This is a genomic window from Acidovorax sp. NB1 (assembly GCF_005405905.1).
Lineage (GTDB): Bacteria > Pseudomonadota > Gammaproteobacteria > Burkholderiales > Burkholderiaceae_C > Acidovorax.
Window position 1 is genome coordinate 111,390 of record NZ_BJHU01000040.1, and the last position, 54,546, is coordinate 165,935.

Below are 54,546 nucleotides of genomic sequence, written 5' to 3' on the forward strand. Positions count from 1 at the left end.
GCACTGATCAGGAGACGACAACATGGCATTCTTTCTCGAAACACTGATCGGCGGCCTCATGGCCGGCATGCTGTATTCACTGGTAGCGCTGGGTTTTGTGCTGATCTACAAAGCCTCGGGCGTGTTCAACTTTGCGCAGGGCGCGATGGTGCTGTTCGCAGCGCTGGCGATGGCCCGCTTTGCCGAGTGGATCCCCAAGTGGACGGGCATCAGCAGCCCCATCGTGGCCAACCTGGCGGCCTTTGTGATTGCAGGCGCCATCATGTTTGTGGTGGCCTGGCTGATTGAAAAACTGGTACTGCGCCACCTCGTGAACCAGGAAGGCGCCACGCTGCTCATGGCCACGCTGGGCATCACCTACTTCATGGAAGGCCTGGGCCAGACGCTGTTTGGCAGCGATATCTACAAGATCGACGTGGGCATGCCCAAGGAGCCCATCTTCGCGCTGGAGTCCATGTTCCAGGGCGGCATCCTGATCAACAAGGAAGACGTGATCGCCGCAGCCATCGCCGCCGCACTGGTGGCGCTGCTGTCGGTGTTCTTCCAGAAGACATCCACCGGCCGCGCCCTGCGCGCCGTGGCCGACGACCACCAGGCGGCGCAATCCATCGGCATCCCGCTCAACCGCATCTGGGTGATCGTGTGGTGCGTGGCGGGTGTCGTGGCCCTGGTGGCCGGGATGATCTGGGGCAGCAAGCTGGGCGTGCAGTTCTCGCTGACCACCGTGGCGCTGCGCGCACTGCCGGTGGTGATCCTGGGCGGCCTCACCTCGGTGCCCGGCGCCATCATCGGTGGGCTGATCATCGGTGTGGGTGAAAAGCTCTCCGAGGTGTACCTGGGCCCGTTCGTGGGTGGGGGCATAGAGATCTGGTTTGCGTATGTGCTGGCGTTGGTTTTTCTCTTGTTCAGACCGCAAGGTTTGTTCGGGGAGAAGATCATCGATCGCGTGTAACCCATAAAAACAACAGGAGACTTCCATGCTCTACCGCGAAAACGGCCAGTTCAAGACGAGCTACCGCGCCGACCAGCAGATCTTCCCGATTGCGCAGGACCGCATTGCCATCGGCATCATCCTGGCCATCGCCTTCATCGCCGTGCCCATGCTGGCCAGCGACTACATCTTCCGCGCCATCCTGATTCCGTTCGTCATCATGGCGTTGGCGGCACTGGGGGTGAACATCCTGGTGGGCTATTGCGGGCAGATCTCGCTGGGCTCGGGCGCCTTCATGGCCGTGGGCGCCTACGGCGCCTACAACTTCTTCGTGCGCTTTCCGGGCATGCCGCTGATTCCGGCTTTGATCCTGGGCGGGCTGTGCGCCACGTTCTTCGGCATCCTGTTCGGGCTGCCCAGCCTGCGCGTCAAGGGGCTGTACCTGGCGGTGGCCACGCTGGCTGCGCAGTTCTTCAGCGACTGGATGTTCCTGCGCATCAAGTGGTTCACCAACAACTCCGATTCGGGCTCGGTGTCGGTCAACAACCTGCAGGTGCTGGGCATGCCCATCGAAAGCGCCACCAGCAAATACCTGTTCTGCCTGGCGTTGCTGGTCATCGTGGCCCTGCTGGCCAAGAACCTGGTGCGCGGCGCCATTGGCCGCGAGTGGATGGCCATCCGCGACATGGACGTGGCCGCGGCCGTGATCGGCATCCGCCCCATGTACGCCAAGCTCAGCGCGTTTGCCGTCAGCTCGTTCATCGTGGGCATGGCCGGTGCACTGTGGGCCTTTGTGCACCTGGGCGCGTGGGAGCCAGCCGCCTTCTCGGTGGAGATTTCGTTCCGCCTGCTGTTCATGGTGATCATCGGCGGGCTGGGCTCGATCATGGGCGGCTTCTTCGGCGCGGCCTTCATCGTGGTGTTGCCCATCGTGCTCAACCAGTTCCTGCCCGCCTTCATGGGACTCTTTGGCATCGAGGTGTCCACGGCGGGCGTGTCGCATGCCGAACTGATGATCTTCGGTGCGCTGATCGTGTGGTTCCTGATCGTCGAGCCCCATGGCTTGGCCAAGCTCTGGTCCACCGCCAAGCAGAAGCTGCGCCTGTGGCCCTTCCCCCATTGACCGGGCGGCATTGCAGGAAACCCCTTACTCGCAATTCCCGATTCGCCCCCGTCGCATTGCCGCGTTAACTGTCCATCCGTCCTGTTTTTTCCGTGCTTCAACACATTCATTCAAAGGAGACATCCATGAAGCTTTCGAAAATCGTGATCGCCGCTGCGGTGGTTGCTGCCGGTGCCTCGTCCATCGCGACGAACGCCTTCGCACAAGCCAAGGAGCAGTTCTTCCCGCTGCTGTCGTACCGCACGGGTCCGTACGCACCCAACGGTGTGCCATGGGCCAACGGCAAGCAGGACTACATCAAGATGATCAACGCCCGCGACGGCGGCATCAACGGTGTGAAGCTGACTTTTGAAGAATGCGAAACGGGCTACGCCACCGACCGGGGCGTGGAATGCTACGAACGCCTGAAGAGCCGCCCCGGCGTCTCTTTGTTCGACCCCCAGGCCACCGGCATCACCTTTGCGCTGACCGAAAAGGCCCCCGTGGACAAGATCCCGCTGATGACGCTGGGTTACGGCCTGTCGGTGGCGCAGGACGGCCAGGCGTTCAAGTGGAACTTCCCCTTCATGGGCAGCTACTGGACCGGTGCCGACATCCTGATCCAGCACATCGGCAAGGCCAATGGCGGCCTGGACAAGCTCAAGGGCAAGAAGATCGCGCTGGTGTACCACGACAGCCCGTTCGGCAAGGAGCCCATCCCGCTGCTGCAGGAGCGCGCCAAGATGCACGGCTTTGAGCTGCAGATGCTGCCCGTGACCGCGCCCGGCGTGGAACAAAAGGCCACCTGGCTGCAAGTGCGCCAGAGCCGCCCTGACTACGTGCTGCTGTGGGGCTGGGGCGTGATGAACTCCACCGCCCTGAAGGAAGCCCAGGCCACGGGCTACCCCCGCGACAAGATGTACGGTGTGTGGTGGGCCGGTGCCGAACCCGATGTGCGCGACGTGGGCGAAGGCGCCAAGGGCTACAACGCGCTGGCACTGAACACCTCGGGCCAGCAGCCCAAGGTGATCCAGGACATCCTGAAGAACGTGCACGACAAGGGCCAGGGCACGGGTCCCAAGGACGAAGTGGGCTCGGTGCTGTACACGCGCGGCGTGATCATCCAGATGCTGGCCGTCGAGTCGGTGCGCCGCGCGCAGGAGCGCTTTGGCAAGGGCAAGGTCATGACCGGCGAGCAAGTGCGCTGGGGCATGGAAAACCTGGCCCTGGACCAGAAGAAGCTGGACGCGCTGGGCTTTGGCGGCGTGATGCGTCCGCTGTCCACCAGCTGCGCCGACCACATGGGCTCCACCTGGGCGCGCGTGCACACCTGGGACGGCGGCAAGTGGAACTTCTCGTCCGACTGGTACCAGGCCGATGAGCAGATCCTGAAGCCCATGGTCAAGGCCGGTGCGGACAAGTACTTGGCCGACAAGAAGATGACGCGCCGCGACGCAGCGGATTGCCAGTCTTGATTCGGACCATCCCCCTGAGGCGCTGACGCGCCTTCCCCCTTCTCTCGAATCGCTGCGCGATTCGGGAAGGGGGACGCCACCAGCGCGGCGGGGCGGCCCTTGCGCGGTGGCACTGGTCTGGGCCGCGACAGTCTCCAGGGCCAGTGAGTTAGCGGCTGCCTTTGTGGCAGCCGCCAATCGAAAGGATTGCGATGTACTGCAGCCCTTCCGATTGGCACAGCGAAGGAAGACCATGGACTCCAACAGCAACATCGTTCTCAACGTCAACGGCATCGAAGTCATCTACAACCACGTGATCCTGGTGCTCAAGGGCGTCTCGCTGCAGGTGCGCGAGGGCAGCATCGTGGCCATCCTGGGGGGCAACGGGGCGGGCAAGACGACGACCTTGCGCGCCATCTCCAACCTGCTGCAGGGCGAGCGGGGCGAGGTGACCAAGGGCAGCATCGAGCTGCGCGGCGAACGCATCGAGAATCTCTCGCCCGCCGACCTGGTGCAGCGCGGCGTGGTGCAGGTGATGGAGGGGCGGCATTGCTTTGCCCACCTGACCATCGAAGAGAACCTGATGACGGGCAGCTACACCCGCACCAGCAAGGCCGAGATCGCGGCCAATCTGGAGAAGGTCTACAACTACTTCCCACGCCTCAAGACGCGCCGCACCTCGCAGGCCGCCTACACATCGGGCGGCGAGCAGCAGATGTGCGCCATTGGCCGCGCGCTCATGGCCAACCCGAGCATGGTGCTGCTCGATGAACCCTCCATGGGCCTGGCGCCACAGATCGTGGAAGAAGTGTTCAACATCGTGAAGGACCTGAACACCAAGGAAAAGGTCACCTTCTTGCTGGCCGAGCAGAACACCAACATGGCGCTGAAGTATTCGGACTACGGCTACATCATGGAAAGCGGCCGCGTGGTGATGGACGGCGCCGCCAGCGACCTGGCCAACAACGAGGACGTGAAGGAGTTCTACCTGGGCGTGGGCGGCGGCGAGCGCAAGAGCTTCAAGGATGTGAAGAGCTACAAGCGGCGCAAGCGCTGGTTGGCCTGACAAGCCCCCGGAGGCGCTGGCGCGCCTTCCCCCTCAGGGGGACGCACCCGGTGGCCTGACAGAGCCAGTTCCACGGGTGCGCTGAGACGGAGCTGTGGCGGTTTTGGCGATAGCGCTACCCAGATACCTACAAACACAAGATCACTCCTATTTTGATAGCTACTCGCGCTTGATGGACAGGCGCAAAGGGCTTATTTCATTCATAACCACCGCATAGGAACCCATGGCATGAGCACGTTTTACGACGCCCTGGAAACCCGCAATCCTTCAGAGCGCGAGGCCGCCCTGCTGGCCGCGCTGCCCGCCCAGGTGGCACATGCCCAGAAGGCATCCCCCGCATTTGCCGGCATCCTGGCCGGGGTGGACGCATCGGCCGTCACCAGCCGCGCCGCGCTGGCGCAGTTGCCCGTCACCCGCAAGTACGAACTTCTGGAGCGCCAGCAGGCAGGCCGCGCCACCAATGTGTTTGGCGGCTTCAGCGCGCTGGGCTTTGGCCCCGGCATGACGCGCGTGTTTGCCAGCCCCGGCACCATCTACGAGCCCGAGGGCACACGGCCCGATTACTGGCGCATGGCGCGCGCCATCCATGCGGCGGGTTTTCGCAGCGGCGAGCTGATCCACAACAGTTTCAGCTACCACTTTGTGCCCGCAGGCTCAATGATGGAAACCGGCGCCCACGCACTGGGCTGCACCGTGTTCCCCGGCGGCACGGGCCAGACCGAGCAGCAGGTGCAGGCCATGTCCGAGCTGAAACCGGCGGGCTACATCGGCACGCCCAGCTTTCTGAAAATCATTGTCGAAAAGGCCGCCGAGCTGGGCGTGCCCCTGCCCACCGTCACCAAGGCCCTGGTGTCGGGCGAGGCCTTCCCGCCCAGCCTGCGTGACTGGTTTGCCGAACGCGGCATCGCGGGCTACCAGTGCTACGCCACGGCCGACCTGGGCCTGATTGCCTATGAAACCTCGGCGCGCGAGGGCCTGGTGCTGGACGAAGGCGTGATCGTCGAGATCGTGCGCCCCGGCACCGGCGACCCGGTGCCCGAGGGCGAGGTGGGCGAGCTGGTGGTGACCACGCTCAACCCCGACTACCCGCTCATCCGCTTTGGCACAGGCGACCTGTCGGCCGTGCTGCCAGGCCCCTGCCCCACGGGCCGCACCAACACCCGCATCAAGGGCTGGATGGGACGGGCCGACCAGACCACCAAGGTGCGCGGCATGTTTGTGCACCCCGGGCAGATCGCCACCATTGCGCGGCGGTTTCCGCAGGTGCTGCGCGCCCGGCTGGTGGTCAGCGGCGAGATGGCCAACGACCAGATGGTGCTGCAGGTCGAGACCACCGAGACCGCCGAAGGCCTGGCCCACCAGCTCGGCGATGCCATCCGCGAAGTGACCAAGCTGCGCGGCGATGTGCAGATGGTGGCGCCGGGCACGCTGCCCAACGACGGCAAGGTGATTGAGGACGCACGGAGCTATCGGTAACCCCCTGAGTCGCCTGTGGCCTGGCCAAGCCAGTTCCACGGTGGCTCTGGCGTTGGTGGGCACCGGTTTCAAGGGCCCGCCGTAGGTTTTCGCGCCGGGGAAGGCGGGCTTGCGCCAGCGCAAGACATGCCCATTTGGCGCACCGGGGAACCGCAGTGTTTACCCTAACAATCGCTACGCTATTCATAGCAAACAAGGCAATACAGGCAGGCGCAACAGGCCCATTGCGCTTAAAAACCATGTCGCCAGTGTGCTACGTACTATCCGCAATGTTTCCGCAAATACCCCTCGCTATCATGGCCCGTCATTTACAGGAGAGACCATGAAAAAGATGCTGAAACTCGCACTGATCGCTGCCGCCGCAGCTGCCGCCTTTGGCGCCAGTGCCCAAGAGTTCCCCGCCAAGGACAAGACGGTCACCATCGTGGTGCCCTTCGCCGCCGGCGGCCCCACCGACCGCGTGGCCCGTGACCTGGCCGAAGCCCTGCGCAAGCCCCTGGGCGCCACTGTGGTGGTAGACAACACCGCCGGTGCAGGCAGCTCCATAGGCGCCGCCCGCGTGGCCCGCGCCACCCCCGACGGCTACACGCTGCTGCTCAACCACATCGGCATGTCCACCATGCCCGCGCTGTACCGCAAGCTGTCGTTCAGCGTGCCCAACGACTTTGAATACCTGGGCATGGTCAACGAAGTGCCCATGACGCTGATCGCGCGCCCCAGCATGCCCGCCAACAACTTCAAGGAGCTGACGGCCTGGATCCAGCAGAACAAGGGCAAGATCAACCTGGGCAACGCGGGCCTGGGCGCCGCGTCGCACCTGTGCGGCCTGATGTTCCAGAGCGCCATGCAGGTGGACATGACCGCCGTGCCTTACAAGGGCACCGCCCCCGCCATCACCGACCTGATCGGCGGCCAGATCGACCTGCTGTGCGACCAGACCACCAACACCACCTCGCAGATTGAAGGCAAGAAGGTCAAGGCCTACGCTGTGACCACCGCCAAGCGCCTGACCACGCCCGCCCTGAAGGACCTGCCCACGCTGGCGGAGTCGGGCCTGAAGGACTTCAACGTGAGCATCTGGCACGGCCTGTACGCGCCCAAGGGCACGCCTGCCGATGTCACCAAGAAGATCAATGAAGCCCTCAAGACCGCACTGAAGGACCCCGAGTTCATCAAGAAGCAGGAAGCCCTGGGCGCCGTGGTGGTGACCGACAAGCGCGTGGATGGCGCCGAGCACAAGAAGTTTGTGGCTGCCGAAATCGACAAATGGGGTGCCGTTATCAAGGCCGCAGGCACCTACGCCGACTGATCCGGCAGCATCGCTGCCAGCCTGGGCGGTGCGGCATCGCATCACCCAACCACCAAGCCACCGCGCCGCCCGGCCCGGTGGCTTTTTTTGCTTTTCCGGATCCCCTGACGGCAACTCGACGGCCCCGCATACAGCGGCACGTCGGGCGAGCCGTGCCACCTTCGGGTAATCCCATCTGCCCGGGCCGCACACACCCGCGTAGAACAGAGGGCAGACGCGCCGAACAAGCCCAGACGGCGCGGCGCAAGCTTCCATTGGTTTCAACGAGGAATGGCTTCCATGGCACAACCGCATGACTTCCGCATCCCCGCGCGCTCCAGCGCGCAGATCCAGGCCCGCGCCCAGGCGCGCAGCCGCCGCAAGGCCATGGCCCTGGCCTTCACCCTGAGTGCGCTGGGCGCACTGGCCGTGGCCGCAGCCGGTGCGCTGCTGGCCCCCAGCACGGCCCATGCCCAGGCGGCAGCGCCAGCGGGTGCAGGCTGGCCCACCAAGCCCGTGCGCATCGTCGTGCCGTTTGCGCCCGGTGGCACCACCGACATCCTCGCGCGCGCCATGGCGCCTGAGCTGTCCAAAGCGTTTGGCCAGCAGTTCATCGTGGACAACCGCGCAGGCGCCGGTGGCAACGTGGGTGCCGAGATGGTGGCCAAGTCACCCGGCGACGGCTACACGCTGCTCATGGGCACCGTGGGCACCCACGGCATCAACCGCGCGCTGTACGCCAAGCTGCCCTACGACCCCATCAAGGACTTTGTGCCCATCACCCTGGTGGCCGCCGTGCCCAACGTGATGGTGATGAACACCGACAAGGCCAAGGCCCAGGGCATTCACAACGTGCAGGACTTCATCCGCGTGGCCAAGGCCAGCCCCGGCAAGATGAACATGGCGTCGAGCGGCAACGGCACGTCGATCCACCTGGCGGGCGAGCTGTTCAAGAGCATGACGGGCACCTTCATGCTGCACCTGCCGTACCGGGGCTCGGGCCCGGCCCTGATGGACATGGTGGCGGGCAATGCGGACGTGATGTTCGACAACCTGCCCTCGTCCATGGCGCAGATCAAGGCGGGCAAGCTGGTTGCGCTGGCCGTGACCAGCGCCGAGCGCTCAGGTGCCCTGCCCGATGTGCCCACGGTCGAGCAAGCGGGCGGGCCCACACTCAAGGGCTACGAGGCCAGCTCCTGGTTCGGCCTGCTGGCCCCGGCAGGTACGCCGCCTGACATCGTGAACCGCATCCAGCAAGAGGTTGCCAAGTCGCTGGCCACACCAGCGATGAAGGAGCGGCTGCTGGCCCAGGGCGCGATCCCCGGTGGCAACACCCCAGCCGACTTCGCCAAGCACATCGACAACGAACACAAGAAATGGGCGCAGGTGGTGAAAACCTCGGGCGCCAAAGTGGACTGATGCGGACACGGGGCACGGACCCCGTCGGTGTGTGCAGTCAGCCCTCTGGCAGCGCGGAGGGCCCCAGGCGCTTTGCGCCGGTGGCAAACGATGCCCGCTGGATGCGGCCGTTCACCACCTCATACACACACAACATCTCCACCGTGCCCTGGCCCTCGGGGAAGTTGCGGGTGATCAACTCCGAATCCACCACCATGGCGCCCACCACGGTGCGCGACAGCAGGCGCGCATGCAGGTCGGGCTCGGCAAACCGGGTCAGAAACCGCTCGCGCATCTGCGCGTGGCCCTGGGCCAGGCGCTCTCCGTGCAGCACATATTGTTCGGCATCGGGGGCATAGGTCGCCAGCAGCGCGTCGATGTCCTTGGCGTTGTAGGCGTCCAGCTGCGCCTGTACAACGGCAAGCGGTGGCAAGACCGAGGCCACGGCTACACGCCCCAGACCACGTCCACCTGCTCGGCGGCGCTGCGGCGCAGCATCTCGATGAGGGGCGCCACGCGCTGACGCAGGCGCACAGCCTCGGCGCGCTCCTGCTCTGTGGCCTCCTCGTCCGCTTCGTTCACCGGTGGCCGGGCTTCTTCTGCGGCCACGGCGGCCTCCAGCGCGGCAATGGCACCCGGGATCTGCGCTGCCGTCACGATGCCACTCGCCCCGGGGGTCTTGCCCATGATGGTCACGATCTGCCGCCCCTGGGGCTCCAGCATGATCAGATCGGCGGCGGCGCGGGACTTGAATTTGTAAAGCATGGGATGGAAAAGCCTTCTCGGGTCAGGTCAACACAACAGGGCACGCGACGGCACGCCCCATGGGCAGATTGTGCGCCGGGCGGGCCGGGGATGGCGCCCAAAGCCCCGCACGGGAACCCCCCATTGACAGTATTTTGTTTAGGTCTAAACTATTTTGACATGAACATCCTCTGCATTGGCGGCGGGCCCGCCGGTCTCTATTTCGCCCTGCTGATGAAGCAGCAAAACCCCGCGCACCGCATCACGGTGGTCGAACGCAACCGACCGTTCGACACCTTCGGCTGGGGCGTGGTGCTGTCGGACCAGACGCTGGCCAACCTGCAGGCGGCGGACGCCCCCACGGCCGCGCTCATCGGCGATGCGTTCAACCACTGGGACGACATCGAGGTGTTCTTCAAGGGCCGCAGCGTGCGCTCCACGGGCCATGGCTTTTGCGGCATCGGCCGCAAGCGGCTGCTCAACATCCTGCAGGACCGGTGCCTGGCGCTGGGCGTGGAGCTGGTGTTCGAGACCGACGTGGCCGACGACCAGGCGCTCGCCGCGCAGTACGGTGCTGACTTGGTGATCGCCAGCGACGGCCTCAACAGCCGCATCCGCACCCGCTACGCGGCCACCTACCAGCCCGACATCGACCTGCGCCAGTGCCGCTTCGTGTGGCTGGGCACCAAGAAGAAGTTCGACGCTTTCACCTTCGCGTTCGAACAGACCGAGCATGGCTGGTTCCAGGCGCACGCCTACCAGTTCGACGCCGACACCTCCACCTTCATCGTCGAGACGCCCGAGGCCGTGTGGAAAGCCCACGGCCTGGACCAGATGGAGCAGCCCGAGGCGATCGCCTTCTGCGAGAAGCTGTTCGCCAAGTACCTGGACGGCAACGCGCTCATCAGCAACGCCACGCACCTGCGCGGCTCGGCCAACTGGATCCGCTTTCCGCGCGTGATCTGCAACACCTGGGTGCACCGCGAAGCGATTGGCGGCAAGCAGGTGCCTATCGTGCTGATGGGCGATGCCGCGCATACGGCCCATTTCTCCATCGGCAGCGGCACCAAGCTGGCGCTCGAAGACGCCATCGATCTCGCCAACGAATTCGCCACCGGCCTGCCCATCGACGAGGTGCTGCAGCACTACGAGGCACGCCGCAGTGTGGAGGTGCTCAAGATCCAGAACGCCGCACGCAATTCCACCGAGTGGTTCGAAAACGTGGGCCGCTATACAGGCATGCCCATCGAGCAGTTCGCGTATTCGCTGCTCACGCGCAGCCAGCGCATCAGCCACGAGAACCTGCGGCTTCGCGATGCGGCGTGGCTCGAAGGCTATGAGGCCTGGCTGGCGGGCGGCAAGGCGGCCGTACCGCCCATGCTCACGCCTTTCACACTGAAAGGCCTCACGCTCAAGAACCGCATCGTCGTCTCGCCCATGGCCACCTACAGCGCGGTCGAAGGCGTGCCACAGGACTTCCACCTCGTGCACCTCGGCGCCCGCGCGCTGGGCGGCGCCGCCCTGGTGATGGTGGAGATGACAAGCCCCACGCCCGAGGGCCGCATCACCCCCGCCTGCCCCGGCCTGTGGAACGATGCGCAGCAAGCCGCCTTCGCGCGCATCGTCAACTTCGTGCACGCCAGCAGCACGGCCAAGGTCGGTCTGCAGCTGGGCCACAGCGGGCCCAAGGGCTCCACGCGCGTCGGCTGGGAGGGTACGGACGAACCGCTGGAGACGGGTAACTGGCCGCTGCTGGCTGCCAGCCCCATCGCCTACGGCGCGCAGAACCAGACCCCTGCGGCCATGGACCGTGCCGATATGGACCGCGTGACCGCCGCATTTGTGGACAGCGCCCGCCGCGCCGTGGCCTGCGGCTTTGACTGGCTGGAGCTGCACTGCGCGCACGGCTACCTGCTGGCCAGCTTCATCAGCCCCGCCACCAACCAGCGCACGGACGAATACGGCGGCAGCCTGGACAACCGCTGCCGCTACCCGCTCGAAGTGTTCACCGCGCTGCGCGCCGTATGGCCCGCCGACAAGCCGCTGAGCGTGCGCATCTCGGCCCACGACTGGCTGCCAGACGGCCAGGGCAACACGGCCGACGACGCGATTGCCATCGCACGGCTTTTCAAGGCGGCGGGCGCGGACCTGATCGATGTGTCGTCCGGCCAGACCACGCGCAACTCCCGCCCGGTGTACGGCCGCATGTACCAGACGCCGTTTGCCGACCGCATCCGCAACGAAGTGGGCATTGCCACCATGGCCGTGGGTGCCATCACCGAGGCCGACCACGCCAACAGCATCGTCGCGGCCGGGCGCGCGGACCTGTGCGCCATCGCCCGCCCCCATCTGGCCGATCCGGCCTGGACGCTGCACGCCTCCGCACAATTGAGCCAAGTGGCCGCAGCGCACACCGACTGGCCTGTGCAATACCACAGCGGCCGCGACCAGATGCTGCGAGAGATCGCCAAGCAAAAGCAGATGGCCGCGCTGACTGCCCCGGCGCAGGAATCCAGCAAACCCGCAGCCATCGAGTAACCCCCCATGGACCTCGAAGCCCGCCTGCACGGCGCCGCCCCCAGCGAACACCCCGAGGCCCTGCGCCTGTGGCTGCGCCTGCTCACCTGCACCCAGCTCATCGAAAAGCAGGTGCGCAGCCACCTGCGCGCGCAGTTCGACACCACCTTGCCGCGTTTTGACCTGATGGCGCAGCTGGAGCGTGCACCGGACGGCATGAAGATGAAGGAGCTCTCGCGCCGGATGATGGTGACGAGCGGCAACATCACCGGCATCACCGACCAGCTCGTTGCCGAAGGGCTGGTCGAGCGCATGGACGTGGAAGGTGACCGCCGTGCGTACCTGGTGCGCCTCACGCCTCAAGGCCGCGAGCAGTTCAACACCATGGCACGCCAGCACGAGCAGTGGATCGTCGAGGCCTTCACCACGCTGGGCGAGCGCGACATCGCCACCTTGTACCGCCTGCTGGGCAAGGTCAAAGAACACACACAAAACAACTCTTTGGAGACAGCCGAATGAAGCACTACATCGGGGCGAGCAACCCCATGCGCGAGCAGTTCAACCCGCAGGCCAGCTACGTGGCCGAGCACTTTGCCTGGAGCTTTGCCGATGGCGTGGGCACCGTCACGCTCAACCGACCGGACCGCAAGAACCCGCTGACTTTCCAGAGCTACGCCGAGCTGCGCGACTTTTTCTACGCGCTGCGCTTTGCCACCGACGTGAAGGCCATCGTCGTCACCGGCGCGGGCGGCAACTTTTGCTCGGGCGGCGATGTGCACGAGATCATCGGCCCGCTGACCACCATGACCATGCCCGAACTGCTGGAGTTCACGCGCATGACGGGTGATCTGGTGAAAGCCATGCGCGCCTGCCCGCAGCCCGTGCTGGGCGCCATCGACGGCATTTGCGCCGGTGCGGGCGCGATGATGGCGCTGGCCTGCGACATGCGCTACGGCACCCAGGCCACCAAGACCGCCTTCTTGTTCACCCGCGTGGGCCTGGCAGGCGCCGACATGGGCGCCTGCGCGCTGCTACCCCGCATGATCGGCCAGGGCCGCGCCAGCGAGTTGCTGTTCACCGGCCGCGCCATGACCGCGCACGAAGGACTGGCCTGGGGCTTCTTCAACGACCTGTATGAAAGCGCCGACCTGCTGGCCAACGTGCAAGCCACAGCGCGCGCGCTGGCCGACGGCCCCACCTTCGCCCACGGCATGACCAAGACCATGCTCAGCCAGGAGTGGAGCATGACCATCGAACAGGCCATCGAAGCCGAAGCCCAGGCGCAGGCCATCTGCATGCAGACCGAAGACTTCCGGCGCGCCTACGAGGCGTTTGCAGCCAAGCAGAAACCGGTGTTCCAGGGGGACTAAGAACATGCACATCGCCACGCCCCCCGCCCCTTGCCCGCCCTCCACGGCGCACCTGGCCCTGCCCTTTTTTGATGACGCCCACCGCGCGCTGGCCGAGGGCTTGGTGCCCTGGGCTGCCGCGCAAGCGGTCGATGAAACCGACGACCGCGCCGCTTGCCGCGACTGGGTGCAGCGCCTGGGCGCGGGCGGCTGGCTGCGCTACTGCGTGCCTGCGGCCCACGGCGGCGCGCTGCCCGCACTGGACTCGCGCGCGCTGGTGCTGCTGCGCGAGACCCTGGCCTACCACTCGCCGCTGGCGGACTTTGCGTTTGCGATGCAGGGCCTGGGCAGCGGTGCGATCACCCTGGCGGGCAGCCCCGCGCAGCAGGCGCACTACCTGCAGGGCGTGGCGCGCGGCGAGCTGATTGCGGCGTTTGCGCTGAGCGAGCCTGAGGCGGGTTCGGATGTGGGCGCTATGCAAACAATAGCTAGCAGCGCTGACCCATCAGGCGATAGCGGTCAAAAAGGCTCATATTCCCTGACAGGTACCAAGACCTGGATCAGCAACGGTGGCATTGCCGACTTCTACTGCGTGTTCGCCAAGACCGACCCCAGCGGCGGCACGCGCGGCATCAGCGCCTTCATCGTCGACGCGAACACGCCGGGCTTGGACACCTCGCACCACATCCACGTGATGGCGCCCCACCCGCTGGCCACGCTGCAGTTCACCGATTGCAACGTGCCTGCCACAGCGCTGCTGGGCGAAGAAAACGGCGGCTTCAAGCTGGCCATGCGCACGCTCGACATCTTCCGCGCGTCGGTCGCCGCCGCAGCCCTGGGCATGGCGCGCCGCGCGCTGGCCGAGGCGGTGCACCACGCCCGCCAGCGCCGCATGTTCGGTCAGACGCTCGCAGACTTCCAGCTCACGCAGGCCAAGATCGGCGAAATGGCCGCACTGGTGGACAGCGCCGCGCTGCTCACCTACCGCGCGGCCTGGCTGCGCGACACCGGCCAGGCGCGCGTCACCGCAGAAGCAGCCATGGCCAAGATGACCGCCACCGAAAACGCCCAGCGCGTGATCGACATGGCGCTGCAACTGCACGGCGGGCGCGGGGTGGAGGTGGGCAGCAAGGTCGAATCGCTGTACCGCGACATCCGCTCGCTGCGCATTTACGAAGGCGCCACCGAGGTGCAGCAGCTCATCATCGGCAAGGCCGTTCTGCAGGAGTGATGCCATGAAAGCCTCTTCCAAACCCTCCGCACAGCCCGACCATTTTGTGCACGACCGCCTGCCGCCGCCCGAGGCCTGGCCCACCCTGCGCTACGACCTGCCCGAGCTGCAGATCGCAGACCAGGCGAACCTGGTGCAGGCCCTCTTCGACCAGGCCGAGCGCGCGGGCCACAGCGACCGCCCCTTGTTGCGCGGCCCGCACCGTACATACACCTACCGCGACGCCCGCGCCGAGGCCGCACGCATTGCCGAGGTGCTGACGCAGGACCATGGCCTGGTGCCCGGCAACCGCGTGCTGCTGCGCGGCGGCAACACGGTGGAGATGGCGCTGGCCTGGCTGGGCACGGTCTACGCCGGGCTGGTGGCGGTGGCGACCATGCCGCTGCTGCGGGCGGTGGAGCTGGGCAGCATCATCGACCGCGCCCAGCCCACGCTGGCGCTGTGCGACGGCCGCCTGCTGACGGAGCTGCAGACGGCACAAACACAGCACCCGGTGCTGACCACCATCGTGCCCTTCCACACCGCGCCCGATGCTGCCGACCTGCTGCAGCGCGCACAGGGCAAGCCCGGCGCCACGCCGCCCTGCCCCACCTCCGCAGACGACATCGCGCTGATGGCCTTCACCTCCGGCACCACAGGTGCCCCCAAGGCCGCCGTGCACACCCACCGCGATGTGCTGGCAGGCTGCGAGGCCTGGCCACGCCACGTGCTGCGCGCCACGCCCGACGACATCGTGGCGGGCTCGCCACCCCTGGCATTCACCTTTGGCCTCGGTGGCTTGCTCGTGTTCCCCATGTGGGCGGGTGCCAGCGTGTACTTCCCCGACCAGCCCTACACGCCCGAAACCATGGTGCGCCTGATGCGCGAAGCGGGCGTCACCATCTGCTACACCGCCCCCACGTTCTACCGGCAGATGGCGCCGTTCGCCAAGCAGATCGGCCTGCCGCAGCTGCGCACCAGCGTGAGTGCGGGCGAAGGCCTGCCCGACGCCACGCGCCAGCTCTGGCGGGACGCCACTGGCCTGGACATGACGGACGGCATCGGCGCCACCGAGATGTTCCACATCTTCATCTCGTCAGCGGGCGGCGAGAGCCGGGCGGGGGCGGTGGGCAAGGTCGTGCCCGGCTACATCGCCAAGGTGGTGGACGATGACGGCCACGAGGTGCCGCGCGGCACCGTGGGCAAACTGGCCGTGATCGGCCCCACGGGCTGCAAGTACCTCGACGACCCGCGCCAGGCCAACTACGTGAAGGGCGGCTGGAACTACCCCGGCGACGCGTTCACGCAGGACGCGGACGGCTACTTCTTCTACCAGGCGCGCGATGACGACATGATCATCACCGCCGGCTACAACGTGGGCGGCCCCGAGGTGGAAGACGCCCTGCTGCGCCACCCCGCCGTGGCCGAGTGCGGCGTGATCGGCGTGCCCGACGAAGAGCGCGGCATGGTGGTCAAGGCCATCTGCGTCTTGAAGCCCGGCCATACCGGCGACGCCGCCATGGTCAAGACCCTGCAGGACCATGTGAAGGCCACCATCGCCCCGTTCAAATACCCACGCGTAGTGGAGTTTGTAGCGGCACTGCCCCGCACCGAAACCGGCAAGCTGCAGCGCTTCAAGCTGCGCCAGGGTGCGGGCGCCTCGCCATCGCCCTCCCCTACAAAAACAACGACATGACGATGAAAAACACCCTTTTGCAGCCCGAAGGCTGGGTCACCCCCAAGGGCTACGCCAACGGCGTGGCCGCACGCGGCACGATGGTCTTTACCGGCGGCCAGATCGGCTGGAACGCGCAGCAGCAGTTCGAGAGCGACGATTTCATCGCCCAGACCAAGCAAACGCTGCTGAACGTGCGCGCGGTGCTGGAGGCTGGCGGCGCAGGCCCCGAACACCTGGTGCGGCTGACCTGGTACGTGACCGACCGCAACGAGTACAACAGCCGCCTGAAGGAACTGGGCGCGGTCTACCGCGAGGTGCTGGGCAAGAACTTCCCGGCCATGGCCTGCGTGCAGGTGGCGGGGTTGATGGAAGAACGGGCGAAGGTGGAGATCGAGGCGACGGCAGTGGTGCCGGATGCGGAGTGAGCAGTATCTGCGCAACGAGAATCAGAAGGAAATCACTGCCTTGCGCCTGACCACCTTGTGCTGAACGCTATCATTTTTGATTAAATATTCCGAGAACCTCGTTGGGGCAGAGCACGCGGCCCCAACTACCCGGCCCGCACGCCCAGCCCCGCCGTTCGCCGCGCCACCCACCACCCCTGCAGTGTTTTGCCGTACAGGATGAACGCCAGCGCCGCAGCAATCAACGGCAATGCCGCATACACCCACCCCGTGAGCAGTTCCCCACCCAGGGCCACCCCCACCAGCAGGGCCACCGCAGGGTTCACAAACGAGTAACTCCCCGCCAGCGCCGCTGAGGTGTTCTGCAGCAGCCACAGGTACGCGTTGAGCGCGACCAAGGTGCCAAACACCAGCAGATACACCCACGCCGCCCACGACTTGGCGCTGACCTGGCCCAAGGCGCTCAAAGGCTCGAACCACAGCGCCACCACCAGCCCCATGGCGCCCCCCGCAAACCACTGCGCGGCCGAGGCCATGGCGGGCGCGGGCAGCGACAGCCTGCGCGATGCATACGAGCCGATGCTCCAGCATAGCGGTGCACCAAAGGCCAGCAGCGCGCCAAGCCAGGTGGCAGAAAAGTCGCCCTCCAGCGCCAGCAGCAGCGCGCCTGCAACGCCCAGTGCCAGTCCGATCCAGCTGGTGAATGGCACACGCTCGCCGCCCCAGCGCGACCACAGGGCCAGCCACATGGGCATGGTGGTGACCACCGTGGCCATCAGACCCGAGCCAATGCCCAGCTTTTGCGCAAAGCCCATCAGGTTCATGGCCAGGAACACCATGCAGCCCCCCACCACCGCCGAGTTGCGCCATTGCACCCACGTCGGCAATGCATGGCCTTGCCACAGTGCAATGAGCAGCATCACACCACCCGCACACAGGAAGCGGATGGCGTTCATGAGCAGGGGCGGCATGGTTTGCACCGCAATGCCAATCGCAAAATAGGTGGTGCCCCAGACGATGTAGACCAGCAGCAGCGCCAGGGCCACCGCCCAGCTGCGCTGTGATTGGGCTTGCGCGTTGAAAATTGCCGGCATATTCTCCACCTGACCGAATAATTTATGGAAACCGCAAGGTTTTCGGAATTTTTACCAAAAACAAGCGGCTATGCAAGCAAATATTCAGACAGATGACATGGACGCCAGAATTATTTCGGCACTGGGCGCGGATGGCCGACGTTCGTACGCCGATGTAGGCGCCGAGGTGGGACTGTCCACCGCCGCCGTGCACGAACGTGTGAAGAAGCTGCTGGACAAGGGCGTGATCCGCCGGTTTTCGATCAGCGTGGACCCGGAGCGCGTCGGGCTGAACTTCACCGCGTTTGTGGCGATCCGCAACGATGGCGGCGCGCACTGCCGTGACATTGCGCCGCGCCTGCGCGCTATCCCCCAGGTGGAAGAGTTGCACAGCGTGGCTGGCGAGCACGACTTCCTGGCCAAGATCCGCACCACGCACGCGCGCGGGCTGGAGGACGTGCTCTACCAGATCAAGGCGATTCCCGGCGTGGCGCGCACCACGAGCACCGTGGTCCTGAACACCGAATTCGAGGACCGGCCGCTGGACCTGGGGTGGATCAATGGCTACAAGGGCAGCTGACGCGGGGCGCTTGTCCCGGCCGCGCCGCGCGCCTGTCTACGCCGCCACCGGGATGAGGTCTGCAGCAGGAGCACCAACCGCCGGAACCTGCACCAGACGCTGCACCAGCGCCATGTAGTAGCCCAGCGGCGGCGTGACCAGCCCTGGCACCTTGGCATGGTCGTCATAGCGGCGCAGGCGGATGGCCTCTTGCGCAAACGGCTGGGCTGCAAACTGCATCGCCTCTTTGGGCGTGAAGGGCCCGCCCTGCAGCACCAGGCTGTGCTGCGATGCGGGTGACAGCGTCTCCCAGTACCCCGGCTCCATGGTGCACAGGTAGCGCTTGGCATCCACGTGCAGGCGGATGGGCTCCAGCACCGCGTCGGGCATCAGGCTCCGCAAGAACGGGATGGCCATGTACTGGTGCAGGTCGTCCTGCTCGGCCGTGTCGCCCCCGGGTGCCAGCAGGTGGCCCAGGTCGTGCAGCAAAGCCGCTGCGACCGTCGCGGGGGTTTCGCCGGATTTCTCGGCCCACTGCGCGCACTGCAAGGCATGCTCCAGCTGGCTGACCGCCTCGCGGCCATATTGATTCACGCCCCGGGTGGCGAGCAGGTGGGCGATGTCTTCAAGACTCAATGCCATGGAATCTTCCTAAAAACTTGGAGCGGCTAACAACACTCAGCGAAGCGGTTCTGGCTAGGCGCTGCGTCGCAGGCAGTACGCGTAGTACGACAAGACGCAGCAACAACGCCAGAAGAGTTTTGTTTGCCGCGCTCAGACCAAGGCCTTGCGAATACGCGCTGACACCAGGTCGATGACACTCACCGTGACCACGATGATGAGCATCACAGCGCAGGTCTCGGCGTACTGGAACCCGCGAATGATCTCCCACAGCACCACGCCAATGCCGCCTGCGCCCACCATGCCCACGACCGAGGCCGAGCGTACGTTGGCCTCAAAGCGGTACAGCGTGTACGAAATCCACAGCGGCATCACCTGCGGGATCACGCCGTAGATGATCTCGTGCAGCGCACTGGCGCCGGTGGAGCGGATGCCCTCCACGGGCTGCGGGTCAATCGCCTCCACGGCTTCGGAGAACAGCTTGGCCAAGGTGCCCGAGGTGTGGATCCACAGCGCCAGCACCCCGGCAAACGGCCCCAGCCCGACAGCCACCACAAACAGCATGGCAAACACCATTTCGTTGATGGCGCGGCACGCATCCAGCACACGGCGCACTGGCTGGTAGACCCACCAGGGCACGATGTTGGACGAGGCCAGCAGTGCCAGCGGCACGGCGGTGACCACCGCCAGCGCCGTGCCCCACAGCGCGATCTGCAGCGTGACCAGCATCTCCTGCACATAGATCTGCCACTGCGCAAAATTGGGCGGAAAGAACTCCGCCGCATAGCTGACCATGTTGCCCGAGTCGTTCCACAGATCGAGCGGGCGCATGTCGGCGCCCTTCCAGGACGCCGCCAACAACACCAGCAGGATGCCCCACGACAGGTACCAGGCCAGGCTGCGCTTGGGCGACGAGGTGCCGGCCAGTGGGGCCAGCGAGGGATTCAAAGCAGAGGACATGGAGACACCCGGGTCGCAACAAGAAACCTACGGATTACTTCAACGACGCCAGCTGCTGGTCGATCTCGGCCAGGCGGGTCTTCTTGTCAGAATCAGCCAGCGTCGCGTCGGCCTCGATCTTGTTGCGCTTACCGAACAGGTCCAGCTGGCGGATGGGGGTGAGCTGTGCGTTCGTTGATGGCTTGAAGCCCGAGAGCTTGGAGATCTTCATCACGATCTCCTTCTCGCGCGCATCGGTCTTGGCGTAGTTGTAGAAGAAGTCGCGGATCTTGGTCTTGGTGGCCTCGGGCAAGTCCTTGCGCATCACCAGCGGGTCCAGCGGAATCAGGGGCGAGGTCCAGACGATCTTGATGTCCTTGAACTTCTCGGGCTGGCGCTCCTTGATCTTTTCCAGGTTCTCGCTGTTGTTGGTGGCCACATCCACCTGCTTGTTGGCCACGGCCAGCGCGTTGGTCTCGTGGTTGGCACTGCGCGTGATCTTGAAGTGCGTCTTCGCGTCGATCTTGTTCTGTGCAAAGGCGTAGTAGCCGGGCACCAAGAACCCCAAGGTGGAGTTGGGGTCGCCGTTGCCAAAGCTCAGCGACTTGCCGTTCTTGAGCACGTCATCCAGGGTGGCCAGGGGGCTGTCCTTGTGCACGATGAGGTGCGAGTAGTAGCCCTGTGTGCCGTCTGCGTTCACCATCTGCGCGAAGACTTCGCCATTGGCGCGGTCCACGGCTTCCATGGCCGACTTGTTGCCCAGCCAAGCCACCTGCATCTTGTTGAAGCGCATGGCTTCGATGAGGCCTGCGTAGTCGGATGCAAAGAAGGCGTTGATCTTCAGACCGGTCTGCTTGGCCATGTCATCCAGCAGGGGCTGCCAGTCGGCCTTGAGGTTTTGCGAGGCCTCGGTCGAGATCATGCCGAAGTTGATGTCCTGGGCCAACGCGCCCGTGGTCAAACCCAGCCCGATCGTCAGGGCGGCACACAGTTTCTTGAACATGTTGAAAACTCCAGAGAAAGGAATTGAAAAGAAACAAAAGACCGTTCAGGCGGCCTGGACCATGGCGGGCGCCCACTGCGGGACGGGTGTTGGGGCATGCACGGGTGCTGGTGGGGCACCCGCAGCATCCGACAGAATTTCGTCGGCGTGCACGCCATACAGGCTGCGCAGCAGTGCGGGCGTGAGGGCCGCCGATGGGCCGTCGTACACCACCTGGCCGTGGTGCAACGCCACCACGCGGGGGCAGTATTTGATGGCCACATCCACCTGATGCAGCGACACGATGACGGTGCAGCGGTCCTCGCGGTTGATGCGGGCTAGGATGTCCATGACCTTGCGCGAGGACTCCGGGTCGAGCGACGCGATGGGCTCATCGGCCAGCACCACCTTGGCGCCCTGCACCAGCGTGCGGGCAATGGCCGCGCGCTGCTGCTGCCCGCCGGACAGGGTGGAAGCACGTTGTGCATGGCATTCGGCAATGCCCACGCGGTGGAGCGCTTCCAGCGCCAGCGCGCGCTCCTGCGGCTTGAACATGCGCAGCCAGCCGCGCCACCAGGGCGTGCGGTGCAGCAGGCCCACCAGCACGTTCATCAACACCGGCAAGCGGTCCACCAGGTTGAACTGCTGGAACACAAAGCCCACCTGCGAACGCACCCTACGGATGTCGCTGTGGATGCGCCCCGCCTGCTGCACGCAGCGGCCATCCACCTCGATCAGCGAATCGCTGGACGCATCGGCCACCACCAAGCCCGCCACATGGCGCAGCAGGGTGGACTTGCCCGAGCCCGAGGCACCAATCAGCGCCACCATCTCGCCGCGCTGCACGGTGAGGTTGATGTCGCGCAGGGCGTGTTTGCCGTTGGCGAAATGCTTGTTCAGTTGGTGGATGTGCAGTGCGGCAGTCATGGCAGCCTCCTTGGTGGGTTAATTCCGTTTCCAAATCATTCGTGTCTAGGCGCAAAGCCGCAGACAGTGCTGTAGCACGGCAAGGCGGAGCAACAACGACACGGATGATTTGGAAACGGAATAAGTCGTCTAGACAACCGGAGTGTGGTGGTCGGGCGTGACAGTGCTTTGACAGTTGGGAGAAGTTTGGATGTCAGAGAGCGGTCTTGAGGCCTGCTACAGCACGCGCTGCCCTTCGCGCCACACCCCACGCACCACGGCCTGGCGGCCGCCATCGGGCAGCTCGGCCATGTGCACCTGCACCAGGTCGGCGCGCAGGCCGGGCGCGAGCGCGCCCCGGTCCAGCATGCCCGCCGCCTTGGCCGGGTTGCGGGTGACGGTGGCCACGGCCTGCGGCAGGGGCAGGATGTCGTCCTGCACCAGCCGCATCACCGCGCTCAGCAGGCTGCCGGGCACGTAGTCCGACGAAAGGATGTCCAGCAAGCCCCTGCGCGCCAGATCAGCCGCCGCCACATTGCCCGAGTGCGAGCCACCGCGCACCACGTTGGGACCGCCCATCACGGTGAGCAGCCCGCGCTCGTGCGCAGCCTGGGCTGCAGCCAGCGTGGTCGGGAACTCCGACATCGCAGCCCCTTCGGCGTGGGCCTGCTCCACATGCGCCACCGTTGTGTCGTCGTGGCTGGCCAGCGAGATGCCGTGCGTGCGGCAGTAATCCACGAAGTACGCGCGGTGCGGCTCGGCGTACTGCGCCTGCAGCGTGGCGGCGTGCGCCACCTGACGCTCGAACTTCTCGGCGCTCCAGCCCTTCTTGCCGGTGTAGTAGGTGCGGGCCTGCTCGATGTTCTCCCACTGGCGCTGGCCCGGGGTGTGGTCCATCAGCGAGATCAGCGACAGGCGCGAATGGCCGTGGAAGGGCTCGAACAGGTCGATGGTGTTGGGCGCAGGCAGCTCGCAGCGCACATGCAGGTGGTGGTCGGCACGCAGAAGGTTGCGTTCGGTGCAGGTGTCGATGGTGTCGAGCACGCGGTTCCAGGCGCTGCCGCGCAGGCTGTCCACATCGGCCTCGCCCACGCCCAGCGCGTCCAGCACCGTGGTGATGCCTGCGGCCGCAATCTCGGCGTCGTGGGCCAGCAGTGCGGGCATCTCGGCCCATTGCACCTTGGGTCGCGGCATCAGGTGGCGCTCGAAATTGTCGGTGTGGATTTCCACCAGGCCCGGCAACAGGTAGTCGCCCCCCAGGTCAATACCTTGCAGGGCTGCAGTGCCCCCGCTGTCCAGCGACGCAATGCGCCCGCCCTCCATGTGCAGGCTGCCCTGTACCACTTCCCCCGGCAGCACCATGCGGGCGTTCTTGAACACAGTCGCAGTCATGCCGATGCCCCCCGGAAGTCGCCCACATTCACGCGGCGCGTGGCCACGGCGGCGCCCACCTGCGCGTCATGAAAAATGCCCACCAGGGCCGCGCCGCGCGCCACGGCATCGCGGATCATGGCGATCACCGTCTCGGTGTTGGCCGCATCGAGGGATGCGGTGGGCTCGTCCAGCAACAGCAGCGGTTTGGGCTTGATCATGTTGCGGGCGATGTTGATGCGCTGCTGCTCCCCACCCGAGAACGTGGCGGGCGGCAGGTGCCACAGCCGTTCGGGGATGCGCAGGCGGGTCAGCCACTGGCGGGCAGCCTCGCGGGCGGCCTCGATGCCCGCAGGGTCGTCGCCCGCGTCTTCGGACAGTGGCTCGGCCACCACATCCAGGGCCGACACGCGCGGGATGACCCGCAGGAACTGGCTCACATAGCCCACGGTGTCGCGCCGCAGCTGCACCAGCGCACGCGGCGTGGCCTGCGTCACGTCCACCACGGTGCCATCGGCCGAGCGCACGGTGATGCGGCCGGCATTGGCCCGGTAGTTGGCATAGATCATCTTGAGCAGCGTGCTCTTGCCCATGCCTGAGGGGCCGTCAAGCACCACGCACTCGCCCGGCTGCACGGCCAGGTCCACCTGGGCGAGCACGGGCAGTTCGATACCGTTCTGGTGGTGCAGGGTGAAGCGCTTGGCCACCCCTTGCATCTGGAGGATGGGCGCAATGGAAGGTGGGTTCATGGCTGCAGTACCGAAGAAACGAGGAGCTGGGTGTAGGGGTGTTGCGGGTCGTCGAGCACCTGGTCGGTCAGGCCCGCTTCGACCACGCGGCCCCGCTGCATGACCACCATGCGGTGCGCCAGCAGGCGCGCCACCGCCAGGTCGTGCGTGACCACAATGGCCGCCAACTGCATCTGCCGCGTGAGCTGGCGCAGCAGGTCCAGCAGGCGCGCTTGCACCGACACATCGAGGCCCGAGGTGGGTTCGTCCATAAACACCAGGCGGGGCTGGGTGACGAGGTTGCGGGCAATCTGCAGGCGTTGGCGCATACCGCCCGAAAACGTGCGTGGTGCATCGTCGATGCGCGCCGCGTCGATCTCCACGCGCTGCAGCCATTCCGTGGCCGTGGCGCGCAGGCGGCCATAGTGGCGCTCGCCCAGACCCATCAAGCGCTCGCCCACATTGGCACCGGCGGACACGTCCATGCGCAGACCGTCCGCCGCGTTCTGGTGCACAAAGCCCCAGTCGGTGCGGGCCAGCAGGCGCTGCTGGGCCTCGCTCATGGCATAGATGTCCTGCAGCTCGCCGCTGCGCTGGCGGAACTGCACCGTGCCTTCGTCCGGGGCGCTGCGCGCCGCAATGGCGTTGAGCAGGGTGGACTTGCCGGAGCCCGACTCGCCCACCAAGGCCAGCACCTCGCCGGGCCACAGGTCGAAGGACGCGCCTTGCAGCGCCACACGGTCGCCGTAGCGCTTGCTGACATTGCGCACGCTCAGCAGCGGCGCAGCAGGTTCAGAGTGGTTCATGTGAGGGTTTCAATCACAAAGCTCAGGCCATGCTGCGGAAAGCCCAAGGATTCATAGAAGGCATGCGCGCCCTTGCGGCGGGCGTTGGACGAGAGCGCGAGCTTGTAGCAGCCCGCGTCGCGCGCCTGCTGCATGGCGTGGGCCATCATCTGGCGGCCAATGCCTCGGCCCTGCTGGTCCTGTGCCACAACCACGTCTTCGACGATGGCCGAGGGCGTGCCCCGGTGCGCCAGGTTGTGCATGACGAGCAGCGCGTAGGTGCCCACCACAACGCCGTGCTGCGCGGTATCGCAGGCCACCCACAGGCGGTAGCTGGGGTAGCGGGCGAACTGGGACCATACGGCCTCGGCTTCTTCCAGGGTCAGCACGTCGGCCGGGCTGTCTTCAATGGCAGCATACAGCGCCAGCACGCTCCCCAGGTCGGACTGCAGGGCTTCGCGGATGTGCATGGTGCTCATGCGGCGCCGCCTTCCACCCGCGCAGTTTCGGCCTGCTGCGCCTGGCGCTCCTGGCAATAGTCCGAGTCCGAGCACACATGCATGCGCCCGCCCTGGTCGTCGGTGATGACCTCGTCGAGAAAGCTGTCGGTGGCGCCACACAGCGCGCAAGCAGCATCCCAGCGCTGCACCTCGAACGGGTGGTCTTCAAAACCAAGGCTCTCCACCGGCGTATAGGGCGGCACGGCATAGATGCGCTTTTCGCGGCCCGCGCCAAACAGCTGCAGCGCGGGGTTCATGTGCATCTTGGGGTTGTCGAACTTGGGGATGGGCGATGGCGCCATCACGTACCGGCCGTTGACCAGCACCGGGTAGTCGTAGGTGGTGGCGATGTGGCCGTAGCGTGCGATGTCTTCGTAGAGCTTGACGTGCATGAGCCCGTACTCGGCCAGGCCGTGCAGCGTGCGCGTTTCGGTCTCGCGCGGCTCCAGGCGCTGCATGGGCTCGGGCACCGGCACCTGGTAGACGATGACCTGGCCTTCGGCCAGCGGCGTTTCGGGAATGCGGTGGCGCGTCTGGATCAGCGTGGCCACGCGCGTGCGGGTAGTGGTCGCCACCGCCGTGGTGCGCTCGAAGAAGCGACGGATGTTGACCGCGTTGACCGTGTCGTCCGAGCCCTGGTCGATGACCTTGAGGCAGTCCTGCGGGCCGATGATGGACGCGGTGACCTGGATGCCGCCCGTGCCCCAGCCATAGGGCAACGGCATCTCGCGCGAGCCAAACGGCACCTGGTAGCCAGGAATGGCCACGGCCTTGAGGATGGCGCGGCGGATCATGCGCTTGGTGCGCTCGTCCAGGTAGGCAAAGTTGAAGTGGCCGTCCACCGGTGCGGCGTCGGCGGGCAGGCCCATCACGGCCGGTTCCATGGGTGCGTTCATGCGGCGTCTCCGTGTTCGGTGTTGGCGGGGTTTGCAGCGGCGCGCATCTTGCGCACCAGCTCCAGCTCGGACTGGAAGTCCACGTAGTGCGGCAGCTTCAGGTGCTGCACAAAGCCCGAGGCTTCGAGGCTGTCGCTGTGGCCCAGCACAAATTCCTGCATCTGCGCGGGGGACTCCACCTGCTCGCCCAATTCATCAGCACGCAGGGCGCGGTCCACCAGGCTCATCGCCATGGCCTTGCGCTCGCTGTGGCCAAACGCCAGGCCGTAGCCGCGTGTGAACTGCGGGGGCTGGCTCTTGCTGCCGGCAAACTGGTTCACCATCTCGCATTCGGTGATCTCGATATCGCCAATGTCGATGGCAAAGCCCAGCTCTTCGGGCACGATCTCCACCGCCACCGTGCCCAGGCGCACTTCGCCCACAAACGGGTGCGAGTGCGAATAGCCGCGCTGCGTGGAATACGCCATGGCGAGCAAGAAGCCCTCGTCCCCGCGCGCCAGGTTTTGCAGGCGGGTGGCGCGGTTGGCAGGGAAGCGCAGTGGCTCACGGGTCAGGTCTGTGGGCGCGGGGTCGCCCGGGGGCACGGGGCGGGTTTCGATCAAGCCTTCCTGGTTGAGCAGGTCCACTACGCGCGGCGTGGGGCCGGGTGGCACCGCAGCTGCCGCAGCGGCAGGCGGCGCCACCGGGCCTTCGGCCAGCAGCTTGAAGTCGAGCAGGCGCTGCGTGTAGTCGTAGGTGGGGCCCAACACCTGGCCGCCCGGCAGGTCCTTGAAGGTGGCGGAGATGCGCCGGTCCAGTGCCATGCGGCTGGTGTCCAGCGGGCAGGTGGTGCCCAGGCGCGGCAGCGTGGCGCGGTAGGCGCGCAGCAAGAAGATGGCTTCCACCAGGTCACCCGCAGCCTGCTTGATGGCGAGGGCCGCGAGCTCGGGGTCGTACACCGAGCCCTCGGTCATCACCCGGTCCACAGCCAGCTTGAGCTGCTGGCGGATCTGCGCCACCGAGAGTTCGGGGCGTGCGGCATCACCCCGGCGCTGGCGCGCCAACAACTGGTAGCTGTTGAGAATGGCGGCTTCTCCGCCCTTGACGGCTACGTACATGCTCAGGCCTCCTGAAGGGCGGGGGCAACGCGCGCCGCCCGCGTGGTGCGGGGCAGGCCCACGATGTGGTCCGCAGCAGCCAGCAGCAGGTCCACACCGCGCGGAAACGCTGCGTGGTTGGCAGCCCACTGGGTCTCGAAGTCGTCGGGCAATCCATCCACCAGCAAGGCCGTCATCTCCTGAATACCAGGCCCGCGCAATTCCCACGCATCGATGGCGTCAGCGGTGGTGGCTTCTGCACGCGATAGATCGACCACACAAGTCGCTGATTGGTCCGGGTAGATGTCAGTGCCCAAGGCCAAGCTGCTCAGCGCGGGCAAGGCATCGCCCTGCGCTACCCACACAAAGCGGGCCTGCGTCGGATCGGTCACCAAGGTGCAGCCCGTGTGAAAGCGCAACCAGGCACCGGCATCACTGGCAGCCAGCCTGGGCGAGAGCCACAGCGTGCAGTCGCTGTCGAGCAGCGCCAGCAGCACGGCCGCCGATGCGGCATGACCCACAGCAGGAGTCTGTGCGTCGTGCTCCACCGCCACCGTGCGGCCAGGGTGCGACAGCGCCTGCAGTACCTCGCGGAACACCGCCTGGCTGCCAAAGGCTTCGTTCGAGAATCCGGCACCCAGGGATGCCAACGGGGTCACTGGGGTCATCGGGGTCGCGCTCATTCGGTGTCCTCGTCGTTGTCGGTGCCGCTCTCGCGCGCCACGGTAAAGAAGTCCACCTTGGTGCTGGCAGCCCGCGCCTGGCGCTCGGCCTGGGTGTTGCGCAGGTGGGCACGGATGGGGTCGAGCAGTTGTGCGTCCAGCGCTGGTTGCTGAACAGGGTCTTGCAGCAGCGCATCGGCCAAGGCCGCCAGCTGCACTTGGCGGTGCGATCGGCCCAGCACGTAGGCCACGCCCACAGTGGCCTCGGCAGCGTTAGATGCGTCGGCCACGCGCAAGGCGCAGCGGGTAACGGTGACCTCGCCCAGGTTGAAGCGCTCGCCCGTGCCCCCGGCGCGGCCCTGCACCATCATCAGACCTGTCTCGGGCGCACGCAGCCAGCGCGCGGGGCGCGTGGCATGCTCGTGCAAGGCAGATTCGAGCAGCCCCAGCGGCGCCCGGGCCAGCAGCGCCATCCACTGCGCGCGGCCCAGGGGGCGGTCCGGCCCCGGGTTGTCAAAGGCTTGAAACATGGAAGTGGTACCCTGAAAGTTGTATAGACAAATTGAACAACTGGCGCCAGCTTAAAGAGCGCGCATGTAGGTTTCATGACAGCCAGCACCACCTCTCTCACGACCCCGTTACAGGTCCCGCATGCCCCACCACTGCGCCCTGCGCGCGACAGCTTCTGGACGCGCATTGCCGCCGAACTGGCTGAGGCCATTGGCAGCGGTGTGTACCCGCCGGGACAGCGCCTGCCCTCGGAGCACGCACTGGCCGAGCAGTTCGGCGTGAACCGCCACACCATCCGCCGCTCGCTCGCCAGCCTGTGCAGCCAGGGGCTGGTGCGCATCACGCAGGGCAGCGGCACCTATGTGGAAGACTTTGCAGTGGACCTGGTGCTGGGTAAGCGCACGCGCCACCAGCAGGGCCTGGCACAGGCCGGTCTGCGCGGCAGCCTGGTGGTGCTGCAGGCCCAGACCACGCGCGCCACGGCGGCGCTGGCCAAGGCGCTGCAAGTGCCCGCGCGCAGCCCGCTGCTGGCGCTGCGCGTTCGGGGCGACGCCGAGGGCCAGCCCTTGCACATCAGCGAGCGCTACTTTCCCCTGCCCCGCTTCGAAAACCTGGCGGCCGTGGTGCGCGAAACGGGCTCCATCACCGCAGGCTTCACTGCCCACGGCGTTGCTGACTACACGCGCCGCGAAAGCCGCATCACCGCCGAGCTGCCGAGCGCCGAAGTGGCCGCCCAGTTGCGCCAGCCCACCTCACGCCCCGTGCTGCAGGTAGAGAGCCTGAACGTGGACCTGACAGGCACACCCATCGAATGGGCCCGCGCCTGGTTTGCGGGCGACCGCGTGAAACTGACCATTGACCACGATGAACACACCTGACATGCCACCCACCCACCACCGCTATGCCGTGTACTTCGCCCCCAACCCGGGCAGCCTGGGCTGGCTGGCCGGCAGCCACTGGCTGGGGCGCTGCGCTGCGTTGCTGCAGCCGCTGCAGCAGCTCGCCATTGACGGCGTGGCGGCCGACGCACTGCACCGCATGACCGCAGCGCCCCGTCGCTACGGCTGGCACGCCACGCTCAAGGCGCCGTTTGCGCTCGCGCCCGGCACCGACTGGATCACGCTGCACCAGGCCGTGCAGGAGGTGGCGCGCGGGCTGCAACCCTTTGTGCTGCCGCCGCTGCAGGTACAACGCATCGACGACTTTCTGGCGCTGGTGCCCCCGGCGTTGCACCCCGCCAATGCACAGATCCAGGAGACCGCCGCCACCTGCGTGACGGCGCTTCAGTCCTTGGCCGCGCCCCTGTCCGACGCCGACCTGGCCCGGCGCCGCGCAGCGGGGCTCACCGCACGACAGGACGCACTGCTGCAGCAATGGGGCTACCCGTTTGTGCTGGACGAATTCCGCTTTCACATGTCGCTCACCGGCAGCCTGGCGCAGGTAGACGCACCCACGCAGTCGCTGGTGTTCGAGGCCGCACAGGAATTTTTCTCGGACCTGCCCATCCTCAAGTTCAACAGCCTCGCCTTGTTCGCAGAGCCCACGCCCGGCGCAGACTTTGTGCTGCTGGACCACCTGGAGATGGGCGCATGACCGCCGGTCGGCTGGTCTACTGCATGGGCCCCTCGGGTGCGGGCAAGGACAGCCTGCTGCACTGGCTGCGCGCGCACCTGCCCCAGCCTTGCCCCGTGCACTGGGCGCAGCGCACCATCAGCCGTGCCGCCACGTCCGGTGGCGAAGCGCATGACAGCGTTTCGCCCCAAGCGTTTGTTGCGCTGTGCAGCGAACACGCCTTTGCCCTGCACTGGCAGGCCAACGGCCTGGGTTATGGCGTGCGGCATGCGCAACTGGCGCCGCTGGCGCGGGGCCACTGGGTACTGCTCAATGGCTCCCGCGCCTACCTGCCTGAGGCCCTGGCGCGGTTCCCGGACCTGGTGGCCATACACATCACCGCCAGCCCCCAGGTGCTGCGCGAGCGCCTGCTGTCGCGCGGCCGCGAGACCCGCGAAGAGGTGGAGGCCCGGGTGCAGCGCGCGCTGGCCTACACCCCACCCCCGGGAGCCGCCAGCCTGGAGGTGCACAACGACGGCGCGCTGGGCGATGCGGGCCAGCGGCTGCTGAACGCGCTGGAAAATTTGCCGGGCTGGCCCCGGCGCAGTGGCAAACTTTCGCCCATCGCACCCATCCTTTCCAGCACGCCATGACCACCATCACGATCTATCACAACCCCAAGTGCGGCACGTCCCGCAACACCCTCGCCATGATCCGTAACAGCGGTACGGAGCCCGAGGTCATCGAATACCTGAAAACCCCGCCCGACCGCGCCACGCTGGTGGCGCTGATTGCAGCGACCGGCGAACCGGTGATCAACGCCGTGCGCACCAAGGAAGCGATCTTCACCGAGCTGCAGCTGGACGCACCAGGCGTCACCGACGCGCAGCTCATCGACGCAATGCTGCAGCACCCCATCCTCATCAACCGCCCCATCGTCGTCACGCCCCTGGGCACTCGGCTATGCCGCCCGTCCGAGAAGGTGCTGGACATCCTGCCTGCGCCGCAGCAAGGTGGGTTCACCAAGGAAGATGGCGAAGTCATCATCGACGCGCAGGGCCAGCGTGTCTGAGGCGGTTACACACCCCCAGGCCGTAGCGCACCGCGCGGCATGAACGCCGCCTCGCAACGCTGGACCGTGGCGCGCCTGGGCACGGCCCAGACCCTGGCCTGGGCCTCGTCCTACTACCTGCCCGCCATGCTGGCCGCGCCCATGGCGCGCGACCTGGGCGTGGCCACGCCCACGGTGTTCGCGGCATTTTCGGTGGCACTCATCGTGTCGGCACTGCTCGGGCCCTTCGCTGGCCGCGCCATCGACCGCCATGGCGGCCGCCCGGTGCTGGTGTGCACCAACCTGTTGTTTGCCGCCAGCCTGGCGGGCATGGCGCTGGCGCAAGGCCCTGTGGGTCTGTTTGCCGCGTGGGTGTTGATGGGCGTGGCCATGGGTTCGGGCCTGTACGAGGCTGCGTTTGCCACGCTGGTGCGGCTGTACGGCCAGGGCGCACGCGGCGCCATCACCGGCATCACGCTGATTGCGGGGTTTGCCAGCACCGTGGGCTGGCCTCTGTCGGCCTGGATGGAGACGCAGTGGGGATGGCGCGGCGCGTGCGCGGGCTGGGCGGCGCTGCACTTGCTGGTGGGCGTGCCGCTCAACGGCTGGCTGCCACGCGCCGACACAGCAAAGAAGCCGCCCCCACCTTCGGCAGATGAACCTGTGGCGGCCACCTCGGCACCGGCTGCATCCGCCCCGCCCACTGCCGCCCACCCGTTGCGCACCACCGTGCTGCTGTCGTTTGTGTTTGCCGTCACCTGGTTCACCAGTACCGCCATGGCGGCCCACCTGCCGCGACTGCTTCAGGCCAGCGGTACGTCGCTGCAGGCGGCTGTGGCCCTGGCCGCGCTGGTGGGCCCGGCACAGGTGGCAGCGCGCCTGCTGGAGTTTGGCTTGCTGCGCCGCCTGCACCCGCTGCTGTCGGCCCAGCTGGCCGCCGCCGCACATCCCGTGGGCGCTGGCCTGCTGATGGCGCTGGGCGGGCCTGCTGCGGCAGTATTTACCGTGCTGCATGGCGCGGGCAACGGCATCCTGACCATTGCCAAGGGCACGCTGCCGCTGGTGCTGTTTGGCCCCGCAGGCTACGGCGCGCGCCAGGGCCTGATGATGGTGCCCGCCCGTGTGGCGCAGGCGTTTGCACCCGTGCTGTTTGGCATGGCGCTGGACCGCGCTGGCGCCGATGCCCTGTGGCTCACCACACTGCTGGGCCTGGCTGCGCTGGGGGCGCTGTGGCTGCTACGGCCTATGGCGCGGGCCTGAGCGATCTATCGATTGATCGGTCAGCCGCGCGGCACCACAAACGCCTTGCGCGCCGCCAGCGCTGCGGGGCGCGAATGGCAACCCTCCAGGTGGTCATTCACCAGCCCCATGGCCTGCATGAAGGCGTAGACCGTGGTCGGGCCTACAAAACTCCAGCCCCGCTTTTTCAGGTCCTTGGACATGGCAACCGACGCGGGCGACGTGGACAGGGTGCGCGCCACTTCGCGCGTGATGCGCTCGGGCCGGTCTGTGGCGGCGGGCTCGTAGCGCCAGGCGTAATGCGCCAGCGAGCCGAACTCGCGCCGCAGCTCCAGCACGCGGCGCGCGTTGTTGATGGTGGACTCGATCTTGCCCCGGTGGCGCACGATGGCCGCGTCCTGCACCAGGCGCTCGACCTCGGCCGGGCCAAAGGCTGCGACCTGCTCGGCGTCGAAGTTGGCAAACACCGCGCGAAAACCCTCGCGCTTGTTCAGGATCGTGAGCCAGCTCAGGCCGGACTGAAAACCCTCCAGGCAGATCTTCTCGAACAGTCGGCGGTCGTCCGCCACCGGAAAGCCCCACTCGGTATCGTGGTAGTGGCGGTACAGCGGCGTGGCCTGGCACCAGGTGCAACGCGGGCAACCGGATTCGTCGGCGAACAGGCCGTCGGCCAGTGCGGTTGGGCGAGCAGGGTCTTGAGCAGTCGAAGGGGTCATGCGCGGCATTCTAGAAACCACCACAGCCAAGCTGCTGACAGGGCGAGCACAAAGGGCCCGATCTGCCCATAAACTGCGCTGCATGCGCGAGCCACTTTCCCGCCTGCGGGCCACTTTCAGCCTGATGCTTTGCCTGGTGCTGTGCGGCTGCGCCAGCACCACCGGCCCCTCCAACGCGTGGGGCTACTACTGGCAATCGCTGCGCGGGCACATGCAGATCATGCATGCCGCAGAACCCATTGACGATTGGGTGGCGCGCAAAGACATCTCGCCCGCCCTGCGCGAGCGGCTGCAGCTGGCACAACGTGCGCGGGCCTTTGCGGTCACAGAACTCGGCCTGCCCGACAACGCTAGTTACCGCCGCTATGCCGACCTGAAGCGCCCCGCCGCCGTGTGGAATGTGGTCGCCGCGCCGCCCTATTCGCTGACGCTGCACACGTGGTGCTTTCCGGTCACGGGCTGCATTGGCTACCGGGGTTATTTCACCGAGGCGGCAGCGCAGGCCGAGGCGGCCGAGCTGGCCGCGCAGGGCCTGGAGGTGGAGGTGTACGGCGTGCCCGCCTACTCCACGCTGGGCTACATGAACTGGGCGGGCGGCGACCCGCTGCTGTCCACCTTCATCGCCTGGCCCGAGGGCGACTTTGTGCGCCTGCTGTTCCACGAGCTGGCGCACCAGGTGGTGTACGCAAAGAACGACACCTTGTTCAACGAGTCCTTTGCCACGGCGGTGGAGCGCATCGGCGTGGCGCAGTGGCTGGCCACGCAATCCACCCCCGCCGCGCGCGAGGCCTACGCCACCAACGAGGCGCGGCGCGGCGCCTTCCGCGCCCTGACCCGCGCCACACGCGCCCAACTTGCCGCCATTTATGAGCAAAAAGAGGCCTCTGCGCGCGATGAGCAATCTCTTTTAGCTATCAAAAATGAAGCAATGCAGCGTTTCCGCGCAGACTACGCCGCGCTGCGCGAGCGCTGGCTGAGTCCGCCCGGCGGGGGGGCGCCCCAGGCCACCAACGCCCAGGTAGCAGGCTACGACCGCTGGGTGGCCCAGGCCAACAACGCCAGCTTCGCGGCCCAGGCCGCCTACGACGAACTGGTGCCTGCATTCGAAGCCCTGTTCGAGCGCGAGGGCCGCAGCTGGCCCCGGTTTTATGATGCCGTACGCCAATTGACGCAGCAGCCCCAGCCACAACGCCACGAGGCCTTGCGCGCACTGCTGCCATCCCAGACAACGCCCTCATAAGGAGACGCCCCATGCCAGACATCCACATCCACCGCGACCACCACCTGGGTTTCAAGGAAGCCCGCAAAGTGGCCTTCTCCTGGGCCGAAAAAGCCGAAGAGAAATTCGACATGGAATGCACCTACGAAGAGGGTGACACCGAAGACTTGCTGACCTTCACCCGCACAGGCGTCAAGGGCACGCTGCTGGTGGATGCCCACCAGTTCGAGATGAAAGCGCAGCTGGGCTTTTTGCTGGGCGCGTTCAAGGACCGCATCGAGGCCGAGATTGGCGAACAGCTGGACGCATTGCTCAATGCACCGCACCCCGGTGCCAAGAAGCCTGCGGCCGACAAGAAGAAAGCAGCGGCAGACACGGATGCTGGCAAGCCAGCCCCCAAGGCACCAGCCAAACCGGCCGCCAAGGCCAAGAAGGCCTAGCCACCCAGGCCACCGCCATGACATCCCCTGCAAACGAAGCCACCGCCCACAGCCCGGCGTTTGACACCCTCTCCACGCTGCTGCACACCCGCTACAGCTGCCGCGCCTTTCTGCCCGAGCCGTTGCCGCGCAGCACCATCGAGGCCATCCTGGCCACCGCGCAGCGCACGGCATCGTGGTGCAACGCGCAGCCCTGGCAGCTCACCATAGCCAGCGGCGCCACGCTGGAGCGTCTGCGCAGCGAAATGCAGTCGCACATGACCACCGCAGCCCCCGCCCCCGACCTGCCCTGGCCCCGCGAATACCGGGGTGTGTACCAGGAACGGCGGCGCGAATGCGGCTGGGGCCTGTACGAAGCCCTGGGCATTGCCAAAGGCGACCGCGAAGCTTCGGCGCGCCAGGCGGCGCAGAATATCACCATGTTTGGCGCACCGCATGTGGCCATCATCACCAGCGACGAGGCCCTGGGCGTGTACGGCGCGGTGGACTGCGGCGCGTATGTGAGCAACTTCATGCTGGCCGCGCACAGCCTGGGCGTGGGCTCCATCGCACAGGCTGCGCTCGCGTCCTACCCCGGCGTGCTGCGCGAGGTGCTGGGCATTGGTGACGACCGCAGCATCGTCTGTGGCATCTCGTTCGGGATGGCAGACCCAGCGCACCCGGCCAATCACTTCCGCACCACGCGCGCCGACCCGGCCAGCAGTGTGGTGTGGAAGGACTGAGACGCCGAGAGGCGGGACCTGACGAGCGTCAGGCCACAACGCGCAGCATGGGACTGCGTGTATGCAGCAACCCAAACAGGTTCTTGGGGTCTGACAGCTGAGGGATGAGTTCGATGGGCTGGCCCATGCCCAGTTCGGCCGCCGCGTCGCGCAAGAAACGCAGCGCAGAAAAATCCTCGAGCGCAAACCCCACGGAGTCGAACACCGTCACCGCCGCATCGCTCGCGCGCCCGCCGTGCTGGCCCGCCAGCACCTCCCACAGCTCGGTCACTGCAAAGTCAGGCGGCAGTTGCTGGATGTCGCCTTCGATGCGCGTCTGTGGCGCGTATTCCACAAACACCTGGGCCCGGCGCAGCACGTCCGCATGCAGCTCGGTCTTTCCGGGGCAGTCGCCACCCACCGCGTTGATGTGCATGCCGGGGGCGAGCATATCGGGCGTGAGGATGGTGGCGTTGGTCTTGTCGGCCGTCACCGTGGTCACAATGTCGGCGCCACGCACGGCCTCGGCCGTGCTGGTGCAGGCCACGGTGCGCAGGCCCGTCATGCCTTGCAGGTTGGCCCGCAGCTTGGCCGTCGCAGCCGGATCGGTGTCGAACAGGCGCAGGGTGTCGATGCCCAGCAAATGGTGAAAGGCGAGCGCCTGGAACTCGCTCTGTGCACCGTTGCCAATCAGCGCCATGGTGCGGGCACCGGGGCGGGCCAAGACCCGTGCGGCCACGGCCGACATGGCGGCGGTGCGCAGCGCGGTGGTGAGGGTGAGTTCGCTCAGCAGCAGCGGCGCGCCCGTGGCCACATCGGCCAGCACGCCAAACGCCATCACCGTGGACAACCCCCAGCGCGTGTTCTTAGGGTGGCCGTTGACGTACTTGAACGCATAGGTCTGGTCGTCTGCAATCGGCATGAGTTCGATCACACCGTCGCGAGAGTGGCTCGCCACCCGTGCCGATTTGTCGAACATGCCCCACCGCAGGAAGTCAGCCTGGATGTAATCGGCGATACCGCGCAGGCAGGGCTCGACGCCCTTGTGCTGCACCAAAGCGATCACATCGGGGGCGCTGAGGTACAGGGTGGAAAAGTGCGGGGGGGTAGCCATGGTGTTTGTCTCCAGATACGACTGAATGTGTCTCCAGGCAGTGTCCCGAAGCGCCAAAACAATAGGAATCGCCCAAACTGCCGCTTATTGCAGGGCGGTTTGCCGGTATGCCAGCCAAAATTGCCACTTTGCTCAAAAGCCCAGGGCTGCGCCCGGCGCCACCCGCGCGCTATCCTCTGCCGCTTGATTTGCACCGCACCATGACGTCCCCAGAAATCCTCATCAGCGAAGTCGGCCCGCGCGACGGCCTGCAGTCCGTCAAAGCCACCATGCCCACCGCCCACAAGCTGCGCTGGATCGACGCGCTGGTGGCTGCGGGCCTGCGCGAGATTGAAGTCGGTTCGTTCGTACCCGCCCGCCTGCTGCCCCAGATGGCCGATGTGGCCGAGGTGGTGCGCCACGCCCTCACCCACCCCGGCGTCACCGTGATGGCGCTGGCGCCGAACCTGCGCGGCGCCGAGGCCGCCCTCGCGGCAGGCGTGCACAAGGTCACCTTGCCGGTGTCGGCCAGCGCCGCCCATTCGCTGGCCAATGTGCGCAAGACACGCGAGGCCATGGTCGAAGAGGTGCGGGCCGTGGCACAGCTGCGCGACGCGCAGGCGCCCGGCGTGCTGGTGGAGGTGGGGCTGTCCACCGCCTTTGGCTGCACGCTGCAGGGCGTGGTGCCCGAGGACGATGTGATCTGGCTCGCGGCCCTGTGTGCCGAGGCGGGTGCAGACGAGGTAGGCCTGTCGGACACCACCGGCATGGCCAACCCGGCCCAGGTGCGCCGCCTGTTCACACGCCTGCGCGCCGAGCTGGGCGTCAAGGCCGGGGCGGCCCACATGCACAACACCCGGGGCCTGGGCCTGGCCAACTGCCTGGCGGCCTACGACGTGGGGGTGCGGACCTTTGATGCGTCGCTGGGCGGCCTGGGCGGCTGCCCCTATGCGCCCGGCGCCTCGGGCAATGTGGTGACCGAAGACCTGGTGTTCATGTTCGAGGCCATGGGCATCACCACAGGAGTGGACCTGGAGCGCCTGATGGCCGCACGCGCGCCGCTGCAGACCGGACTGCCGGGCGAGCCGGTCTACGGCATGACGCCGGAGGCGGGGCTACCCAAAGGGTGGACCCAGGGTTGATGCCTCTGCAGCCCCAATAAAAAAGGCGACCAAAAGGTCGCCTTTTTTATTGGGAGAGAACCGCCGTATCAGCTCAGCGAGGTGATCAGGTCCACATACTGCTGCTTGGCTTCATCGGCGCCCGTACCCTTGAGCTTTTCCCAGGCGTCCCACTTGGCGCGGCCCACCATGTCGGAGAAGCTGGGCTTCTTCTCGGTGTTGTCGCCTGCGGTGGCTTGCTTGTACAGCGCATAGATCTTGAGCAGCGTGGCGTTGTCGGGACGCTCGCTCAGGTTCTTGGAATTGGCCACAGCGGCGTCGAAGGTGGCGTTGAGGTCGGCCATGTCAGTGTGCTCCTTGGAATGTTTGGGGGGAGGGAAAAAACGGTGTCGGCAAGGGTTTGCTGCGTTGTATCTTACGGGCTGAGCATGGCCCGGGGCCGCTCAATCCATAGAGGCAAGCCCCCAAAAATCAAACAATAGGTGTACATCTGATGGTGACCCGCATTCCAGCCCCCAGCAAAGCCGCGCCCGGCAATGGCCAGAACCCCTTGCGCAAGGTGCGCGACCAGGCCCCCGAGGTGGCACGCAAGGCCGCCCAGGCCTTGCCCCCCGCAGCCCGCAAGGCCGCCACCGTGGTCCAGAAAAACGTGCGCCGCGCTGCCACCGGCATGCTGGGCCTGTCGGGCGAGCGCATGAGCAAGGTGGATACCGCCTGGCTGCGCATGGATTCGAGCAGCAACCTGATGATGATCAATGGCGTGTGGACCCTCTCGCCTGGCATCACCTGGGAGGCGCTGTGCGAACGCGTGCAGCAGCGCCTGCTGCAGTACCCGCGCTTTCGCCAGCGGGTGGTGGAAGACGCGGCGGGCGCTACCTGGGTGGAGGACAAGGGCTTCGACATCGCCGCCCATGTGCTGCGCGAGAAGCTGCCCCACCAAAAGGGCCAGAGCATGCAGCGCGCGCTGCAGGACCGTGTGGGCGAACTCGCCATGCAGCCGCTCGATACACGCCGCCCGCTGTGGCAGATGCACCTGATCGAAGACTTTGTGGGCGACGACGGCGCGAAAGGCAGCGCACTCATCGTGCGCATCCACCACTGCATTGCTGACGGCATCGCCCTCATCTCGGTGACCATGTCGCTGGTAGATGGTGGTTCGGAGCCCCCCAAGCGCAAGGCGCGGGCCGACAAGGAAGCCGCCACCGCCGAAGACTGGATTGCGGACACGCTGATCAAACCCTTCACCGGCCTCACCGTGAAGGCGCTGGACCTGGCAGGCGACAGCGCGGCCAAGTCGTTGCAAATGCTGGGTGACCCAGAGAAAGCCATGCAGCATGGGCTCTCGGGCACGGCCGACATGGCCCGCGTGGCCTACCAGCTGGTGAGCGATGCGGCCGCGCTGGCGCTGATGCCCGACGACTCGCCCACCCGCCTCAAGGGCCGGCCCGGCAGCGCCAAACGCGTGGCCTGGTGCCCGCCGATTCCGCTCGAAGAAGTCAAGGCCATCGGTAAGGCGCTCAACTGCTCCATCAACGATGTGCTGCTGTCGTGTGTGGCGGGCGCCATCGGCGGCTACCTGCGCAGCCAGGGCGACGACCCCACGGGCCAGGAGATCCGCGCCATGATCCCCGTGAACCTGCGCCCCATGGAAGAGGCGTGGAAGCTGGGCAACCGCTTTGGCCTGGTGCCCCTGGTGCTGCCGATTGGCGTGGCCAACCCCATCGAGCGCGTGTACGAAGTGCGCCGGCGCATGAACGCGCTCAAGGGCAGCACCCAGCCCATCCTGGCGTTTGCCATGCTGGCGGTGGCGGGGCTGATGATCAAGCCCGCGCAGGACGCACTGCTCAACCTGTTTGGCCGCAAGACCACGGCCGTGATGACCAACGTGCCCGGCCCCAAGGAACAGCTCACGCTGTGCGGATCGCGCGTCACGCAGTGCATGTTCTGGGTGCCGCAGTCGGGCGACATTGGCCTGGGTGTGTCCATCCTCAGCTACGGCGGCGGCGTGCAGTTTGGCGTGATCACCGACACCACCTTGTGCCCTGAGCCCCAACTGATCATCGACGCCTTTGCGCCCGAGTTTGACCAACTGTCACTGCTCACGCTGATGCTCCCGTGGGGTGAATAACCGCCTCTGCGCCGTGGCCCCGAGCGCTCTGGTGGATTGAGCACTGTTGTCGATGAAGAAAACATCCAGCAGGCTCGAATAGTGCGCGCCACGCGGGAGCGCAAGGGCAATGCGCTGGGCCACTGGCTGGACTGCAACAGCAAGCTCCGTCAGCGCGCGTTGTGCCAGCGTGCAATGCCTACGCATTGCGAGGAGACGGCTCTGGTACCAAGGCTCCCACAAGACGGGACACGGCGGCGACCACCGCCTTGACGGGTTCGCCCATCTGCACCCGCACGATGGCGCCCTCCACCACCAGCGTGAGCGCCTGCGCATCTTGCGCACGGTGGGCCGGCGCAGGCAGCAAGTCCGCCAGCAACGCCGTCATGTCGCGCTTGTGGCGCTGCGCAATCTCCAGCACCTCGGGCATGGTATCTGCCAGCTCGCTCACGCTGTTGATGAAGGCGCAGCCCCGAAAGTGCTCGCTGCCCAACCATTCCGCCAGGGCGGGCGCCAATGCCCGCGTGCGGTCCGTGCCTGCAGGCAGCGCGTGCGCATGGCGCTGCAACGCATCGGCAAACCAGGCCATCCAGCCTGTGTGCCGGTACTCCAGGTACGCGCAGATCAGATCGTTCTTGCTCGGGAAATGCCGGTAGAAGGTCACCTTGGTCACGCCGGACTCCGCGATCACGCGGTCGATGCCGGTGGCGCGGATGCCATCCCGGTAGAACAGCGCATGGGCCGTGTGCAGCAGGCGGTCTCGGGCGGGCAGGTCTTGCCAGCCAGGGGGGAGTGGATCAAAGGTCATCAACCAATTGTAGACAAGTCTGTCTACATGTTGCTATGATTGCGAGTAGACAGACCTGTCTACATCAACCCTTGACCCCGGAGGACTCCATGGAAACACGCCCACCTTTGCCCCCGTTCACACAACACACCGCCATCCAGAAGGTGCGCCTGGCCGAAGACGGCTGGAACTCGCGCGACCCCGCCCGCGTGGCCCTGGCCTACACCGAAGACACACGCTGGCGCAACCGCGCCGAGTTTCCTGTGGGCCGCGACGCCGCCCGGCAGCTGCTGGAGCGCAAGTGGGCGCGCGAACTGGACTACCGCCTCATCAAGGAGCTGTGGGCATTCAGCGGCCACCGCATCGCCGTGCGGTTTGCCTACGAATGGCATGACGACGCAGGCCAGTGGTACCGCAGCTACGGCAACGAGAACTGGGAGTTCAACGACGATGGCCTGATGGCCGTGCGCCACGCGAGCATCAACGACCGCCCCATCCAGGCCGCAGACCGGCTGTTCTTCTGGCCCCTGGGGCGCCGGCCGGACGACCATCCAGGGCTGAGCGAACTGGGGCTTTAAAAGCCAGCCGCCCGCCGGGGGGCGGCTGGCGATCAGGGCTGCGGCGTCACCTGCGCCGCCGCCAGTTCCCACAAGGCCTCTGCCACTGGCGACATCTCGGCGCGCTGGCGGTACAGACGGATCTGCACAGGCACGTTCCAGTCGGCGCCCCCCGCCGCCACCAGGGTACCAGCGCGCAGTTCGTGGGCAATCAGGCTTTCTGGCAGCCAGGCCACGCCCCGCCCTTCCTGGGCCATGGTCTTGAGCAGCACCGCGTGGTGCGCGGTGAACACCACGGCCACCGGGCCATCAGCGCCTTCGGTAAACACCCTGCGCATGCGTGCCCGCATGATGCGGCCCAGGCCCGAGGCCTCGCTGTAGGCCAGCACCGGCACCGAGGCCTGCTGACCCAGGGCATGCAACGGCTGGCCCGCTGCGCCGCCCGGCTGCGGGGCACTGACCGGCAGCAACAGGTCGTCCGCCAGGCGGCACAGGGGGTACTGCGCCTCGTCCAGGCGCCCCGGCACTTCCGCGTGGCCATGGCACAGCACAAACTGCACGCGGCGCTGCAACATCAGGTCTTCACAAGCCTGGGAGCTGTCAGACATCGTCTGGATAGGGCCGATCTGCAGCCGCGCCTCCATGCCCACCAGCCAGCGAGGGAAGAAGGTGAGCGACAGCACATGCGTGGCCGCAAAGCGCAGGCTGGCGGCGGCCAGGTCGTGTGCGGCGCGGGCCTTGATGCGCGCGGCCTCCAGGTTGGCCAGGATGGTTTCCAGCAGCGGCAGAAAGCGCTGCCCAGCGGGCGTGAGTGCCGCCGGGTGCGCACTGCGATCAAACAGCTCCACGCCCACCCAGTCCTCCAGCGCGCGGATATGGCGGCTGAAGGCGGGCTGGGCAATGGCACGGGCCTCGGCGGCGCGCGAGAAATTGCCGGTTTCCGCGAGCGCCAGAAAGTCCTCCAGCCACTCCAGATCCAGCGGTCGGTTGCCCGGTCCCATGGGTTGCTTCCTGCCTTGCGATAGTTGTATGCGATTCGAGTATTGGACCGCTGGCGCGGGGTCGGAAATGATCCACCCCATCGTTCACCAGCTTTCCAACACGGAGACAAAAAAGCATGCCTGCCATCTCGAATTATCGCGGGATCATCCCCGCCATCTCGTGCCCCTTCACCCCCGACCACCGCATCGACGAGCCCGCGCTGCGCAAGCTCGCATCCTGGCTGGCGAGCCACGAGGGTGTGGTGGCCATCATGACCAACGGCCACACCGGCGAGGTGTTCTCCCTCACGCCGGCCGAGCGCGCCGAGGTCACCCGCATCGTGGCCGACGAGCTCAAGGGGCGCATGCCCGTCATCTCGTCCATCGTCTGCGAAGGCCTGAAGGATGCGGCCGACCATGCCCGCGCAGCCGTCGAAGCGGGCGCTGTCGCGCTGGATGTGATGCCACCGCACCACTGGCTGCGCTTTGGCTTCACGCCCGGCCATGCGCTGCAGTACTTCGAGGCCATCCACGAGGCCGCCCCCAACGCCGACCTGGTCTGCCACGTCTACCCTGCCTGGACACGCGCCTCGTACTCGTCGCAGCTGCTGGCGGACCTGGCCCGGCTGCCCTATCTGCAGGCTTTCAAGGTGGGCCAGCGCGACATGAACAAGTACGCCCGCGACATCCAGGCGATCCGCGAGGCGGATGCATCGAAGGCCATCCTGACCTGCCACGACGAGTACCTGCTGGCCTCGATGGTGCAGGGCGTGGACGGCGCACTGGTGGGCTTTGCCACCTTCATTCCGCAGCTCATCATCGACCTGTGGAACGCCGTCAAGGCCGGTGACCTGAAGAAGGCCATGGCCGTGCAGGCCGTCATCACGCCCCTGAAGGACGCCGTGTACGGCGGCGGCGAGCCCACGGGCGAGGCCCACGCCCGCATGAAGGGCGGCATGTACCTGGCCGGTGTTCTGGACGACGCCACGGTGCGCCCGCCCACCGAGGCGCCCAACGCGAAGGAAGTCGAGGCCCTGCGCGCGGCCGTGAAGCAGGCGGGTTTGCTCAGACGCTGAGCGACTGCGAAGCGCGGGGGATTTTGAGTCCCCCGCGTCGGGATGGCAAACAAGAAAACCGACAAGGAGACAAGACACCATGCAACGCAAAACCTTCCTTCGCACCGCCTTCGGCGCCGCCATGCTCGCCATGGCGGCCAGCGCCTTGGCACAGGCTTACCCCACCAAGCCGGTGCGGGTGATCATCCCCTTTCCGCCGGGCGGCACGTTGGACACCGTGGGCCGCCAGCTCGCGCAAAAGCTCGGCGAGCAGATGGGCCAGAACTTCATCGTCGAGAACGAGCCCGGCGGCAACGGCGTGATCGGCGGCGACGTGGTGGCCAAGGCGCCGGCCGATGGCTATACGCTGCTGTTCAACGCGTCCACCTTCACCACCGCGCCCATGACCATGAAGTCCGTGCCCTACGGCGTGGTCAAGGACTTCACGCCCGTGGCGCTGGTGGCCAAGGCCCCGCTGTCGGTGGCCATCAACAAGAACCTGCCGGTCACCGACATCAAGTCGCTGATGGCCTACGCCAAGGCAAACCCGGGCAAGATGACCTTCGCCGTGGGCTCCATCGGCTCGGCCGGACACCTGTCCACCGAGCTGCTCAAGCGCGCGGGCCAGCTCGACTACCTGATCGTGCCGTACAAGGGCACGGCGCCGGCCTTCCAGGACCTGATCGGCGGGCAGATCGACGGCTTCATTGACCCCATCCTCGGCTCGCTGCAGTACCACAAGAGCGGCATGCTGCGCGTGGTGGCTGTTACCTCCGCCCAGCGTGCGGCAAGCCTGCCGGATGTGCCCACGGTGGGCGAGACGATTCCGGGCTACGAGTTCTACAGCTGGTACGGCCTGTGGGGCCCGGCCAAACTGCCGGCGGACATCACGCAGCGGCTGAACACCGAGGTGAACAAGGCCCTGGCCGAAATGACGCCCAAGCTGCGCGAACAAGGCCTGCTGACCACCCCGGGCAGCGTGGAGGACTTCGCCAAGTTCCAGCGCAGCGACATGGAGCGGTCCCAGAAGATCGTCACCGAGGGCAACATCCGTGTCGAGTAACGTCCGCCACGCTGTGGTCACTGGCGCCAGCAGCGGCATAGGCCGCAGCATCGCCGAGTCGCTGCTGGCGGACGGCTGGCGCGTCACGGGCCTCGACGTGGCCCAGGCGACGGTCGTTCACCCATCGTTTGCCCATACGTCCGTCAATCTGGCCGATGGCGCAGACATCGCCCGCGTGGCCGCTGCGCTGCCCGGTGTGGACGCGCTGGTCCATGCGGCCGGCGTGCTGCGCGTGGGACCGCTGGGCCAGCTCGACCATGCGGGCGGCGAGCTGATGTGGCGCCTGCACGTGGACGCCGCCACCCGCCTGGCCGACGCCATCGTGCCTGCGATGGCAGAGCGCGGCAGCGGCCGCGTGGTTTTCATCGGCAGCCGCGTGGCCCAGGGCATGGCCGGACGCGGGCAGTACGCCGCAACCAAGGCCGCGCTGATCGCGCTGGCGCGCAGCTGGGCGGCCGAGGTGGCCGCACAGGGCGTGACGGTGAACGTGGTCTCGCCTGCGGCCACCGCCACCGGCATGCTGATCGACCCCGCGCGCCAGGGCAGCGCGCCGCGCCTGCCGCCCATCGGCCGCCTGATCGAGCCGGCCGAGATCGCCGCGCTGGTGGGCTTTCTTCTCTCCGCCCCTGCCGCCGCCATCACGGGGCAGGACATCGCGATCTGCGGGGGCTCGTCGCTCGCCCGCTGATCCACTTTTTTCTCATCTATGGATGCATCCCATTGAACCGTTCACGCTGAGCCTGTCGAAGCGCCGCGCAGGGCTTCGACAGGCTCAGCCCGGACGGTGGGTTCAAGTTCAAAGATTCCGAATCAACCGCCAACCACTACGACACCATGAAGATCGTCAACATCCTCGAATCGACCCGCCCGATCAAGTCGGACATCCGCAACGCCTACATCGACTTCTCGAAGATGACGCTCAGCCTCGTGGCCGTGGTCACCGACGTGATCCGCGATGGAAAGCCCGTGATCGGCTACGGCTTCAACTCCAACGGCCGCTACGGCCAGGGCGCGCTGATGCGCGACCGCTTCATCCCACGCGTGCTGGAGGCCGAACCCGCCAGCCTGCTGGATGAGACCGGCGAGAACCTGGACCCACACAAGGTCTGGGCCCGCATGATGATCAACGAGAAGCCCGGCGGCCACGGCGAGCGCTCGGTGGCCGTGGGCACCATCGATATGGCGGTGTGGGACGCCACGGCCAAGATCGCGGGCAAGCCGCTGTTCCAGCTGCTGGCCGAGCGCTACGGCAACGGCACGCCCAACCCGCGCGTGTTCGTCTACGCGGCCGGCGGCTACTACTACCCCGGCAAGGGGCTCGAAGCGCTGCAGCGCGAAATGGAAAGCTACCTGGCGCGCGGCTATTCGGTGGTCAAGATGAAGATCGGCGGCGCCACGCTGGCCGAAGACTGCGAGCGCATCGAGTCGGTGCTGAAGATCCTCGGCCCCGGCCAGCAACTGGCGGTGGACGCCAACGGCCGGTTCGACCTGCCCACCGCCATCGAGTACGGCAAGGCCCTGTCGCAGTACCCGCTGTTCTGGTACGAAGAAGCCGGCGACCCGCTGGACTATGAGCTGCAGGCCAAGCTGGGCGAGGTCTACAAGGGCCCGATGGCCACGGGCGAGAACCTGTTCTCGATGCAGGACGCGCGCAACCTGATCCGCCACGGCGGCATGCACAAGGACCGTGACTGGCTGCAGTTCGACTGCGCGCTGAGCTACGGCCTGGTGGAGTACCTGCGCACGCTCGACATGCTCAAGGAACACGGCTGGTCACCCAGCCGCTGCATCCCCCACGGCGGCCACCAGATGTCGCTGGCGATTGCTGCTGGCCTGGGCCTGGGCGGCAACGAGAGCTACCCCGACCTGTTCCAGCCCTACGGCGGGTTCCCCGATGGCGTGAAGGTGGACAACGGCTACGTCACGCTGCCGCCGCTGCCGGGCATCGGCTTCGAGGGCAAGTCGGACCTGATCGCAGAGATGCGCGCACTGGCTTCTTGAGAAGCCCGACGGCCAGAACCCGCACGGGTGGCGGGCCCTGGCCACCGTCCGTCACTCAGGTCGCAGAGCAGCTAAAGCTCTCGGCCTTGGCTGGATCGCCCGAGCCGTTGTAGCGTGGGAACTTCGGAAACTCGCACACCGGGCGCTGGGCTGTGGGTGTGCGGGTGCCGGGCGCAAACTGCGTGGCCACCAGCTTGTCGGGTGCGTTGCCCTTCTCCACCCAGGCGTCCAACGCGGCCAGCAGGTCGATGGACAGCGGGTCGGTGCCCGGGCCGTCCAGGTTGTGGCCGACCGAGGGCGAGGTGAGCATGCGGGCAAAACCCTGCACCTTGCTGGCGCCCAGGCGCTGCTTCACCGAATCAAAGTATTCCGCCGTGCGGTACAGCGACACGCAGGTGTCCGACAGGCCGTACCAGATCAGCAGCTTGCCGCCCTTGTCGGCAAAGGCCGAGACATCCGGGTCGGTGCCGTCGATCATCTGCGCCAGGCGCAGGTACTGCGCGGCGTACAGCGTGGGGTCGTGGCGCAGGATGTCGGCGGTAGGGTTGCCCTCGACCACGCGTGCCGCCTCGGTCACGGCCATGTGGTTAAAGGACTCGCGCGCCTCAAAGCGGGGGCCGAACATGTACGACTCCCAGTCGGAGGTGGCCGCACCGCCCCGGCCGTAGCGAGGATAGCCCACCGCACCACGCGACAGGGTCACGGGCGTCTTGTGGTCGGAGTAGATGAGGCGGATGGTCTCGATCTGCCCGGCCGTAAGGCAGGTGTCGCTGTCGGCGCCCTTGCACAGCAACTCAGTGGGCACATAGTTGCAGGCCTCGACGTTGCCGATGATGCCGTCCTTGAGGCCGTCGAGCCCGTCGCACGCGGCCGTTTCGGCCTTGGCATACAACGCCACCTTGGCAGGGCTGAGCCAGTTTTCGCGGTTCTTGAAGATGTGCTGGATCACGTTGGGGCCCAGGTTGACCTGGTGCGCCTGCTGGCTGATGGCGGGCTCCATGGCCACCACGCCGTCGTAGTCCTGCGGGTACTTTTGGGTGGAGATCAGGCCCGAGCGCCCGCCGTTGGAATGGCCCATGTGGTAGCGCCGCAGGGGCCGCTTGCCGTAGAACTCAGTGGCAATCGCCGTGCCCACCTCCAGCACGAAATGGTTGGCATCAAACGCGTGGTTGCGCAGCGCCACGTCGCTCTTGGCCCACTCGAAACCCCGGCTTTGGTGGCCCGAGTCGGAACTGATCTTGACGTACGGGTTAGCCGATGGACCCACAAGCTGCTGGTACCACGGGTCGTCGGTGGGGATGAAGCCATCGAGCCCGCCGCCGCCAATGGTCAGCGTCTTGCCGTTCCACTGCGCCAGCGTGGGCAGCTCCACGGCCCAGTTGATTGTGGAGTCGGGCGAGGACACGATCTGGCCACGCACGATGCAGACATCGAGCAGCGTGCCCTCGGCCTTGCGCAACTCGGTGCGGGTGACCTTGGCGCCATGGGGCAAGGTGGCAGAGGTGTAGGCGGAGCAGGCCTCGGCCAGCGGCTTGCTGGCCAGGGGCGCGGGGGCATCGTTGCCACCGCCGCAGGCGGTCAGCGCCAGGGCGGCGATGGTGCCCAGGCCGGTCAGGGTGCGGGTGGCCCATCGCCCGGCGGGACGCACGGCGCGGTGGGTGGACGCCAGGGCGGCGCGGGTGGGTGTCGGGAACATGCGGGAGTCTCCTGTGGTGGTGTTTTTCTCAGGAGCCCGGGCTTCGCGGCAAGGTCTGCGCCGCAGCCCCTTGGCTCCGGTGCGGACGATAGAAAAAGAAGGCGCCGCTGCAGCCTCTGCAAATGCAGAGGGAGCGGGAAACTACCGAGCCCCCGACCGAGGGCTTTCCATGGGCTGCTACGCGTTGCGCAGCGCCGCCACCAGCTCCAGCTTGTTGCGCACACCCAGCACCGCATAGGCGGTGCGCAGGTAGGTGCGCACCGTGGCGGGCGTGAGGCCCAGCGCGCCAGCAATGTCTTTGTGCGACTGCCCTTGGGCATAGAGCATGGCGGCGCTCAGCTCGCGCGGGGCCAGGGGCTGCTTGTGGCGGCCCGATGCCATGCTCAGCGCCACCAGGGGGCCGCAGGGCTCCAGCCGCAGGCGGCAGGCTTTGCCCACGGCCAGGGTGCAGGGTGCGTTGGGCAGGGCCTGCACCACGGCCGGGGGCAAGCGGGAGCCCGTCCACTCCGGGCAGGCCGCGCGCAGGGCCTGGCTGATGCGCAGGCCTGCAAACAGCAGCTCCCCCGTGGGCTGGGCGAGGGCAAAACTGTCCCAGGGGCGGCGGGGCGAATCGTGTTGCAGCCGCTGCAGACGGTGGTGCCAGTGCTGCAACAGGTGCAGCACAAACTCGCCAAACAGCACGGTTTCGGCGTCGGTGAACTCGGTGCGTGTCTGCGGACGGTAGACCGAGACAAAAAACATCAGCCCGCTGTGGGGCAATTCGGCCGTGAGGGCCATGCAGTGGTACAGGCCATGCCGCTCGGCAAACGCCACCACCTGCGGGTCTTCGGGCAGCGCGCCCACCACGTCGCGCTCACGGATCACCTCGCCCAGGCGGCGCATGGACTGCTGCGCAAAATCGTCCACCGCCGACAGGGCATTCCATTCGTCGGCAAAACCCCGGGCCAGGCCGATGCTGCCGTGCAGCCAGTTGCGCGGTGCGCCCTGGGCCACTGGCGCATCCACGCCCTGTCCGGCACCGCCATCCACCTCGCTGCCGGGCTCGCCCGCCGACACCTCGCCCCACCAGGCCGAATCAAAAGGCACCAGTTCGCGCAGCGTCTGCAGCGCCTGGTGCAGCAGGTCTTGGGGTGGGGTCTGCTGCGCCTGTTCGGACAACCGCAGCAGGCTGCGGCTGAGCGCGCGCAGAGGGGCGGCTGATGCCGCCTGGGCGGCATGGGGTGCCTGGGCTGCCAAGGCCATGGTGTCTCCTGGTTTTTGGGGCGATGGTAGCCGCCACGCCGCAGCCACCCGCCCCATGCGCCCAGCGGCTCCAGGAGATGATTACTATGATTTCAGGAGCTAAAAACCCTTGATGGAAGAGCGGAAAAGACCATTTTTATACAGATTTTTAGCCCTTCAGCCCGCCAAACCGTCCACCGCCTGGAACATCGACTGCCGTGCCTGGCTGACGATCTGGCCCTTCCACACATCGGTGTCGGTGTAGAAGGCCGCCAGCATTTGCGCCTTGATCTGCGCTGCCTTGTCGGCGGGCGTGTCGGGATGCAGGTTGAGCCACTGTTCAGCGCGGATGGCATTCATCACGTCGAGCACGGGCACGGTGCCGTACTCCATCGCAATGCCCGTGCTCTCGGCGTGCGGGCACTCGTCGTAGATCGCGTTCCACATCAAGCCCGTGAGGAAGGCCGAGGTCGAGGAACCGTCGTAGATCGAGGTCACCGGCGTGGCACCACCGCCATCCCACCAGGCGCGGGCACGTGCCACCGAAGCGGCATCGTCCTTGCCGGCATAGATGCGCTCGCCGTGGCCGCTGGGGCCCAGGCCCGTGTGCAAATCGATCCAGGCGATCTGCGACGCAGCTGCACCGTGCTGGCGCAGCACCTGGCGCAGCGTGCGGTTGCTCCAGGTGGGCTCGGTGCCACCAAAGAAGATGCCTTGCGGAAACTCGTGCTGGCCCTGCGAGATGGCAGCCTGCCAGGCGGCCTCGCCCTTGGTATCGATGTAGTGCTGCACAGCGGCCAGGTTCTCGGGGCCGGGCGGCCATTGCTCGGGCAGCAGCAGGGGCTGCACCTCGCGGTAGGCGGTGTTCACGGGCAGGGGTTGGCTGAAGTCCTGGAAGTTGCGGTTCAGGTCCACGTTCTCGTGCGTGAAGCGGCGCACGTGCGAGAAGCCGTAGGGATTGAGCGCGTGGATGTAGAGCGTGGCCACACCGGCATCGCGGGCCTTGGCGCGCCACTCGGCATCGTGCAGCGCAAACACCTGCACGCCGCTACCGCAGTAGCCCTCGACGCCATGGCAGGCGCTGCTCACGATGAGCAGCTTTTTCGCATCCGCCGGGCCGTCGCGCACCACGTCCATGGCCAGGTCTTCACCATCGCGGCCCTTGAGCGGGTGGGCGTGCGATTCGATGGACAGGCCGGCGGCGGCTGCGGCCTCCAGAAATTTTGTGCGCGCCTGGGCATAGCTGGGCGAGAAGGCTTCGACGATTCCGGTCATGGGTGGGGCTTTCGGGAGTCAGTGGGGACACAAAAAGAAAACCCGGGCACGCGCGCTGCGTGCGCCGGGTGGAGGGGGATCAACGCCGCTCAAAGCGGAGTCGAGGCAGCTTCAGGCGGCTTTGGCGGGCTGGGCCAGCCACTCTTCGGCCAGCTTGACCCAGTAGGTCGCGCCCAGCGGGATCAGATCGTCGTTGAAGTCGTAGCTGGGGTTGTGCAGCATGCAGGGGCCGCCGCCGTGGCCCATCTCGCGGTGGGCGCCGTCGCCGTTGGCGATGAAGCAGTACGCACCGGGCTTGGCCTGCAGCATGTAGGCAAAGTCTTCGGCGCCCATGGTGGGCTCCTGGGCCACCACATGCTCTTCACCCACGATGCTGGCCATGACCTTGCGGGCAAATTCGGCCTCGGCGGGCGAGTTGACGGTGGGCGGGTAGTTGCGCACGAACTCGAATTCGCAGGTGGCATCGTGCGCAGCGCAGTGGTGCTCGGCGATCTGGCGCATGCGCTTTTCAATAAGGTCTGTCACTTCGGTGGTGAAGGTGCGCACCGTGCCCTGCAGCTCGACGCTGTCGGGCACCACATTGGTGGCCTCGCCCGCGTGGATCATGGTGACCGAGATCACGCCCGCATCCACCGGCTTCTTGTTGCGGCTGATGATGGTCTGAAACGACTGCACCATGCCGCAGGCGATTGGCACCGGGTCGATGCCGGTGTGCGGCAGCGCCGCATGGCCGCCCTTGCCACGCAGGGTGATCTTGAACTCGCTGGTCGATGCCATCACCGGGCCGGGGCTCACGGCAAAGGTGCCCACGGGCATGCCGGGCCAGTTGTGCATGCCGTACACGGCCTCCATGGGGAACTGCTCGAACAGACCGTCCTCGATCATCACGCGCGCACCGCCACCGCCCTCTTCGGCCGGCTGGAAGATCAGGTACACGGTGCCGTCGAAGTTGCGATGCTTGGCAAAGTGCTGCGCGGCTGCCAGCAGCATGGCCACGTGGCCGTCGTGGCCGCAGGCGTGCATCTTGCCCTGGTGTTTGCTCGCGTGGGCAAAGGTGTTGAACTCCTGCATGGGCAGGGCGTCCATGTCGGCGCGCAGGCCAATCGCGCGGCCATTGGCGCCGCCGTCACGCCCCTTGACGATGCCCACCACGCCCGTCTTGCCCAGGCCCCGGTGGATGGGAATGCCCCACTCGGTGAGCTTTTGCGCCACCACGTCGGCGGTGCGCACCTCTTCGAAGCACAGCTCGGGGTGGGCGTGAATGTCCCGGCGCACCGCTGCAATACTGGCCGCCTGGGTGACGATGGAGTCAATAACGTTCATGATATGTGTCCTTACGATCTCACAGTCTAGCCCGGGAGCAACACACGTGCCAACCCGGGTTATTCGCTAGCCACCCATGATTTCTGCCCACGCCCTCGAACTTGCGCAAACCCTGGTGCGCATGAACACCGTCAGCCACAACTCCAATCTGGAGCTGATCCACTTCATCCGCGACCACCTGGCCAAGCTGGGCGTGAAAAGCCGCCTGACCTTCAACGAGGACAAGACCAAGGCCAACCTGTTCGCCACGCTGGGCGAGGGCAAGCCGGCGGGCATCATCCTCTCGGGCCACACCGACACGGTGCCGTGGGACGGGCAGGACTGGACCATGGACCCGCTGAGCGCGCTGGTGCAGGACGGCAAGCTCTACGGGCGCGGCAGCGCCGACATGAAGGCCTTCATCGGCATCGCCGTGTCGCAGGCCGAGCAGTTCCTGAACAGCGATGCGCCGTTTGCCCTCCACTACGCGTTCAGCTACGAGGAAGAGATCGGCTGCTTTGGGGTGAAGGAACTCATCGCCGACCTGCGCGATGCCAACATCACGCCCCTGGCCTGCATCGTGGGCGAGCCCACCAGCATGATTCCTGCCATCGCGCACAAGGGCGTGTACCGCTACAAGTGCTGCGTGCGTGGCAAGGAGGCGCATTCGTCCCTCACCCCCCATTCGGTCAACGCCATCGAGATGGCCGCCCGTGTGGTGGGCCGGGTGCGCGACATGGCAGAAGACTTTGAAAAGAACGAGCCCCGCTTCGAGGGCTTTGACGTGCCGTTCTCCACCAGCAGCGTGGGCCAGTTCCACGGCGGCATTGCCGACAACGTGGTGCCGCGCGACGCCGAGTTCCGCTACGAGTTCCGCGACCTGCCCACGGCCAACGCGGCGCAGATGCAGTCCGAAGTGGTGGCCTACGCCCAGTCGCTGGAGCCCGCCATGAAGAAGGTGGCGCCGGCAGCGGGCTTCGCGTTCGAGACCATCTGCGAGATCCCGAGCTTTCTGGGCAGCAAGGACGACCCGGTGACGCGCCTGGCGCAAGAGCTGTCGGGCGAAAAAGGCACCACGCTGGTGGCCTTTGGCACCGAGGCGGGCCTGTTCAAGAACGCGGGCATCTCCACCGTGGTGTGCGGCCCCGGCAGCATCCAGCAGGCGCACCAGCCCGACGAGTACGTGAGCCTGGAGCAGCTCGCGCGCTGCGAGGCGTTCATGCAGGGGCTGGCGCGCACCAAGTCGTTCGGCTGACGCGCGGCAAGCGGCGAGCAGGTCAGGGCAACGCAAGGCGCGCAAGGATTGCACTGCGCGCGGCCCAGACCAGTGCCACCGTGGAACTGGCTTTGCCAGGCCACCGGTGGCGTCCCCCTCCGGGGGAAGACGCGAAGCGGCTCAGGGGGAAATCAGGTTCTTACCCGGCCGTCCCCGGTCAGCATCGACATTTCCACAAACTTCGACGCCGCATGGCTGGTGGCGCTGAACGACACCGGAAAACCCGAGATCACCTGGTTGCCGATGGCCTCGGTGCCCGTGATGAAGCTCTCGCGCGTGATCTTGCCGCCCGCCTGGGCCTGGCGCAGGCCCTCGGCAAACACACGGGCGGCCACGTAGCCCTCCATGCTGGAGTAGTTGGCCTGCACCTTGTCGCCACCCTTCTTGATGGCCTCCAGAAACTCGCGCGTGATCTGGCGCGAAGGCTGGTAGGGCGAAGGCACGACCTGCGACACCACCACCCCGGCGCCGTCCTTGCCCAGCTCGTCGGCCAGGGCCTGGGTACCGACGAAGGACACGTTGTAGAACGTGCCGCCAAACCCTGCCTTGCGCGCTGCGCGCACGAACGCGGCGGCCGATGCATAGGCCGTGATCTGCACGATGGCGTCGGGCATGGCGGGCACCAGCTTGTCGATGGCGGCCTTCACGTCCACCGAATTGCGCTCCACCGTGGCCGTGGCCACCGGGGTGAGCTTGAGTTCGGTGAGGGCCTTCGTCACCCCGTCCAGACCCGCCTTGCCATAGGCATCGTTCTGGTAGAAGACCGCGATCTTCTTGAGCCCCAGGTTGGTGAGCTGGCGCACGATGAGCGCGGTTTCGTCGTAGTACGAGGCACGCACATGGAAGATGAGCCGGTTGAACGGCTGGCGCAGCGCCTCCGCTCCCGTGAAAGGCCCAAAAAACGGCACCTTGGCCTGGTTGAACAGCGGCATCGCCGCCAGGCTGGTGGGCGTGCCGATGTAGCCAAACAGCGCAAACACCTCGTCGGCGATCAGTTTCCTGGTGTTCTCGGCGCAGCGGTCGGGCTCGTAGCCGTCGTCCAGCGTGCGGATCTCGACCATGCGTTTGCCTACGCCGCCCTGGGCGTTGAGCTGGTCGAAAAACAGCTTGGCGCCCTGGTTGAACTGCACGCCCAGCTGGGCGGCCGGGCCGGTGAAGGCGGCCGACTGGCCCAGCACGATGCGGCCCTCGCCCTGCGCCCGGGCCAGGCCGAACCCACCCAGCGCCACGGCGCCCATGCCCACCGAAAACTGCCTGCGACCCAATACTGTCTGGTTCATGGTGAAATCTCTGCTCTTCTAAGAAGTTGGGGGGCATGCCCCTCTGCGCTGCCGGTAGGCAGCCTCCTTGGAACTGCGGCAACTTATGCATGCCCGTTCCAACCCTGAGTGCCAGTTTAACGATCAAGCCCCCGAATGCCCACGCCTTCTGCCGCCAATCCCACTCAAGCCACACCGATTCAGGTGCGCGGCGCCTGCCCGCACGACTGCCCCGACACCTGCGCCCTGCTCACCACCGTGGACGAGCAGGGCGTGGCCACCCGCGTGCAGGGCAACCCCAACCACCGCCACACCGACGGCGCACTGTGCGCCAAGGTGAGCAAATACACCGAGCGCACTTACCACCCCGAGCGCGTACTCACCCCGCTCAAGCGCACCGGCCCCAAGGGCAGCGGGCAGTTCGCCCCCGTGAGCTGGGACGAGGCGTTGAGCGATATCGCCCAGCGCCTGCAGGCCATCGCCGCCCGCGCGCCCGAGGCCATCCTGCCCTACAGCTACGCGGGCACCATGGGCATGGTGCAGGGCGAAAGCATGGACCGGCGCTTCTTCCACAAGCTGGGCGCTTCGCAGCTGGACCGCACCATCTGCGC

Annotated in this window: 57 protein-coding genes (2 of these 57 running past the window's edge); 32 read left to right on the forward strand and 25 right to left on the reverse strand. The window is 66.6% G+C overall.

The features are described from left to right. The 8 genes from AvAM_RS20345 to AvAM_RS20380 form a co-directional block, all read left to right on the forward strand. Positions 1–7 carry the final stretch of an ABC transporter ATP-binding protein gene (locus AvAM_RS20345; RefSeq protein ID WP_056060064.1) on the forward strand. Its footprint begins 779 nt before the window's first position, so 7 of the gene's 786 nt are visible here — the last part of the coding sequence; the start codon falls outside the window, past its left edge; its stop codon occupies positions 5–7. A 15-nt stretch (positions 8–22) separates the two neighbouring features. After that, entirely contained in the window at positions 23–952 is a 930-nt protein-coding gene (locus AvAM_RS20350; protein ID WP_056647436.1) for a branched-chain amino acid ABC transporter permease, read from the forward strand. A 25-nt stretch (positions 953–977) separates the two neighbouring features. After that, positions 978–2,054: a branched-chain amino acid ABC transporter permease gene (locus AvAM_RS20355; RefSeq protein ID WP_056059708.1), complete on the forward strand. Its 1,077-nt coding sequence runs from the start codon at positions 978–980 to the stop codon at positions 2,052–2,054. 125 nt (positions 2,055–2,179) lie between these two features. Continuing rightward, positions 2,180–3,508: an ABC transporter substrate-binding protein gene (locus AvAM_RS20360; RefSeq protein ID WP_137748773.1), complete on the forward strand. Its 1,329-nt coding sequence runs from the start codon at positions 2,180–2,182 to the stop codon at positions 3,506–3,508. 232 nt (positions 3,509–3,740) lie between these two features. Then, entirely contained in the window at positions 3,741–4,553 is an 813-nt protein-coding gene (locus AvAM_RS20365) for an ABC transporter ATP-binding protein (RefSeq protein WP_015012347.1), read from the forward strand. Between the two features lie 228 nt (positions 4,554–4,781). Further along, the gene (locus AvAM_RS20370; RefSeq protein WP_137748774.1) at positions 4,782–6,029 is read left to right on the forward strand and encodes a phenylacetate--CoA ligase family protein; all 1,248 of its coding nucleotides are present in this window, start codon (positions 4,782–4,784) and stop codon (positions 6,027–6,029) included. Between the two features lie 322 nt (positions 6,030–6,351). Further along, positions 6,352–7,338 (forward strand): tripartite tricarboxylate transporter substrate-binding protein, encoded by a 987-nt coding sequence (locus AvAM_RS20375; RefSeq protein WP_137748775.1) that lies wholly within the window; start codon positions 6,352–6,354, stop codon positions 7,336–7,338. Between the two features lie 366 nt (positions 7,339–7,704). Further along, positions 7,705–8,736 (forward strand): tripartite tricarboxylate transporter substrate binding protein, encoded by a 1,032-nt coding sequence (locus AvAM_RS20380; protein WP_137748884.1) that lies wholly within the window; start codon positions 7,705–7,707, stop codon positions 8,734–8,736. Between the two features lie 37 nt (positions 8,737–8,773). Here AvAM_RS20380 and AvAM_RS20385 read toward each other — a convergent pair whose 3' ends face one another. Continuing rightward, positions 8,774–9,148: a nuclear transport factor 2 family protein gene (locus tag AvAM_RS20385; protein ID WP_137748776.1), complete on the reverse strand. Its 375-nt coding sequence runs from the start codon at positions 9,146–9,148 to the stop codon at positions 8,774–8,776. 14 nt (positions 9,149–9,162) lie between these two features. Further along, positions 9,163–9,480, reverse strand: a complete 318-nt coding sequence (locus AvAM_RS20390; protein WP_137748777.1) for a DUF1840 domain-containing protein — start codon at positions 9,478–9,480, stop codon at positions 9,163–9,165. Between the two features lie 159 nt (positions 9,481–9,639). On the opposite strand from AvAM_RS20390, the gene AvAM_RS20395 reads away from it, so the two are divergent. Genes AvAM_RS20395 through AvAM_RS20420 form a run of 6 tightly spaced genes read left to right on the forward strand, consistent with a single transcriptional unit; the run spans position 9,640 to position 16,638 of the window. Further along, a complete protein-coding gene (locus AvAM_RS20395) occupies positions 9,640–11,997 on the forward strand; it encodes a bifunctional salicylyl-CoA 5-hydroxylase/oxidoreductase (RefSeq protein WP_137748778.1) in 2,358 nt (785 codons plus the stop codon). A gap of 6 nt (positions 11,998–12,003) precedes the next feature. Beyond that, entirely contained in the window at positions 12,004–12,495 is a 492-nt protein-coding gene (locus AvAM_RS20400) for a MarR family winged helix-turn-helix transcriptional regulator (RefSeq protein ID WP_137748779.1), read from the forward strand. Further along, positions 12,492–13,346 (forward strand): enoyl-CoA hydratase family protein, encoded by an 855-nt coding sequence (locus AvAM_RS20405; protein ID WP_137748780.1) that lies wholly within the window; start codon positions 12,492–12,494, stop codon positions 13,344–13,346. Before AvAM_RS20400 ends, AvAM_RS20405 begins: the two co-directional genes overlap by 4 nt. A 4-nt stretch (positions 13,347–13,350) precedes the next feature. After that, positions 13,351–14,556, forward strand: a complete 1,206-nt coding sequence (locus AvAM_RS20410) for an acyl-CoA dehydrogenase family protein (RefSeq protein ID WP_137748781.1) — start codon at positions 13,351–13,353, stop codon at positions 14,554–14,556. A 4-nt stretch (positions 14,557–14,560) separates the two neighbouring features. Continuing rightward, positions 14,561–16,231, forward strand: coding sequence for an AMP-binding protein (locus tag AvAM_RS20415; protein WP_137748782.1), 1,671 nt, complete (start codon positions 14,561–14,563; stop codon positions 16,229–16,231). Positions 16,232–16,233: 2 nt separating this feature from the next. Continuing rightward, complete coding sequence (locus AvAM_RS20420; protein ID WP_137748885.1) at positions 16,234–16,638, forward strand: RidA family protein; 405 nt, start codon at positions 16,234–16,236, stop codon at positions 16,636–16,638. Positions 16,639–16,763: 125 nt separating this feature from the next. Here AvAM_RS20420 and AvAM_RS20425 read toward each other — a convergent pair whose 3' ends face one another. After that, positions 16,764–17,711 carry an EamA family transporter gene (locus tag AvAM_RS20425; RefSeq protein WP_137748783.1) on the reverse strand — a complete coding sequence of 316 codons (948 nt, stop codon included), beginning with the start codon at positions 17,709–17,711 and terminating at the stop codon, positions 16,764–16,766. A 97-nt stretch (positions 17,712–17,808) separates the two neighbouring features. Here AvAM_RS20425 and AvAM_RS20430 point away from each other — a divergent pair, with 97 nt between their 5' ends. After that, positions 17,809–18,270: an Lrp/AsnC family transcriptional regulator gene (locus AvAM_RS20430; RefSeq protein WP_137748784.1), complete on the forward strand. Its 462-nt coding sequence runs from the start codon at positions 17,809–17,811 to the stop codon at positions 18,268–18,270. 36 nt (positions 18,271–18,306) lie between these two features. Here the strand turns inward: AvAM_RS20430 and AvAM_RS20435 are convergent, their stop codons facing one another. From AvAM_RS20435 to phnG, 12 genes are all read right to left on the reverse strand, one after another. Continuing rightward, positions 18,307–18,891, reverse strand: coding sequence for a phosphonate degradation HD-domain oxygenase (locus AvAM_RS20435; RefSeq protein ID WP_137748785.1), 585 nt, complete (start codon positions 18,889–18,891; stop codon positions 18,307–18,309). 132 nt (positions 18,892–19,023) lie between these two features. After that, positions 19,024–19,830, reverse strand: a complete 807-nt coding sequence (gene phnE, locus AvAM_RS20440) for a phosphonate ABC transporter, permease protein PhnE (RefSeq protein WP_137748786.1) — start codon at positions 19,828–19,830, stop codon at positions 19,024–19,026. Positions 19,831–19,864: 34 nt separating this feature from the next. Then, the gene (gene phnD / locus AvAM_RS20445) at positions 19,865–20,812 is read right to left on the reverse strand and encodes a phosphonate ABC transporter substrate-binding protein (RefSeq protein WP_137748787.1); all 948 of its coding nucleotides are present in this window, start codon (positions 20,810–20,812) and stop codon (positions 19,865–19,867) included. Positions 20,813–20,857: 45 nt separating this feature from the next. Continuing rightward, positions 20,858–21,718 carry a phosphonate ABC transporter ATP-binding protein gene (gene phnC / locus AvAM_RS20450; RefSeq protein ID WP_137748788.1) on the reverse strand — a complete coding sequence of 287 codons (861 nt, stop codon included), beginning with the start codon at positions 21,716–21,718 and terminating at the stop codon, positions 20,858–20,860. Between the two features lie 216 nt (positions 21,719–21,934). Continuing rightward, positions 21,935–23,089 (reverse strand): alpha-D-ribose 1-methylphosphonate 5-triphosphate diphosphatase, encoded by a 1,155-nt coding sequence (locus tag AvAM_RS20455; RefSeq protein WP_137748789.1) that lies wholly within the window; start codon positions 23,087–23,089, stop codon positions 21,935–21,937. Continuing rightward, on the reverse strand, positions 23,086–23,817 hold the full coding sequence (gene phnL, locus AvAM_RS20460) for a phosphonate C-P lyase system protein PhnL (protein ID WP_137748790.1): 732 nt from the start codon (positions 23,815–23,817) through the stop codon (positions 23,086–23,088). The genes AvAM_RS20455 and phnL overlap by 4 nt, the downstream gene beginning before the upstream one ends. After that, positions 23,814–24,602 carry a phosphonate C-P lyase system protein PhnK gene (phnK, locus tag AvAM_RS20465; RefSeq protein WP_137748791.1) on the reverse strand — a complete coding sequence of 263 codons (789 nt, stop codon included), beginning with the start codon at positions 24,600–24,602 and terminating at the stop codon, positions 23,814–23,816. Before phnK ends, phnL begins: the two co-directional genes overlap by 4 nt. Continuing rightward, positions 24,599–25,060 carry a GNAT family N-acetyltransferase gene (locus tag AvAM_RS20470; protein ID WP_137748792.1) on the reverse strand — a complete coding sequence of 154 codons (462 nt, stop codon included), beginning with the start codon at positions 25,058–25,060 and terminating at the stop codon, positions 24,599–24,601. Before AvAM_RS20470 ends, phnK begins: the two co-directional genes overlap by 4 nt. After that, complete coding sequence (locus AvAM_RS20475; RefSeq protein WP_137748793.1) at positions 25,057–25,977, reverse strand: alpha-D-ribose 1-methylphosphonate 5-phosphate C-P-lyase PhnJ; 921 nt, start codon at positions 25,975–25,977, stop codon at positions 25,057–25,059. Before AvAM_RS20475 ends, AvAM_RS20470 begins: the two co-directional genes overlap by 4 nt. Further along, positions 25,974–27,074 (reverse strand): carbon-phosphorus lyase complex subunit PhnI, encoded by a 1,101-nt coding sequence (locus AvAM_RS20480; protein WP_137748794.1) that lies wholly within the window; start codon positions 27,072–27,074, stop codon positions 25,974–25,976. Before AvAM_RS20480 ends, AvAM_RS20475 begins: the two co-directional genes overlap by 4 nt. A 2-nt stretch (positions 27,075–27,076) precedes the next feature. Further along, positions 27,077–27,736, reverse strand: a complete 660-nt coding sequence (phnH, locus tag AvAM_RS20485; RefSeq protein ID WP_249368257.1) for a phosphonate C-P lyase system protein PhnH — start codon at positions 27,734–27,736, stop codon at positions 27,077–27,079. Continuing rightward, entirely contained in the window at positions 27,733–28,245 is a 513-nt protein-coding gene (phnG, locus tag AvAM_RS20490) for a phosphonate C-P lyase system protein PhnG (RefSeq protein WP_137748795.1), read from the reverse strand. The genes phnH and phnG overlap by 4 nt, the downstream gene beginning before the upstream one ends. A 75-nt stretch (positions 28,246–28,320) precedes the next feature. On the opposite strand from phnG, the gene phnF reads away from it, so the two are divergent. From phnF to AvAM_RS20515, 5 genes are read left to right on the forward strand one after another with little or no spacing between them, the layout of a single operon-like run. Beyond that, entirely contained in the window at positions 28,321–29,103 is a 783-nt protein-coding gene (gene phnF / locus AvAM_RS20495) for a phosphonate metabolism transcriptional regulator PhnF (protein WP_137748796.1), read from the forward strand. Then, on the forward strand, positions 29,090–29,818 hold the full coding sequence (locus tag AvAM_RS20500; RefSeq protein WP_137748797.1) for a DUF1045 domain-containing protein: 729 nt from the start codon (positions 29,090–29,092) through the stop codon (positions 29,816–29,818). Before phnF ends, AvAM_RS20500 begins: the two co-directional genes overlap by 14 nt. Then, on the forward strand, positions 29,815–30,429 hold the full coding sequence (phnN, locus tag AvAM_RS20505; protein ID WP_137748798.1) for a phosphonate metabolism protein/1,5-bisphosphokinase (PRPP-forming) PhnN: 615 nt from the start codon (positions 29,815–29,817) through the stop codon (positions 30,427–30,429). The genes AvAM_RS20500 and phnN overlap by 4 nt, the downstream gene beginning before the upstream one ends. Then, positions 30,426–30,848 carry an arsenate reductase (glutaredoxin) gene (arsC, locus tag AvAM_RS20510; protein WP_137748799.1) on the forward strand — a complete coding sequence of 141 codons (423 nt, stop codon included), beginning with the start codon at positions 30,426–30,428 and terminating at the stop codon, positions 30,846–30,848. Before phnN ends, arsC begins: the two co-directional genes overlap by 4 nt. A gap of 39 nt (positions 30,849–30,887) precedes the next feature. After that, the gene (locus AvAM_RS20515; RefSeq protein ID WP_137748800.1) at positions 30,888–32,087 is read left to right on the forward strand and encodes an MFS transporter; all 1,200 of its coding nucleotides are present in this window, start codon (positions 30,888–30,890) and stop codon (positions 32,085–32,087) included. Between the two features lie 20 nt (positions 32,088–32,107). On the opposite strand, the gene AvAM_RS20520 is transcribed toward AvAM_RS20515, so the two are convergent. Next, entirely contained in the window at positions 32,108–32,782 is a 675-nt protein-coding gene (locus AvAM_RS20520; protein WP_137748801.1) for a DNA-3-methyladenine glycosylase I, read from the reverse strand. A gap of 82 nt (positions 32,783–32,864) precedes the next feature. On the opposite strand from AvAM_RS20520, the gene AvAM_RS20525 reads away from it, so the two are divergent. From AvAM_RS20525 to AvAM_RS20535, 3 genes are read left to right on the forward strand one after another with little or no spacing between them, the layout of a single operon-like run. Beyond that, positions 32,865–34,022: an aminopeptidase gene (locus AvAM_RS20525; RefSeq protein WP_137748802.1), complete on the forward strand. Its 1,158-nt coding sequence runs from the start codon at positions 32,865–32,867 to the stop codon at positions 34,020–34,022. Between the two features lie 11 nt (positions 34,023–34,033). Continuing rightward, a complete protein-coding gene (locus AvAM_RS20530; RefSeq protein WP_137748803.1) occupies positions 34,034–34,441 on the forward strand; it encodes a polyhydroxyalkanoic acid system family protein in 408 nt (135 codons plus the stop codon). A 17-nt stretch (positions 34,442–34,458) separates the two neighbouring features. Beyond that, complete coding sequence (locus tag AvAM_RS20535; RefSeq protein ID WP_137748804.1) at positions 34,459–35,163, forward strand: nitroreductase; 705 nt, start codon at positions 34,459–34,461, stop codon at positions 35,161–35,163. 28 nt (positions 35,164–35,191) lie between these two features. Here AvAM_RS20535 and AvAM_RS20540 read toward each other — a convergent pair whose 3' ends face one another. Then, positions 35,192–36,256 carry an ornithine cyclodeaminase gene (locus AvAM_RS20540; protein WP_137748805.1) on the reverse strand — a complete coding sequence of 355 codons (1,065 nt, stop codon included), beginning with the start codon at positions 36,254–36,256 and terminating at the stop codon, positions 35,192–35,194. Positions 36,257–36,456: 200 nt separating this feature from the next. Between AvAM_RS20540 and AvAM_RS20545 the strand changes: the two genes are divergently transcribed. Then, a complete protein-coding gene (locus AvAM_RS20545; protein WP_137748806.1) occupies positions 36,457–37,377 on the forward strand; it encodes a hydroxymethylglutaryl-CoA lyase in 921 nt (306 codons plus the stop codon). Positions 37,378–37,445: 68 nt separating this feature from the next. Here AvAM_RS20545 and AvAM_RS20550 read toward each other — a convergent pair whose 3' ends face one another. Beyond that, positions 37,446–37,700 (reverse strand): acyl-CoA-binding protein, encoded by a 255-nt coding sequence (locus AvAM_RS20550; protein ID WP_137748807.1) that lies wholly within the window; start codon positions 37,698–37,700, stop codon positions 37,446–37,448. 149 nt (positions 37,701–37,849) lie between these two features. Between AvAM_RS20550 and AvAM_RS20555 the strand changes: the two genes are divergently transcribed. Beyond that, a complete protein-coding gene (locus AvAM_RS20555; RefSeq protein ID WP_137748808.1) occupies positions 37,850–39,484 on the forward strand; it encodes a wax ester/triacylglycerol synthase family O-acyltransferase in 1,635 nt (544 codons plus the stop codon). Positions 39,485–39,662: 178 nt separating this feature from the next. Here AvAM_RS20555 and AvAM_RS20560 read toward each other — a convergent pair whose 3' ends face one another. After that, the gene (locus AvAM_RS20560) at positions 39,663–40,271 is read right to left on the reverse strand and encodes a TetR/AcrR family transcriptional regulator (protein WP_137748809.1); all 609 of its coding nucleotides are present in this window, start codon (positions 40,269–40,271) and stop codon (positions 39,663–39,665) included. An 89-nt stretch (positions 40,272–40,360) separates the two neighbouring features. On the opposite strand from AvAM_RS20560, the gene AvAM_RS20565 reads away from it, so the two are divergent. Continuing rightward, entirely contained in the window at positions 40,361–40,828 is a 468-nt protein-coding gene (locus tag AvAM_RS20565; protein ID WP_137748810.1) for a nuclear transport factor 2 family protein, read from the forward strand. Positions 40,829–40,860: 32 nt separating this feature from the next. Here the strand turns inward: AvAM_RS20565 and AvAM_RS20570 are convergent, their stop codons facing one another. Continuing rightward, positions 40,861–41,808 (reverse strand): LysR family transcriptional regulator, encoded by a 948-nt coding sequence (locus AvAM_RS20570; RefSeq protein ID WP_137748811.1) that lies wholly within the window; start codon positions 41,806–41,808, stop codon positions 40,861–40,863. Between the two features lie 116 nt (positions 41,809–41,924). Between AvAM_RS20570 and AvAM_RS20575 the strand changes: the two genes are divergently transcribed. From AvAM_RS20575 to AvAM_RS20590, 4 genes are all read left to right on the forward strand, one after another. Beyond that, complete coding sequence (locus tag AvAM_RS20575; protein WP_137748812.1) at positions 41,925–42,863, forward strand: dihydrodipicolinate synthase family protein; 939 nt, start codon at positions 41,925–41,927, stop codon at positions 42,861–42,863. A 79-nt stretch (positions 42,864–42,942) separates the two neighbouring features. Then, a complete protein-coding gene (locus tag AvAM_RS20580; RefSeq protein ID WP_137748813.1) occupies positions 42,943–43,905 on the forward strand; it encodes a tripartite tricarboxylate transporter substrate binding protein in 963 nt (320 codons plus the stop codon). Beyond that, positions 43,895–44,593 carry an SDR family NAD(P)-dependent oxidoreductase gene (locus AvAM_RS20585; RefSeq protein WP_137748814.1) on the forward strand — a complete coding sequence of 233 codons (699 nt, stop codon included), beginning with the start codon at positions 43,895–43,897 and terminating at the stop codon, positions 44,591–44,593. The genes AvAM_RS20580 and AvAM_RS20585 overlap by 11 nt, the downstream gene beginning before the upstream one ends. Positions 44,594–44,739: 146 nt before the next feature. After that, complete coding sequence (locus tag AvAM_RS20590; protein ID WP_137748815.1) at positions 44,740–45,906, forward strand: mandelate racemase/muconate lactonizing enzyme family protein; 1,167 nt, start codon at positions 44,740–44,742, stop codon at positions 45,904–45,906. Positions 45,907–45,961: 55 nt separating this feature from the next. On the opposite strand, the gene AvAM_RS20595 is transcribed toward AvAM_RS20590, so the two are convergent. From AvAM_RS20595 to AvAM_RS20610, 4 genes are all read right to left on the reverse strand, one after another. Beyond that, the gene (locus tag AvAM_RS20595; RefSeq protein WP_137748816.1) at positions 45,962–47,602 is read right to left on the reverse strand and encodes a tannase/feruloyl esterase family alpha/beta hydrolase; all 1,641 of its coding nucleotides are present in this window, start codon (positions 47,600–47,602) and stop codon (positions 45,962–45,964) included. A 177-nt stretch (positions 47,603–47,779) separates the two neighbouring features. After that, entirely contained in the window at positions 47,780–48,844 is a 1,065-nt protein-coding gene (locus AvAM_RS20600) for a helix-turn-helix transcriptional regulator (protein ID WP_137748817.1), read from the reverse strand. Between the two features lie 156 nt (positions 48,845–49,000). Next, a complete protein-coding gene (locus tag AvAM_RS20605; protein ID WP_137748818.1) occupies positions 49,001–50,098 on the reverse strand; it encodes a M14 family metallopeptidase in 1,098 nt (365 codons plus the stop codon). Between the two features lie 111 nt (positions 50,099–50,209). Then, the gene (locus AvAM_RS20610) at positions 50,210–51,421 is read right to left on the reverse strand and encodes a M20 aminoacylase family protein (RefSeq protein WP_137748819.1); all 1,212 of its coding nucleotides are present in this window, start codon (positions 51,419–51,421) and stop codon (positions 50,210–50,212) included. A gap of 76 nt (positions 51,422–51,497) precedes the next feature. On the opposite strand from AvAM_RS20610, the gene argE reads away from it, so the two are divergent. Further along, the gene (gene argE / locus AvAM_RS20615) at positions 51,498–52,655 is read left to right on the forward strand and encodes an acetylornithine deacetylase (protein WP_137748820.1); all 1,158 of its coding nucleotides are present in this window, start codon (positions 51,498–51,500) and stop codon (positions 52,653–52,655) included. A gap of 152 nt (positions 52,656–52,807) precedes the next feature. Here argE and AvAM_RS20620 read toward each other — a convergent pair whose 3' ends face one another. Next, on the reverse strand, positions 52,808–53,956 hold the full coding sequence (locus tag AvAM_RS20620) for an ABC transporter substrate-binding protein (protein WP_137748821.1): 1,149 nt from the start codon (positions 53,954–53,956) through the stop codon (positions 52,808–52,810). Between the two features lie 135 nt (positions 53,957–54,091). On the opposite strand from AvAM_RS20620, the gene AvAM_RS20625 reads away from it, so the two are divergent. After that, positions 54,092–54,546, forward strand: partial view of a molybdopterin-dependent oxidoreductase gene (locus AvAM_RS20625; protein WP_137748822.1) — the beginning only. 1,639 nt of this gene lie beyond the right edge of the window; 455 of the gene's 2,094 nt are visible here — the first part of the coding sequence; its start codon is at positions 54,092–54,094; its stop codon lies beyond the right edge, outside the window.

What these genes read in the sequence shown, in the direction of transcription:
- AvAM_RS20350 (WP_056647436.1), top strand. Translation starts at nt 23, where the DNA reads ATGGCATTCTTTCTCGAAACACTGATCGGCGGCCTCATGGCCGGCATG.
- AvAM_RS20355 (WP_056059708.1), top strand. Translation starts at nt 978, where the DNA reads ATGCTCTACCGCGAAAACGGCCAGTTCAAGACGAGCTACCGCGCCGAC.
- AvAM_RS20360 (WP_137748773.1), top strand. Translation starts at nt 2,180, where the DNA reads ATGAAGCTTTCGAAAATCGTGATCGCCGCTGCGGTGGTTGCTGCCGGT.
- AvAM_RS20365 (WP_015012347.1), top strand. Translation starts at nt 3,741, where the DNA reads ATGGACTCCAACAGCAACATCGTTCTCAACGTCAACGGCATCGAAGTC.
- AvAM_RS20370 (WP_137748774.1), top strand. Translation starts at nt 4,782, where the DNA reads ATGAGCACGTTTTACGACGCCCTGGAAACCCGCAATCCTTCAGAGCGC.
- AvAM_RS20375 (WP_137748775.1), top strand. Translation starts at nt 6,352, where the DNA reads ATGAAAAAGATGCTGAAACTCGCACTGATCGCTGCCGCCGCAGCTGCC.
- AvAM_RS20380 (WP_137748884.1), top strand. Translation starts at nt 7,705, where the DNA reads ATGGCCCTGGCCTTCACCCTGAGTGCGCTGGGCGCACTGGCCGTGGCC.
- AvAM_RS20390 (WP_137748777.1), bottom strand. Translation starts at nt 9,480, where the DNA reads ATGCTTTACAAATTCAAGTCCCGCGCCGCCGCCGATCTGATCATGCTG.
- AvAM_RS20395 (WP_137748778.1), top strand. Translation starts at nt 9,640, where the DNA reads ATGAACATCCTCTGCATTGGCGGCGGGCCCGCCGGTCTCTATTTCGCC.
- AvAM_RS20400 (WP_137748779.1), top strand. Translation starts at nt 12,004, where the DNA reads ATGGACCTCGAAGCCCGCCTGCACGGCGCCGCCCCCAGCGAACACCCC.
- AvAM_RS20405 (WP_137748780.1), top strand. Translation starts at nt 12,492, where the DNA reads ATGAAGCACTACATCGGGGCGAGCAACCCCATGCGCGAGCAGTTCAAC.
- AvAM_RS20410 (WP_137748781.1), top strand. Translation starts at nt 13,351, where the DNA reads ATGCACATCGCCACGCCCCCCGCCCCTTGCCCGCCCTCCACGGCGCAC.
- AvAM_RS20415 (WP_137748782.1), top strand. Translation starts at nt 14,561, where the DNA reads ATGAAAGCCTCTTCCAAACCCTCCGCACAGCCCGACCATTTTGTGCAC.
- AvAM_RS20420 (WP_137748885.1), top strand. Translation starts at nt 16,234, where the DNA reads ATGAAAAACACCCTTTTGCAGCCCGAAGGCTGGGTCACCCCCAAGGGC.
- AvAM_RS20425 (WP_137748783.1), bottom strand. Translation starts at nt 17,711, where the DNA reads ATGCCGGCAATTTTCAACGCGCAAGCCCAATCACAGCGCAGCTGGGCG.
- AvAM_RS20430 (WP_137748784.1), top strand. Translation starts at nt 17,809, where the DNA reads ATGGACGCCAGAATTATTTCGGCACTGGGCGCGGATGGCCGACGTTCG.
- AvAM_RS20435 (WP_137748785.1), bottom strand. Translation starts at nt 18,891, where the DNA reads ATGGCATTGAGTCTTGAAGACATCGCCCACCTGCTCGCCACCCGGGGC.
- phnE (WP_137748786.1), bottom strand. Translation starts at nt 19,830, where the DNA reads ATGTCCTCTGCTTTGAATCCCTCGCTGGCCCCACTGGCCGGCACCTCG.
- phnD (WP_137748787.1), bottom strand. Translation starts at nt 20,812, where the DNA reads ATGTTCAAGAAACTGTGTGCCGCCCTGACGATCGGGCTGGGTTTGACC.
- phnC (WP_137748788.1), bottom strand. Translation starts at nt 21,718, where the DNA reads ATGACTGCCGCACTGCACATCCACCAACTGAACAAGCATTTCGCCAAC.
- AvAM_RS20455 (WP_137748789.1), bottom strand. Translation starts at nt 23,089, where the DNA reads ATGACTGCGACTGTGTTCAAGAACGCCCGCATGGTGCTGCCGGGGGAA.
- phnL (WP_137748790.1), bottom strand. Translation starts at nt 23,817, where the DNA reads ATGAACCCACCTTCCATTGCGCCCATCCTCCAGATGCAAGGGGTGGCC.
- phnK (WP_137748791.1), bottom strand. Translation starts at nt 24,602, where the DNA reads ATGAACCACTCTGAACCTGCTGCGCCGCTGCTGAGCGTGCGCAATGTC.
- AvAM_RS20470 (WP_137748792.1), bottom strand. Translation starts at nt 25,060, where the DNA reads ATGAGCACCATGCACATCCGCGAAGCCCTGCAGTCCGACCTGGGGAGC.
- AvAM_RS20475 (WP_137748793.1), bottom strand. Translation starts at nt 25,977, where the DNA reads ATGAACGCACCCATGGAACCGGCCGTGATGGGCCTGCCCGCCGACGCC.
- AvAM_RS20480 (WP_137748794.1), bottom strand. Translation starts at nt 27,074, where the DNA reads ATGTACGTAGCCGTCAAGGGCGGAGAAGCCGCCATTCTCAACAGCTAC.
- phnH (WP_249368257.1), bottom strand. Translation starts at nt 27,736, where the DNA reads ATGAGCGCGACCCCGATGACCCCAGTGACCCCGTTGGCATCCCTGGGT.
- phnG (WP_137748795.1), bottom strand. Translation starts at nt 28,245, where the DNA reads ATGTTTCAAGCCTTTGACAACCCGGGGCCGGACCGCCCCCTGGGCCGC.
- phnF (WP_137748796.1), top strand. Translation starts at nt 28,321, where the DNA reads ATGACAGCCAGCACCACCTCTCTCACGACCCCGTTACAGGTCCCGCAT.
- AvAM_RS20500 (WP_137748797.1), top strand. Translation starts at nt 29,090, where the DNA reads ATGAACACACCTGACATGCCACCCACCCACCACCGCTATGCCGTGTAC.
- phnN (WP_137748798.1), top strand. Translation starts at nt 29,815, where the DNA reads ATGACCGCCGGTCGGCTGGTCTACTGCATGGGCCCCTCGGGTGCGGGC.
- arsC (WP_137748799.1), top strand. Translation starts at nt 30,426, where the DNA reads ATGACCACCATCACGATCTATCACAACCCCAAGTGCGGCACGTCCCGC.
- AvAM_RS20515 (WP_137748800.1), top strand. Translation starts at nt 30,888, where the DNA reads ATGAACGCCGCCTCGCAACGCTGGACCGTGGCGCGCCTGGGCACGGCC.
- AvAM_RS20520 (WP_137748801.1), bottom strand. Translation starts at nt 32,782, where the DNA reads ATGACCCCTTCGACTGCTCAAGACCCTGCTCGCCCAACCGCACTGGCC.
- AvAM_RS20525 (WP_137748802.1), top strand. Translation starts at nt 32,865, where the DNA reads ATGCGCGAGCCACTTTCCCGCCTGCGGGCCACTTTCAGCCTGATGCTT.
- AvAM_RS20530 (WP_137748803.1), top strand. Translation starts at nt 34,034, where the DNA reads ATGCCAGACATCCACATCCACCGCGACCACCACCTGGGTTTCAAGGAA.
- AvAM_RS20535 (WP_137748804.1), top strand. Translation starts at nt 34,459, where the DNA reads ATGACATCCCCTGCAAACGAAGCCACCGCCCACAGCCCGGCGTTTGAC.
- AvAM_RS20540 (WP_137748805.1), bottom strand. Translation starts at nt 36,256, where the DNA reads ATGGCTACCCCCCCGCACTTTTCCACCCTGTACCTCAGCGCCCCCGAT.
- AvAM_RS20545 (WP_137748806.1), top strand. Translation starts at nt 36,457, where the DNA reads ATGACGTCCCCAGAAATCCTCATCAGCGAAGTCGGCCCGCGCGACGGC.
- AvAM_RS20550 (WP_137748807.1), bottom strand. Translation starts at nt 37,700, where the DNA reads ATGGCCGACCTCAACGCCACCTTCGACGCCGCTGTGGCCAATTCCAAG.
- AvAM_RS20555 (WP_137748808.1), top strand. Translation starts at nt 37,850, where the DNA reads ATGGTGACCCGCATTCCAGCCCCCAGCAAAGCCGCGCCCGGCAATGGC.
- AvAM_RS20560 (WP_137748809.1), bottom strand. Translation starts at nt 40,271, where the DNA reads ATGACCTTTGATCCACTCCCCCCTGGCTGGCAAGACCTGCCCGCCCGA.
- AvAM_RS20565 (WP_137748810.1), top strand. Translation starts at nt 40,361, where the DNA reads ATGGAAACACGCCCACCTTTGCCCCCGTTCACACAACACACCGCCATC.
- AvAM_RS20570 (WP_137748811.1), bottom strand. Translation starts at nt 41,808, where the DNA reads ATGGGACCGGGCAACCGACCGCTGGATCTGGAGTGGCTGGAGGACTTT.
- AvAM_RS20575 (WP_137748812.1), top strand. Translation starts at nt 41,925, where the DNA reads ATGCCTGCCATCTCGAATTATCGCGGGATCATCCCCGCCATCTCGTGC.
- AvAM_RS20580 (WP_137748813.1), top strand. Translation starts at nt 42,943, where the DNA reads ATGCAACGCAAAACCTTCCTTCGCACCGCCTTCGGCGCCGCCATGCTC.
- AvAM_RS20590 (WP_137748815.1), top strand. Translation starts at nt 44,740, where the DNA reads ATGAAGATCGTCAACATCCTCGAATCGACCCGCCCGATCAAGTCGGAC.
- AvAM_RS20595 (WP_137748816.1), bottom strand. Translation starts at nt 47,602, where the DNA reads ATGTTCCCGACACCCACCCGCGCCGCCCTGGCGTCCACCCACCGCGCC.
- AvAM_RS20600 (WP_137748817.1), bottom strand. Translation starts at nt 48,844, where the DNA reads ATGGCCTTGGCAGCCCAGGCACCCCATGCCGCCCAGGCGGCATCAGCC.
- AvAM_RS20605 (WP_137748818.1), bottom strand. Translation starts at nt 50,098, where the DNA reads ATGACCGGAATCGTCGAAGCCTTCTCGCCCAGCTATGCCCAGGCGCGC.
- AvAM_RS20610 (WP_137748819.1), bottom strand. Translation starts at nt 51,421, where the DNA reads ATGAACGTTATTGACTCCATCGTCACCCAGGCGGCCAGTATTGCAGCG.
- argE (WP_137748820.1), top strand. Translation starts at nt 51,498, where the DNA reads ATGATTTCTGCCCACGCCCTCGAACTTGCGCAAACCCTGGTGCGCATG.
- AvAM_RS20620 (WP_137748821.1), bottom strand. Translation starts at nt 53,956, where the DNA reads ATGAACCAGACAGTATTGGGTCGCAGGCAGTTTTCGGTGGGCATGGGC.